Raw genomic sequence first — 56,526 nt, forward strand, 5'->3', positions numbered from 1 at the left:
ACCACCCCCCCCCACCCGCCCCCCGCCCCCCCCCCCCCCCGCCGGGGGGGGGGGGGGGGGGGGGGGGGGGCCGGGGGGGGGGGGGGGGGGGGGGGGGGGCCGGCCCCCCCCCCCGGCCCCCACGCCCCCCTGTCATCGTCCATTTTCGGCCGTCGGCGGGCGCGCCATACATTGACTCGGCTCCCGGGTGCCGAGCGCTTCTCCGCCGAGGCGTCGGGCCACCGCCGGACGTCAGCGGCTTTACCCCTTCTGCTCCACTCGCACCCAGTCCACCTCCGCCTGCACTCCCCCGGCCGCGATCCTGTCGACGCTCGACTGCGGCAGGCCCCAGTAGGGGCTGGTGACCTTGTTCCAGCCGGCCGGGTAGGCGCCGCCGAGGGCGAGGTTGAGGATGACGTAGTTGTTGTGGTCGTAGACCCATTGGCCGCGGGTCGATTCCAGCTTGTTGCGGGTCGTCTCCTGGACCGGGCGGTCGTCCACGGAGAAGCGCAGCGCGGTGGGGGTCCACTCGACCGCGTAGGTGTGCCACTGGTCGGCGGTGCCGCCGTTCGGGTACGTCTGGCGGGCGCCGATGTTGCCGTCGGCGGAGTAGCCGGGGCCGTGCAGGGCGGTGCTGGTCCAGTCGGGGTGGCCGATGTTCTCCATGATGTCGGTCTCGCCGGAGGCCGGCCAGGACACCGAGGGGTCGTCCACGTTGCTGCCGAGCAGCCAGAAGGCGGGCCAGAAGCCGTCGCCGACGGGGAGTTTCATCCGGGCACTGACCCTGCCGTAGGTGAAGTCGGCGTGGGTGTGGGTGTCGATGCGGCCCGACGTGAAGTCGTAGGTGCCGCCGTCGGCCCGCGTGCAGCCCTTGCAGTACGTCGCCTTGAGGATCAGGCTGCCGTTCTGGGTGCGGATGTTGTCGGTGGAGTCGGCGTACGCCTGTGACTCGCCGTTGACCGGGCCCATCTCCGTCCCGGTGCGGACGACCCGCCATTTGGAGCGGTCGAGTGCGGCGGCGGTGAAGTCGTCGAAGAACGTGGTCCGGTAGGTGCCGGTCGGGTCGGCGGGGAGCGCGGGATAGGCGGCGGAGGCGCTGCCGCCCGTGCCCCAGACCTGGAACTCGTAGAGGGAGTAGCCGAACTGGGCGGTGGCGGGGGCCGGGTTGTAGAAGGAGCGGCGTTCCTTGCCGAGCATGCGGACGTAGCGGCCGGTGACCGGGGAGGGCAGTCTGACCGTGTCGTGCAGGCCTGTCGCGTCGCCGGGGGCCTTGACGTCGGCGCGGCGGGCGGTGATGCCGGCCTGGGTCGGTTCGTACACCGTGCGCCAGGTGCGGTTGTCGTCGGACACCTGCACGAGGTAGTCGACGGCGTAGGCCGACTCCCAGTACAGGTCCACCGTGTCGATCGTGGACTGTGCGCCGAGGTCCACCGAGACCCATCGGTCCTGGTTCCAGTCGCTCGACCAGCGGCTCGCGTCCCCCTTGAGGTCGGCGGGCCATCCGCCGTCGGTGAGGAACGCCGGTGAGTGACCCGCGTCCTGGTAGTAGTTCGCGTATGCCGGGTGGTTCAGCGCCAGGTTCGTCCGGGTGGCCGACGCCGGTGCCGGTTCGCCGCCGTAGACCTTGAGGTTCCACAGCGAGTAGCCGTACGGCGTGGCGCGTTCGAGGCCGCGCAGGCGGACGTAGCGGCCGGTGACCTCCTGCGGGTGGGTGTACGCGGTGACGGAGCCGCCGGTGCCGGCGGTCTCGGTGTAGAAGGGGGTCCAGTCGGTGCCGTTCCCGGACACCTCCAGGACGTAGCGCTTGCCGTAGGCGGCCTCCCAGTCCAGGGTGACGCGGTCGATGCGGAGGGTGGAGCCGAGGTCGAGGCGGATCCAGGCGTCGTCGGCGAAGTTGCTGGACCAGCGGGTGGCACTGTTGCCGTCGAAGGCGAGGCCGGCCGCGGTGCCGGCGTTCTCGCTGCCGGAGGCGGTGACGGCGGCCGGGTTCACGGCGTAGGCGGTGGCCGCGCGGTCGGTGTCCCAGGCGACGGCGGCGGCGTGGGCGGGGGTGGCCAGCAGCGGGCCGGTGGCCAGCAGGGCCGCGGTGGTCAGCGTGGCGAGCAGGGTGCGCGGGATACGGGATGGCATGCGGCTCTCCTCGGGGGGTGAGTAGTTTGTGGCGCGTGCATGACAATAGGAGTCCTGCGGGGTGCGGACCGGTGGGCGCGGCCCCCGTACCCGCGCCCACCGGCCGTCCGGGCCGGGCTCAGGCCGCCCGGCGTGTCCGGCCGCGGTGGACGCGGACGATGTCCGCGTACCGGTGTCCGCTGCCCTTGATGGTGCGCACCTGGGTGCGGTAGTCGACGTGGACCAGGCCGAACCGCTTCGCGTAGCCGTACGCCCACTCGAAGTTGTCCAGCAGCGACCAGGCGAAGTAGCCGGCCAGCGGGGCACCCTTGCGGGCCGCCGAGGCGCAGGCGGCGAGGTGCCGCTCCAGGTACTCCTGACGCTCGGGGTCGTCCACGGTGCCGTCGGGACGGACCACGTCCGGGTAGGCCGAGCCGTTCTCGGTGACGTAGATCTTCCGGGCACCGTACTCCTCGGTGAGGCGCAGCAGCAGCGTCTCGATGCCGCTCGCGTCGATCTCCCAGTCCATGCCGGTGCGCGGTACGTCCGGGCGGCGCACGGAGCGGGCGTGGGGGGCGGGGCCGTCGGGGTCGTCGGCGACGTAGGCGGGGAAGTAGTAGTTCAGGCCGAGCCAGTCCAGCGGAGCCGCGATGGTCTCCAGGTCCCCTTCTCGCAGCGGGAGTTCGACGCCGTAGGTCTCGACCATGTCGGCCGGGAAGCCGCGGCCGTGCACCGGGTCCAGCCACCACCGGTTGACGTGGCCGTCGTGGCGGCGCGCCGCCTCCCGGTCCTCGGGGCGGTCGGTGGCCGCGTGCACGGTGGAGAGGTTGTTGACGATGCCGATCCGGGCGCCGGGGGCGGCGGCACGGATCGCCTGGGTGGCGAGGCCGTGGCCGAGGAGCAGGTGGCAGGAGGCCCGCACGGCGGCCGTGAGATCGGTCCAGCCGGGGGCCATCGTGCCCTCCAGATGGCCGATCCAGGCGGAGCAGGACGGCTCGTTGAGGGTCGCCCAGAGCGTGACACGGTCGCCGAGGCGGGCGGCGACGGCGGAGGCGTAGTCGGCGAACGCGAGGGCGGTGTCGCGCTGCGGCCAGCCGCCGCGGTCCTGGAGCGCCTGCGGCAGGTCCCAGTGGTAGAGGGTGACCGACGGGGTGATGCCCGCCTCCAGCAGGGCGTCCACCAGCCGGTCGTAGAAGGCGAGTCCCTTGGGGTTCACCTCGCCGGTGCCGCCGGGGATCACCCGGGGCCAGGCGACGGACATCCGGTAGGCGTTGACGCCGAGCCGGCTCATCAGCCCGATGTCCTCACGCCAGCGGTGGTAGTGGTCGCAGGCGACGTCACCGGTGTCGCCGCCCGCGGTCTTCCCCGGGGTGTGCGAGAAGGTGTCCCAGATCGACGGGGATCTGCCGTCCTCGGCGACGGCCCCCTCGATCTGGTACGCCGCTGTGGCGGTACCCCACAGGAAGTCGTGCGGGAGGGCCGCGAGGTCGATACGTTCGGACACGGAAGTCCCTTCGGGATGCGGGGTGTGGGTCACTTGACGGCGCCCGCCGTCAGCCCGGCGACGAGGTAGCGCTGCAACAGCAGGAATCCGGCGACCACGGGCACGCTGACGACCAGCGAGGCCGCCATGATCTGGTTCCAGTAGACGTCGTTGAGGGTGGAGTAGCCCTGGAGGCCGACGGCGAGGGTGCGGGTGGTGTCGTTGGTCATGACGGACGCGAAGAGGACCTCTCCCCACGCGGTCATGAAGGCGTAGACGGCGACCGCGACGATGCCGGGGACCGCGGCCGGTACGACGATCCTGAGCAGGGCGCCGAGCGGGCCGCAGCCGTCCACGAGTGCCGCCTCGTCCAAGTCGCGCGGCACCGAGTCCAGGTAGCCGATCAGCATCCAGATGGAGAACGGCAGGGAGAAGGTGAGGTACGTCAGGATCAGCCCGCCGCGGGAGCCGAACAGGGCGATGCCGGTGGCGTTGCCGATGTTGACGTAGAGCAGGAACAGCGGCAGGAGGAAGAGGATGCCCGGGAACATCTGCGTCGACAGCACGGTGACCGTGAAGACCCGCTTGCCGCGGAAGTCGTAGCGGCTGACGGCGTAGGCCGCGAACACCGCGATGACGACCGAGCACAGGGTCGCGGCGCCCGCCACGATCAGCGAGTTCACGAAGTACCGGGCGAGCGGGACCGTCGACCAGATGTCGATGTACGGGCGGACGGTCAGCCCGCTGGGCAGCCAGCGGAACTTGCCGGTGACGTCCGCTAGGGGCTTCAGCGAGCTGGAGACCATCACGTACACCGGGACCAGCACGAAACCGGCGAGCAGGGTGAGGAAGATCCGCCGGGACCAGACGAACGAACGAGGTGCCGCCATCGGTGAGTTGGGGCTAGACATCGGCGGCCCTCCGTCCGCGCGAGGTGAGCAGCAGGTATCCGCCCGTCACGACGAGCAGGAACAGCAGCAGCAGGACGGACATGGCCGAGCCGGTGCCGAAGTTCCAGGTGACGAAGGAGGCCTGGTAGATGTGGACCGAGATCAGGTCGGCGGACTCCGGGGCGGACCTGCCGAACAGCACGTACGGCGTGTTGAAGTCGTTGAACGTCCACAGGAACAGCACCAGGACCAGCACCTGGTTGACCGGGCGCAGCGACGGCAGGGTGATGCGGCGGATCTGCTGCCAGACGCCCGCGCCGTCGAGGGCGGCGGCCTCGTACAGCTCGCCGGGGATGTTCTGCAGGCCGGCCGTCACGATGAGGAAGGCGAACGGCCAGCCCTTCCACACGGACACGGTCAGCAGGGCGTAGAAGCTGTTGTCGCCGATGAGCCAGAAGGACGGCTTGCCGGTGAGGTGCAGCTGGTCGTGCAGGACGTGGTTCACCAGGCCGTTGTCGTGCTGGAACATGAACACCCAGGTGATGACGGCCGCGTAGACGGGCAGCGCGTACGGCACCAGGAACAGGGCGCGCAGCAGGCCGCGGCCCCGGAAGGTGTCCTGCATGAACACCGCGGCGGCGGTGCCGGTCAGCCAGCACAGACCGACCGACAGCAGGGTGAAGCCGACGGTGACGAGGAACGAGTGCAGCAGGGCCTCACCGACGGGGGCGTCGAAGTCCACCGACAGGCGGTAGTTGCCGAGGCCGGACCAGGGGGCGCTGCCCCAGTCACGGATGTAGAACTGGGTGAGTTCCTTGAAGCTCATCACCATGCCGATGACCATCGGCACCAGGTGGACGAGGAGTTCCAGGACCAGGGCGGGCAGGAGGAGCAGGTACGGCAGTGAGACGCGGCGGATCCGCCCGGTGCGGCGCGGGACGCGCGCCGCACCGGGGGAGATCGGCCGCACCGGTTCCTTGCGGGCGGTGGTGGTCGTGGTCATCGCGCTCAGGCCGCCGGCATCTGCTGCTGGGCCTTCTCCAGCTTGGCCCGGACCGAGTCGGTGGTGACCGCGCGTCCGGCGGCGGCGTCGGCGAACAGGTCCTTCACGGCCGTACCGACCGCCGTCTCGAACTGCGACTCGGACGCCACCTGCGGCAGCGGGGCGGCACTGGTGGCGAGGGTCTGCTTGAGCACGGCGGTGGCCGGGGCGTTGAACGCCGGGTCGCCCTGGGCACCCTTGACCGGCGGGATGGTGGTGTAGGCCTTGTTGAGGATCTTCTGCTCGGCGTCGCCGGTCATGAACTTCACGAATTTCGTGGCGCCGTCGAGGTTGTGGCTGTTCCGGAAGACGGCGATGTTGATGCCGGCGACCATCGAGTTGGTCTGGGCTCCGGTGCCGGGGGCGCCGGACCGTACGGGCACGGGGGCGACACCGTAGGCGTCCTCGCTCATGCCCTGGCTCTTGAGGTTGGCGGCGGCGGTCTGCCACAGCAGCATGGCCTGCTTGCCCTTGGCGAAGTCGCTGACGGACTGGTTCTGCGCGTACTCCGCGTCACCGGTCGGGATGACCTTGTCCTTGGCCATCAGGTCGACGTACTGCTTGACCGCGTCGACCACCTTGGCGTCGGTGAAGTCGGGCTTGCCCTCGGGGGTGAAGAAGTCGGCGCCGTGCTGCTTGGCGAAGACGAAGACGTGGTGGATGTTCTCCGAGACGTTGGCGCCCTCGGCGCCGAGCGCGGATCTGCCCTCGGCCTTGATCTTCTTGCCGTCGGCGATCAGTTCGTCCCAGGTGGCCGGGGGCTTGGTGATGCCGGCGTCGGCGAAGATGTGCTTGTTGTAGTAGAGCGCGTACGCCATCGAGTAGAGCGGTACGGCGGCCGGTGCCTTGCCCTGGACGCCCGTGGAGCCGAGCGCGGAGTCCACGAACCGGTCCCTGCCGCCGATCTTCGCGAAGTTCCCGTCGTCCCACGGCAGCAGCGCGCCCGTGGCCTGGAGGGAGGCGCTCCAGGTGTTGCCGATGTTCAGCACGTCCGGACCCTGGCCCGAGGTGGTCGCGGTCAGGATCCGGTTGAGCAGGTCGGACCAGGGCACGACCTCCAGCTTCACCTTGATGCCGGTCTGCTTCTGGAACTTGTCGAGTTCGGGCTGGAGGACCTTCTTGTCCACGGCGATGCTGGCGCCCTGGTTGCTGGCCCAGTAGGTGAGCGTCTTCGGCGAGTCGCCGGAGCCCCCCTGGTCGGACGAACCGCCTCCGCAGGCCGTGGCCGCGAGGGCGAGAGACATGGTGACGGCGCCTACGGCCGCGGCTCGGATGCTGCGCATGGCTCCTGGTGTCCCTTTCCGGGAGTCGAACCCAGAGGCTGCTCGCGGTGGCCGGCACCCCGTCCGGCGCCCCGAGATCCTCATGGCTTAATTTAGGACGTGAGTTAAACCTCAAGAGAAACGCTCGTCAAGGGATGCGGCAGCGAAGGCCCCTCCCACGGGCCCGAAAAACACGCGAAACAGGGAGGCCAGGTGGGTGGACGGGGTGGCCGTACGGTGCGTGACCTGCGGCGGGAGAGCCGCAGCACCGTTCTGCAACGGTTGTATTTCGACGGGCCCATGAGCCGGTACGCGCTGGGGCCGGCCACCGGGCTCAGTTCGGGCTCCGTCAGCAACGTCGTGGCCGAGCTGCTGGCGGACGGCCTGCTGGAAGAGGCGGGAGTGGTCGGCGCCGAGGCGGGCCGGCCGCGCCGGCTGGTGCGCGTACGGCCGGACAGCGGACGGCTGATCGGGGTGGACATCGGCGAAACCCGGGTCCGCATCGCGCTGTTCGACCTCGGCCTCACCGAACTGGCTGGCGCGGAGCGCCCCTTGGGTTCGCACGGTTACGACGTCGACACCGTCGTCGACCACGTCCGTCAGGGGATCACCGAGGTGCTGCGAGCGGCCGAGGGCGCCCCCGGTGAGCTGCTCGGCGTCGGCATCGGCGTCCCCGGCATCATCGAGGACACCGGGGAGGACGGCGCCGTCGTCCACGGACAGACCATCGGCTGGGACGCGGTCCCCCTGGAGCGGCTGCTCCGGCTGACCGGTCAACTCCCCGCGCACGTGCCCTACTTCATCGACAACGGCGCCAAGACGCTGGGGCAGGCCGAGATGTGGTTCGGCGCGGGGCGCGGCGCCCGCAACGCCGTGGTGGTGCTCTTCGGTTCCGGGGTCGGCGCCTGTGTGGTCACCGAGGACGCGGACCAGGGCAGGGCGGTGGAGTGGGGGCACCTGACGCTGCGGGTCGGCGGGCGCCGGTGCCGGTGCGGGGCGCGGGGCTGCCTGGAGGCGTACGCGGGTGCGGAGGCGCTGGTGGCACGGTGGCGGGAGGCGGGCGGGAGGCCGTCGGCCGGGGCCGGCGAGGAGCGGGCGCTGACCGAACTGCTGGCCGCGGCCCGCCCGGACGGCGGGGCGGAGCCCGACCCGGTCGCGGCGGCGGTGCTCGCCGAGACCGCCCGGTACCTCGGTGCGGGCCTGTCCGACCTCATCAACCTCTTCCAGCCCGAACGGGTCCTCGTCGGCGGCTGGGCGGGACTCCAGCTCGGCACCGCCTTCCTGGACCAGGTCCGCGCCCACGCCCTCGCACAGGCCCTGCGCTTTCCCGCGGGCCGCAGCCGTATCGAACTGGGCCACCTCGGCCCGGACGCGGTCACCGTGGGCGCGGCGGTCCTCCCCCTGGCCGCGTTCCTCACCCGTGGCGGCCACCGCCCGCATTCCGTCCCGCGCCGCGCGACCTCCCCGACATGGCGGGCCGGCCTGGAGAGCCGGCTGGTGTAGAACGCGGCGGCTGGGCGGGGCCGGGGCGAGGGTCTGCCGCCCGCTCCCGACCCGGCCGGCCGTGCACCCACCCCCCGGCCGTCCCCGGCTGCCGGCCCCGCGGTGTCCGGGACCACGTGCTGCGCACCGGCCTGTCCGTGGCGCACGACGACCCCTCCGCCGTGCCGGCCACCCCTGATCCGCCCCTGCGCGGTCCGTGCCCGGCACACCGTGAGCGGGTGCCGGGCACGGACCGGCGACGGGGACGACGGCCGCCCCACGCGTGGGACGGTCACGCCACGTGTGGTGGTCACCGTGCGGACGGCCGCCCCACGGGTGGGGCGGCCGCCCCACGGGTGGGGCGGTCACCCCGCCGACGTGGTGGTCACCGTGCGGGCGTCGTCACCGGTGCCGGCGCGTAGCCGGCGGGCCGGGTGGTGAACGTGCCCCGGCCCTGGGTACGGCTGCGCAACCGGGTGGCGTAGCCGAACAGTTCGGCCAGTGGCACGGTCGCGGTCAGGACGGCCGCGCCGCCGCGGGCCTGCGAGCCGCCGACCCGGCCGCGCCGTGCGGCCAGGTCCCCGAGGACCCCGCCGACCGCGTCGTCCGGAACGGTCACCGCGACCTCGGCGACCGGCTCCAGCAGGACCGCCGTACAGGCCCGCAGGGCCGCGCGCAGACCGAGCCGGCCGGCGGTGCGGAAGGCCGTGTCGGACGAGTCCTTCACATGCGTGGAGCCGTCGGTGAGCGTGACGCGCAGCCCGGTCACCGGGTGCCCGCCGAGCGGTCCCTCGGCGAGGGCGTCCCGGCAGCCGGCCTCGACCGCGCGCACGTACTCCTGCGGCACCCGGCCGCCGGTCACGGCCGACCGGAACACGAAGCCGGTGGCGCCCACGTCGGGACCGAGCGGCTCCACGTCCAGGACGACGTGCGCGAACTGCCCCGCCCCACCGTCCTGTTTGACGTGCCGGTACACGAACCCGCGTACTCCACCGGCCACCGTCTCCCGGTACGAGACCCGCGGCCGGCCCACGGTGACCTCCGGCCCGCCGTCACGGCGGATCCTCTCCACCGCGACCTCCAGATGGAGTTCGCCCCTTCCCGAGAGCACGGTCTGCCCGGTCTCGGCGTCGGTGCGCACCACCAGCGAGGGGTCCTCCTCCGCGAGCCGGGCCAGTGCGGTGGCGAGCCGCCCGGTGTCCGTGCTCCGCCGTGCCTCGACCGCCACGGACACCACGGGATCGGCGGCCACGGGCGGTTCCAGCAGCAACGGCGCCGCGGGGTCGCACAGCGTGGCGCCGGGACGGGCCGACCTCATGCCCGCGACCGCGACGATGTCACCGGCGACCGCCCGGTCCAGCTGGACGTGCCGGTCCGCCATGACCCGCAGAATGCGCGCCACCCGCTCGGTGCCTCCGGCGCCCGTGTCCCGCACGGTGTCCCCCTTCTCCAGCGTGCCCGAGTAGACCCGCACGTAGGCCAGGCGCCCGTTGGCGCCCGCGTTCACCTTGAACACCAGCCCGGCGAAAGGCAGTCGGGGATCGGCGGCCCGGTGCTGCCCGGCGCCGTCGTGGACGCCCCGTACGGCGGGTACGTCCAGCGGCGAGGGCAGGTAGGCGACCACCGCGTCCAGCAGCGGTTCGATGCCGCGGTTGCGGTAGGCGGAGCCGCACAGCACGACCACGCCGTCCCCGCTGCGGGTCAGGTCGCGCAGGGCGGCGGTGAGGGTCGCGGCGGAGAGGGTCTCGCGGTCGCAGAACTCCTCCAGTGCGGCCGGGTGCCGTTCCGCGACCGCCTCCTCCAGCGCGCGTCGCCGCCGTACCGCCTCCTCCCGCAACTCCTCCGGCACCGCCCCTTCCACGGCCGCGCCCTCGCCCTCGCCCTCGCCCCAGACCAGGGACCGCATCCGGACCAGGTCCACCACACCGGTGAAGCCGCCCTCGGCGCCGACCGGCAGCTGCACCACCAGCGGGGTGGGGTGCAGCCGTTCCCGGATGGAGCCGACGGCCCGGTCGAGGTCGGCGCCCGCGCGGTCCAGTTTGTTGACGAACGCGATCCTCGGCACGCCGTGCCGGTCGGCCTGCCGCCACACCGACTCGCTCTGGGGCTCGACCCCGGCGACGGCGTCGAACACGGCGACGGCGCCGTCCAGGACGCGCAGCGACCGCTCGACCTCGTCGGCGAAGTCGACGTGTCCGGGGGTGTCGATCAGGTTGAGGCGGTGACCGTCCCAGGCACAGCTGACCGCGGCGGCGAAGATGGTGATGCCGCGGTCGCGTTCCTGCGGATCGAAGTCCGTGACGGTGGTGCCGTCGTGCACCTCGCCCCGCTTGTGGGTGGTGCCCGTCGCATACAGGATGCGCTCGGTGACGGTGGTCTTGCCCGCGTCGACGTGGGCGAGGATGCCGATGTTGCGGACAGCGGCGAGAGGGTTGGTGGTCGTACGCACGGCCCGGTGCCTTTCGGAGGGTGAAGTGGGGCAGCGCGATCACCCGTGCGCCCGGAGAGCGCCGGCCCGCGGGCCGCGTCCGGCATGCGGCCGGACGGGCGGGGAAGGTCAGCGGGGCGTCACGGGATCCGGTGCCGGCCGCGCAGCGGGCACCGGCCGGACGAGGACACGAGGATCACCGTGTACCGGGAACGGGAAGCGACGACAGCGGTGCGCTCACACACGGCCCGGCTCCCCTCAGTCCACACGGCGGTCACCCGGGCGGCCCACTGCGGGGGCGGCGCCGGTTCGGTGCGAGTCTAGGCAGGACGGTCCGGCCGGGGCACGGGGTTTTCCGGGCCCGCGAGCGGCGTGGCGCTCCGGGCGACGAGAGGGCCGCGCAGGTCTGCCGTGGTGGCGCCCACCGCGGCCACGGCGCCGAGACAGAGCAGGCCACCGCTGACGAGTGCCGCTGCTCCCGAGGTGGCATCGGCGACGAGGCCGCCGCGCATGTTGCCGAGGTCGGGTCCGGCCTGCCCGACGATCTGCTCGGCCGCGCTGACGCGGCCGAGCAGTGCGTGGGGAGTGTGCGTCTGGACGACGGTGCTGCGGGAGACGACGGAGACGGTGTCGGCGGCACCGGCCAGGACGAGGAAGGCCAGAGCGACCCATGGGTCGGGTGACAGGCCGAACAGCGTCAACGCCGCGCCCCAGGTGGCGGATCCGGCGAGCATGACGACGCCCGGGCGGGCGCACCTGGTGAAAGTCCCGGAGAAGAGGGACGCCGCAACCCCGCCGACGGCGACGGCCGTGAGGAACAGCCCGAGAGTGCGCGGGTCACCGCCGAATCGCTCGGCGTTGACCAGGGGGAACAGGCTGATGGGCATCGACAGTACGGTGGTGGCCAGGTCGGTGAGCAGGGCGCCGCGGATGACGGGAGTGCGGGCCAGGAAGGCCAGACCGTCCAGCACCCCGCGCAGGCCCGGCCGTGCGGGCTCGTCCCCCGGCTTCATCCGCGGCAGGCCGAAGGCACCGTAGAAGGCGGCGACGAAGGTCAGGGCGTCGATCAGGTAGCAGACGCCGGCTCCCAGCCCGCCCACGATCAGTCCGGCCGACGCGGGACCGAACAGCATGGCGCCCTGGAAGGCGATGCGTCGCAGCGCCAGACCCGCAGCCAGCTGGTGCTCGGGCAGGAGGTGGGGAATGAAGGTGCGTGAGGCCGGGCCGCCGCCCGCGACGAAGCAGGACTGGAGGGCGACCAGCCCGAGTACACCGGCGGCAGGCAGGTGCCCGAGGAATCCCTGAAGCGCCAGGAGTAACGAACACACGGCTTGCCCGCTGGTGGTGAGCAGGTAGAACCTACGGCGGTCCACTCGGTCGACGAGTGACCCGGCGAACAGTCCGAGCGCTGTGAGGGGAATCGCCTGTGCCAGCCCGACGGCGCCCGTCCAGGTGGTGCTCTTCGTCATCTGCCAGACCTGGAGCAGCACGGCGACGAGCGTCATCTGACTGCCGAGAACCGACAGAGCCTGCCCGGCCCACAACCGCCGGAACGGCGGTGAGGACCGAAGCGGGGTCACGTCGATCAGGGTGTGTCTGAATTGCACGCGGGTTCCTCGGCCTCCTCGGCGAGGCGGTCACGGCGGGACAGCGTACGCCGGTTCAGGTTCCGGGCCGAGATACCGCCTCCTGACCGGTCGGCATCCTGTCCGAACCGTCATGGGGAACACCGGACCGCTGGTCACAGGGTCCGCCACAGCACAGCCGGGGAAACAGAAAGACCCCAGGAGCACTGGGGTCTTCGCTGGTTCGCTGGTGTCCGAGGGGGGACTTGAACCCCCACGCCCGATAAAGGGCACTAGCACCTCAAGCTAGCGCGTCTGCCATTCCGCCACCCGGACCAGGTGTCTGCCGCCACGTGGGTGTGTTCCCCGCGGCGACATGGACAACAATACCAAGGTTTCGGAGCGCGTTTCACCTGCGTATCCGCACGCCGGACGGTGTCCCGGGCGGTTCGGGCGGCGGTGGATCGGCGGCGCCGCACCGTGTGCGAGGCCTTGTGTACGGCACGTGAGGGTGAGGGCGGGAGTCAGGACTCCGGAGGCCTTACGGGCAGCGTACGACCTGCCCGGCGTACGACAGGTTGCCGCCGAAGCCGAACAGCAGTACCGGGTCGCCGGTGCTGAGCGCTCCCTGCTCGACCAGCTTGGAGAAGGCGAGCGGGATACTGGCGGCCGACGTGTTCCCGGACTCGGTGACATCGCGGGCGACCACCGCGTTGACGGCGCCGATCTTCTCGGCCAGCGGCTCGATGATCCGCAGGTTGGCCTGGTGCAGGACGACGCCCGCGAGGTCCCCGGGCACCATCCCGGCCTTCTCGCAGGCCTGGCGGGCGATGGCCGGCAGGCGGGTGGTGGCCCACCGGTAGACGCTCTGCCCCTCCTGGGCGAACCGCGGCGGCGTGCCCTCGATCCGTACGGCGTGCCCCATCTCCGGCACCGAACCCCACAGCACCGGCCCGATCCCGGGCTCCTCCCCCGGCCGGCAGGCCTCGACCACGGCGGCCCCGGCGCCGTCGCCGACGAGGACGCAGGTGCTGCGGTCGGTCCAGTCGGTGACGTCGGACATCTTGTCGGCGCCGACGACGAGGGCGCGGGTGGCCGCGCCGGCCCGGACGGTGTGGTCGGCGGTGGCCAGCGCGTGGGTGAACCCGGCGCACACCACGTTCACGTCCATCGCGGCGGGCCTCGGGATGCCGAGCCGGGCCGCGACGCGGGCGGCGGTGTTCGGGGAGCGGTCGATGGCGGTGGAGGTGGCGACGAGGACCAGGTCGATGTCGTGTGGCGCCAGGCCGGCCGCGGCGAGCGCCTTGGCGGCGGCGTGCGCGGCGAGTTCGTCGACGGGTTCGTCGGGGCCGGCGATGTGCCGGGTGCGGATGCCCACCCGGCTGCGGATCCACTCGTCACCGGTGTCGACCATGCCTGCCAGATCGTCGTTGGTGAGCACCTTGGCGGGCTGGTAGTGACCGATGGCGGCGATGCGCGAGCCGTTCATGCAGAGGATCCCCTCGTTGCCGGGTAGCGGGATCCTTCAGTCTGAGCAGTGACTCACGGGTACGACGGCAGGTGAAGCCACAGGAATCGGGTGTCGGGATTGTCGGCTCCGGTCAGACAGCCGGGCACGCGCTGTGGTCAGAGGGCCGGGCACGCGCTCCGGTCGGACCGCCGACGTGCGCCACGGTCGGACCGCCGGCGTACGCTCCGGTCGGACCGCCGGACGTGCGCGCGAGCGCCGCCTCACCATCCGGTCCGCGTCTCGCCGAGCACCGTGCCGTCGATGTGCGCGGCGAGCACGCGGGCGCGGGCCGGGTGGCCCCGCTTCGTCACGTGGACGAGGACGGTGTGCCGGGCGGACCACCGTTCGCCGTCCGTGTCGTCGCCGTGGCACAGGATGCGGACCCCTTCGTATCCGGCGTGGCCGGACCGGTCCGCGTCCGGGTCGTCCGGCCAGATGCCGTGCCGGCCGGTCCTCGCGTCGCTCCAGCAGGAGGTCCGCGAGACGCCCGGCCTGCTGGGACGCAGCCGTCTTGGCAGTGGAACGGAAGGTGGAACGGAAGGTGGGGTACGCCCGTGAGTCGCCCATGGTCCGCACCGTCACTCACCGGGGCGCCCGGGCGGATGCATTCCCGCCGGCCCGCCCGCGGGGTACCGGGGCTGCGGAAGCGGGCCGCACGCTCGCCCTCCGTGTGCAGGACAATGAGACGGTGAAGGTCGCCTCGCCGTACGACGGCCCGGTGACCCACGGCTGCATCAAGGGCCGTTCCGGCCACCACGTACCGAACCCGGGGCTGATCAGAACATGGGACGAGTCACGGAACGACGCAGGGTCCTCCGCATCCGGGACGGCGCGGTGTCCGCCCGGCCGGACACGCTGGTCGCCGAGGAACCCCTGGAGATCCGGCTGAACGGCAAGCCGCTCGCCATCACCATGCGCACCCCGGGCGACGACTTCGCGCTGGCGGCGGGGTTCCTGGTGAGCGAGGGCGTCCTGGCCACGGCAGCCGACCTCCAGAACATCGTCTACTGCGCGGGGGCCACCGGGGACGGCGGTGCGAACACCTACAACGTGGTCGACGTGCGGACCACGCCGGGCGTCACGCTCCCGGACTTCAGTCTCGAGCGGAACGTCTACACCTCGTCCTCCTGCGGGCTGTGCGGCAAGGCCAGTTTGGACGCGGTCCGTACGACCGCGCGCTGGCCGATCGCCGACACTCCCCCGCTGCGCGTCACTCCCGAGCTGCTGGCGGACCTTCCCGGCCGGCTGCGCACGGCCCAGCACGTGTTCGACCGGACCGGCGGCCTGCACGCGGCGGCCCTGTTCGACGAGGACGGGGAGCTGCTGGACACCCGGGAGGACGTGGGCCGGCACAACGCGGTCGACAAGTTGGTCGGCCGGGCGCTCCAGCACGGTGGTCTGCCGCTGTCCCGGACGATTCTCATGGTGTCGGGTCGGGCTTCGTTCGAGTTGGCGCAGAAGGCGGTGATGGCGGGCATTCCGCTGCTGGCGGCGGTGTCGGCGCCGTCCTCGCTGGCGGTGGACCTGGCGGCGGAGACCGGTCTGACGCTGGTCGGCTTCCTGCGCGGTAGTTCGATGAACGTGTACGCGGGTGAGGACCGCATCGTCCTGCGGGAGACCGAGGCCGCCACCCAGGGCTGACCACACTCCCGGTGGGCGGACCGGCCGGTCGGCGCTCGCCGGCGCCTGCTTTCGCAGGCGCCCCGGCGCCGTCGCGCCGCCGTGCCCTCTTGCCGTCGTGCCCTCGCGCCGTCCTCAGCCGTCCGTGCCGGAGATCCGGACCAGCAGGCTCGTGAACTGCTCGCGTTCGGCGGGCGTCAGCGGGGCGAGCAGGGCGTCGTTGGCCTCGCGGGCGGCCCTCTCGCAGCGTACGAGGAGCCGGGCGCCGTCCTCGGTGAGGGTGACGGCGTTCTTGCGCCGGTCGCGGGGGTCGGGGGCGCGGTCGACCAGGCCGGTGGACTGGAGGTCGTTCAGGATGCCGACGACGTCCTTGGGGTCGAGGCTCACGGCGCGCCCGAGGTCGGCCTGGGCGACGGGGGCGAGGTCGCGGACGGCGGAGAGGACGACGTGGTGCCACATCCGCATGCCCTCGGCCGCGAGGGCTTCGGCGACCAGGGCGCGGCCCCGCGCGGCGGCCCGGCCGAGCAGCCAGCTGGGGAGGGAGCGGATCGCGGGCAGGGATGCTTCGGCCATGCCGGAAGCCTAGCCGAAGAATCATTGGACTTCCCAACGAACACCTCCTATCGTTGGGATCCCCCACGAATTCGTGGGGGATCCCAACGACTGTCCGGGCCTGCCCGGCTGTGGAGGTGCGATGCGCCGCGTCCGGTACGAGTCCACCGGTGGCCCCCTGCTCCTGGAGGATGTCCCCGTCCCCGAGCCGGGCCCCGGGGAGCTGCTGGTGCGCTGCGCGGCCGTCGGTGTCACCCTGCCGGTGGTCCGCAAGGTCACCGAGGCCGCGGAGCCGGTCCCGCTGGGCGGTGAGATCGCCGGCGAGGTGGTCACGGCCGGCCGGGGGGTGACCCGGTTCCGGCCCGGCGACCGGGTGACCGGTCTGTGCTTCGGGCACGGGTACGCCGATTTCGCCGTCCTGCGCGAGGACATGGCCTCACCGGTACCGGACGGCGCGGACGCGGTGACGGCGGTCGCGCTGGTGCGCAGCGGGCTGGTGGCGCTCGGGGCCCTGGATGCGGCGCGGCTCGCGCCCGGGGAGTCGGTCCTCGTGACGGCGGCGGCCGGCGGGGTCGGGCACCTCGCGGTGCAGCTGGCGCGGGCGCGGGGCGCGGGCCGGGTGGTGGGGGCGGTGTCCGGGCCGGAGAAGGCGGAGTTCGTCCGGTCGCTGGGTGCGGACGACTGCGTCCGGTACGGCGACGACGGGTGGGGAGACCCCGTCGACTGTGTGCTGGACGCCGTGGGCGGTGACCTGCTCACCCCCGCCCTCGCCGCGCTCGCCCCGCTCGGCCGCCTGGTCGCCTACAGCTCGGGCGGCGGCACCGTCCGGGCGTACGACCTGCTGGTGGGGGCCAAGTCGGTGATCGGCTTCCAGATGGCGCTGATCGCGCGCGACCGGCCGGACCTGTACGAACGTTGGCGTCGGGAGCTGTGGCGGCTGTACAGGGAGGGTGCCGTGCGGCCCGTCGTGCACGGGGAGTTCGCCCTGGAGGACGCGGCGAAGGCCCACGAGGTGATCACCAGCCGGGCCAACCTCGGCAAGGTCCTCCTGCGCCCGTAAGTGCCCGCACGCTCCTTGTGAGCCGCCGCACCCCCAACTACCGTCGAAGAGACGCACGTTGGACGTGGGATGTCCGGACGTCCAGTTGTCCGGCCGACGAAGGGCAGGTCGCTCCGTGCCGTCAGGTCTTCACGCCCGTCTCGGATCCGCACTGGCCACCGCCGTTCTCACCGTGGGCGCACTGCTGACCCCGCTCCTCCCGGCCCATCCGGCGCAGGCCCGACCGGCCGACGGGTCACCGGAGTTCGAGCAGCAGGTGCTGTTCAGGGCCTCCCAGGACCCCGGGTACGCGTGCTTCCGCATCCCGGCGGTCGTGCGGGCGGCCGACGGCACCCTGCTGGCGTTCGCCGAGGGCCGGGTCCTCAACTGCGGGGACGCGGCCGACATCGACATCGTGCTCAAGCGGTCCACCGACGGCGGGCGCACGTGGGGCCCGTTGCAGGTGGTCGACGAGGGCGCCGGCGACACCCACGGCAACCCCGCACCGGTCGTGGACCGCTCGACCGGGCGTATCTGGCTGGCGGAGACGTACAACACGGGCCGTACGGACAGCGCCAGTTGTTCGGTGCCGTGCGATCGCACCCCCCATCTGCGGTACAGCGACGACACCGGCCGGACGTGGTCGCCGCCGCGCGACCTGAGCCCGGAGATCCTGCCCGCCGACTGGAACTCCTGGTACGCCACCGGGCCCGTGCACGGCATCCAGCTCACCCGCGGCCGGTACGCGGGGCGCCTGGTGTTCGGGGTCAACACCGAGACCTGGGACGGCGGCAGGGTGAGCGCCAACCACGCGGCGCTGATCGTCAGCGACGACCACGGGGACCACTGGCGGATCGGTGCCACCGACACCTGGCCCGTCGCCGCCGACGGCACCTTCCGGCAGAAGCCCTCCGAACTGACCCTGGCCGAGCGCGGGGACGGTTCGGTGCTGGTCAGCGGCCGGGAGCAGGACGGCACCGACCTCGGCCACCGCACGCAGGCCGTCAGCCGCGACGGCGGCGGCAGCTTCACCGCGCCCTTCCGTGCCCTGCCCGGCCTGTACACCCCGCAGGTGCAGGGTTCGCTGCTGCGCCTGGGCGACCGCCTGCTGCTCGCCTGCCCCGCCGACCCCGACCGGCGCCGCACGATGATGATCCGCTCCTCCTACGACGGCGGCCGGACCTGGGACACGGTGGACCGCGGCACGGTGGTCACCACGGACTGGTCCGGCTACTCCGACCTGGTGCGCGTCGACCACGGCACGGTCGGCCTGCTGTACGAGGGCGGCGCGGTGGACGCGCGGGACGAGATCCGTTTCGCCCGCTTCACCGAGGACCGGCTCGCGCCGCGCCGCGGTCCCGACCCGGTCACCGCCGATCGCGCCCGGCACGCCCGCCCGGCCGCGGTGCTCGGCGACGCCCAGGAGACGGACGGGGTGTCCGGGGGCGCGCTGGAGTTCGACGGCACCGACGACGCCGTACGCCTGCCGTACCGCCCGGGGCTGCCCCTGGGCGAGAAGGACTTCACGGCGTCGCTGTGGTTCCGGTACACGGCGACGGCCGGGGAGCAGCCGATGCTGTGGATGGGCGGCATCGGCACCAGCCAGCCGCAGGTGTGGCTGCGCGGCGAGCCGGCGAACCACCGCCTCCAGGGGCTGGTCACCGTGCGGTACGGATCCGGTGCGCCGCAGACCGCGTACGTGCGCACGGACACCGCCTACAACGACGGCCAGTGGCACCACGCCGTGCTCCGCCGGGGCGCCGGCCGGCTGTCGCTGTCGGTGGACGGCGCCCGGTCGGACGTCGCCGGCCCACCGGGTTCCGTCAGCCGCAACTCCCCCTTCGGCGTCCACCTCGGCCGGCGCATGGACGGCCGCGCCGCCCTCACCGGCGCACTCGACGAGGTGCGTGTCTGGGACCGGGCGCTGACCGACGCGGAGCTGGCGGACCCGCGGGTGCTGCGGTCAGCGCGGGACACGGTCCTGTGGCTGCCCCTGGACGCCGTGCGCGGCTGACTCCCCGGCGGGGTCCGCGCTCGCCAGCGGGTCGCGGGCCCGGCGCTTGGCGATGACGGCGCACACCATCAGCTGCATCTGGTGGAACAGCATCAGCGGCAGGACGGCCAGGGAGGCGTGGGCACCGAACAGGACGCTCGCCATGGGCAGTCCGGAGGCGAGGGACTTCTTCGACCCGGCGAACTGGAGGGCGATCCGGTCCTCGCGGCCGAAACCGAGCGCCCGGCCGCCGTACCAGGTCAGCGCGAGCATCACGGCCAGCAGCACGGCCTCGACGGCGAGCAGACCGGCCAGCCGTACGGCGCTGACCTGGTGCCAGACGCCCTGGTTCACGCCCTCGCTGAACGCGGTGTAGACGACCAGCAGGATGGAACCTCGGTCGACGAGTCCGAGGACCCTCTTGTGCCGGGCGATGAAATCCCCGATCCAGCGCCTCAGCAGCTGCCCGGCGAGGAACGGAACCAGCAGCTGGCCCACGATCTTCACCAGCGAGTCGGCGGAGAAACCGGCTCCGCCGCCGAGCAGTCCCGCCACGAGCAGCGGGGTGAGCACGATGCCGGCGAGGGAGGAGAAGGAACCGGCGCAGATCGCCGCGGGCACGTTGCCGCGGGCCATGGAGGTGAACGCGATCGACGACTGGATCGTGGACGGCACCAGCGTCAGGAACAGCAGGCCCTGGTAGAGCGGCTGGGTCAGCACGGCCGGCACGAGCCCGCGCGCGGCGAGCCCGAACACCGGGAAGAGGATGAAGGTGCAGGCCAGGACGGTGAGGTGGAACCGCCAGTGGGTGAGTCCGGCCAGCGCCTCCCGGGTGGACAGCCGGGCACCGTAGAGGAAGAACAGGAAGGCGATCGCGGCCGTGGACGCGCCCGAGGCGACGTCCGCGCCGGTGCCGCGGGCCGGGAGCAGCGCGGCGAGACCCACCGTCCCGAGCAGGAGCACGATGTACGGGTCGATCGGCAGCCAAGCCGGCCAGCGCAGGCGTTTCACGGTGCTCCGATTGTGCTGTGCGTGTGTCGTCCGGTCCCGGGCCCGCGGGCCCCCTCGTCCATCGGCCCGCCCCCTCGTCCATCGTGCCCTTCCGTCGGCCGATCGGGAAACCCGTACACCGCTCTGACAGTCATCACGATCCACGATGACGGCACTAGGCCCTCTCGTTCGGATCATGCCGGGCTCGCGGGTCCGGCCTGATCCGAACGAAAGACCCTAGGCTCGGGGTGTGTACGAACCCACTCACCTGCGCACCTTCCTGGCGGTCGCCCAGACGCTGAGTTTCACCCAGGCGGCCCGGCGGCTGGGGCTGCGCCAGTCCACGGTCAGCCAGCATGTGCGCCGGCTGGAGGACGCGGCCGGCCGGCAGCTGTTCTCGCGGGACACGCATACGGTCGAGCTGACGGAGGACGGCGAGGCGATGCTGGGGTTCGCCCGCCGGATCCTGGCCGTGCACGAGCAGGCGACGGCGTTCTTCACCGGTACGCGCGTGCGTGGCCGGCTGCGATTCGGCGCCTCGGAGGACTTCGTCCTGACCCGGCTGCCGGAGATCCTGGAGGCCTTCCGCTACGACCATCCGGAGGTCGACCTGGAGCTGACGGTGGAGCTGTCCGGCACCCTGCACGAGCGGCTGGCCGCCGGGAAGCTGGACCTGGTGCTGGCCAAGCGGCGGCCGGAGGATCCGCGCGGCACGCTGGTCTGGCGCGACGACCTGGTGTGGATCGGCGCGGAACGGCTGCGCCTGGACCCCGACCGGCCGGTCCCGCTGATCGTGTATCCGCCGCCCGGACTCACCCGGGCCCGTGCCCTGGAGGTGCTGGAGCGGCAGGGCCGGCAGTGGCGGATCGTGTGCACCAGCGGCAGCCTCAACGGGCTCATCGCCGCGGCCCGGGCCGGCCTCGGTGTGATGGCCCACTCCCGCCGGCTGATCCCGCCCGGCCTGTTCCGGCTGCCCGAGCGCTCCGGCCTGCCCGAGCTGGGAAAGGTGGACTTCGTCCTCGTCCACGGCAGCCGCCGCGGCGCGACCGAGGGCGCCGCGGACGCGCTGGCCGCGGCGGTCCTGGCGGGCGGGGAGCGACTCCGGCGGCGGGGCGGGTGACGGGGAGGGTGACGGGCGGGAGCAGGGGTCAGCGGGGCAGGGGGTACGTGAGCTGCTTGACGCGGCGCAGGAACGGGGTCGTCTGCCGATGACGGTGGTCGCCATGCTGGTCGCGGTGCTGGTCGGACGGCTGCTGCACGGGGCGCCCGGGTGGCTGACGGTGGGCGGGGGGCTCCTGCTGATCGCGCCGGGCACGCTGTGCCAGGCGGTGCTGGACGCCGGTTCGGACTGGACGGCGCCGGCGCCCGGCTTCGTGCTGGTCGGGGTGGGCACCGGGTGTGTCGCGCCGACGGTGGCCGGGGCGGCCCTGACGGCCGTTCCCCCGGAGCGGTCCGGGATGGCGGGTGGCGCGGTGAACACGGTCCGGCAGCTCGGGTACGCGCTCGGGGTGGCCGTCTTCGGCACCGTCCTCACCTCACGGATGTCCGGCACGCTTCCCGCCGGCGCGGCCCACACGCTGGCCGGCGGTGGTGCCGGGGCGCTGCGCGGCCCGTTCTCCGAGCACACCCTGCGCTCCGCTTTCGCCTCGGGCCTGGACGGGGCGCTGGTGGTGGCGGGCCTGGCCGGGACGGCCGCGGCTGTCCTGGTGCTGGTGCTCGTACGGACGGGCCGGCCGACGCCCCGCGAGGCGCCTGGTGCGGCGCCGGAGGAGGTTGTGGCGGCCCGGAGGTGAACGAGGGGCCGGCCCCGCCCGGTGTGCGGGACGGCCACGGGGCGCGGCGCGGCCACCGGGCGTGGGGCGATCACCGGGCGCGGGAGGGCCGCCGGGCGCGACGTGGTGGTCCGCCGGCCGCCGGGGCGCGCGGGAGGCCGTAATCGGCCGGTACAGATTCGGTGGAGATTACGGTACCGAAACTTACTGACCCGTCAGTATTGTGTCCGGCCCTTACCCATGTGCGGGCATTTCGCGGACCCCGGCCGGGAAGAACGTGAGGTTTGCTACGTTTCCGTACCCCTCCCGTATACCGACCGGGTGGGGTAGCTTTCACGGCCTGACGGCGGTGTGCCGGCCAACGTCACTGAGGCGCGAGACACGGGGAGCGAGGTTGCGCGAGTTCACCAACCCGCCGCTGGAGTCGCCGGTGCCGGCCGGCGGTCTGGCGGACGTCGTCTTCGAGCAGGCGGTGACCGACCCGCTGCGCATCGCCCTCGGCCGCAAGGACCCCTCCGGGCAGTGGCGGGACGTGACCGCCGCCGGGTTCCGCGACGAGGTCATGGCGCTCGCCAAGGGCCTCCTCGCCCGTGGCGTCCGCTTCGGCGACCGCGTCGCGATCATGTCCCGCACCCGCTACGAGTGGACCCTGTTCGACTTCGCCCTGTGGACGATCGGCGCCCAGGTGGTGCCCGTCTATCCGACGTCCTCGGCCGAGCAGTGCTTCTGGATGCTGCACGACGCCGAGGTCTCCGCGGCGGTCGTCGAGCACGAGGACCACGCCATGACCATCGCCACGGTCATCGGCCGGCTGCCCCGTCTGCGCGAGCTGTGGCAGCTGGACGCCGGCTGCGTGCAGGAGCTGTACGACGCCGGGGCCCACGTGGAGGACGAGGTCGTGCACCGGCACCGGCAGGCGGTCACCCCGGACTCGGTCGCCACGGTCATCTACACCTCGGGCACCACCGGCCGGCCCAAGGGCTGTGTCCTCTCGCACGGCAACTTCATGTTCGAGGCGGACACCGTCATCCGGCGGTGGGAGCCGGTGTTCCACTCGAAGAAGGGCGACGAGGCGTCCACCCTGCTGTTCCTGCCGCTGGCGCACGTCTTCGGGCGGATGGTGGAGGTCGCCGCGATCCGCGGCCGGGTCCGCTTCGGGCACCAGCCGCAGCTGAACGCCGCCGCCCTGCTGCCCGACCTGGCCGCGTTCCGCCCGACGTTCATCCTCGCGGTCCCCTACATCTTCGAGAAGGTCTTCGACGCGGCTCGCCGCAAGGCCGAGAGGGACGGCCGGGCCGGGGCGTTCGAGAAGGCCGTCGACATCGCCGTGCACTACGCGGAGGCCGTCGAGGCCAAGGCCTGGGGCACCGGGCCCGGCCCGTCGGCGGGGCTGCGGATGCAGCACCAGCTGTACGACAAGCTGGTGTACGCGAAGGTCCGCGCCGCGATGGGCGGCCGGCTGCGCAACGCGATGTCCGGCGGGTCGGCGATGGACCGCCGGCTCGGACTGTTCTTCGCGGGCGCGGGCGTGCAGATCTACGAGGGCTACGGCCTGACCGAGTCCACGGCCGCGGCGACCGCCAACCCGCCCGAGCGCACCCGCTACGGCACCGTCGGGCAGGCCGTCCCGGGCGTCACCGTGCACATCGCCGACGACGGGGAGATCTGGCTGCGCGGCGGCAACGTCTTCCAGGGCTACCTCAACAACCCGAAGGCGACCGACGAGACCCTGCACGACGGCTGGCTGGCCACCGGGGACCTCGGCGCCCTGGACGCGGACGGCTATCTGACCATCACCGGCCGCAAGAAGGAGATCCTGGTGACCTCCGGCGGCAAGAGCGTCTCCCCGGGCGCGCTGGAGGAACGGGTCCGCGACCACCCGCTGATCAGCCAGTGCATAGTCGTCGGCAACGACCGCCCGTACATCGCCGCCCTGGTCACCCTCGACCAGGAAGCGGTCGCCCACTGGCTCCAGATGCGCAACAAGCCGAGACCGGCCCCGGCCGAGCTGGTGCGCGACCCGGACCTGGAGACCGAGGTGCGGCGGGCGGTGGTCGCCGCGAACACCCTCGTCTCCCAGGCCGAGTCGATCCGCACCTTCCGCATCCTGGCCCAGCCGTTCACCGAGGAGCACGGCCTGCTGACGCCGTCGCTGAAACTGAAGCGCAAGGCCATCGAGAAGGCGTACGAACGCGAGGTCGAGGCGCTGTACCAGGCGTGAGGGGCCTCTCACGGGTGTGACGCGTGACATGGATGGGATCGGATCGCGTGGTCAGGAATGCATGACGGCCCGTGATCGTTGAGCATGGCAGTACCACCTGTCGACAAACGAAGGATCAAGAGGCTCGTGAGCAGCAAGGTCCCCCCGATCATCCTCAACAACGGCGTCGAGATGCCCCAGCTGGGCTTCGGCGTCTGGCAGGTGCCGGACGACGAGGCCGAGCGGGCCGTCGCCACGGCGCTCGAGGCCGGGTACCGCAGTATCGACACCGCGGCGATCTACGGCAACGAAGAGGGCACCGGCAAGGCCATCGCCGCGTCCGGCCTGCCCCGTGAGGACGTCTTCGTCACCACCAAGCTCTGGAACAGCGACCAGGGGTACGACTCCACGCTGCGCGCCTTCGACGCGTCGCTGGAGAAGCTGGGTCTCGACTACGTCGACCTGTACCTGATCCACTGGCCGCTGCCCTCCCGGGACAAGTACATCGACACGTACAAGGCGTTCGAGAAGCTGCACGCCGACGGCCGGGTCCGCGCCATCGGCGTCTCCAACTTCCTGCCCGAGCACCTGCGCCGGCTGACCTCCGAGACCTCGGTCGTCCCGGCGGTCAACCAGATCGAGCTGCACCCGCATCTCCAGCAGCAGGCCGCCCGCGAGTTCCACGCGGAGCGGGGCATCGCCACCGAGGCCTGGTCGCCGCTCGGCCAGGGCAAGGGCCTGCTGGAGGTGCCCGCGGTGGTGGCGATCGCGCGGAAGCACGACCGCACCCCCGCCCAGGTCGTGCTGCGCTGGCACGTCCAGCTCGGCAACATCGTCATCCCGAAGTCGGTGACGCCGTCCCGGATCAAGGAGAACATCGCGGTGTTCGACTTCGACCTGGACGACGAGGACCTCGCGGCGATCAGCGCCCTCGACGAGGACCGGCGCCTGGGTCCCGACCCGGCCGCCTTCGACATGGCCTGATCCCCCGGATCCGACCAGACCGGCCCGGACCCGGGCCGGCACCGCGGCAGCACACGGCGGCCGTGCGCCCGCGCAGCAGCGGGGCGCACGGCCGTATGCGCATCACCGCTCCGCACTGCGGGCGGCTCGGGCGCTCAGTCGAGGCGCGCGTCCGCGTACACCACCTCGAACTCCTCCAGGCCGACCACGTCCGCGTGCGCCTTCGCGGTCGCCGCGTGGCGCGCGCTCGCCATGGCCGCGCGCGACGCGGCCATGCAGGCGCGGTCGTTGAACAGGGCGCCGGCGACGCCCCGGCCCCCCACGCGGTCGATCAGCAGGGACATCCTGGCCAGCCCCGGGAGGGATTCGGCCCGCGGCACCACCGTCGCCCGGAAGGTGTCGATGACCAGGTCTCCGTCCTGCGGGTCGAACTCCAGCCGGGTGACCCGCAGTCCGCCGCCCTGGAGGGGGTGTGCGAGGTGGTGGACCACCACCGCCTCGTAGGTGGAGACCGCCACCGTCCCCGCGAACGGCTCCAGAAGTCCCGCGCGCCGCTCGCGCATCACCTCGTCGCTGTTCCGGCGCGCCTCCTCGGTCTCCCACCAGCTCGCCGTGAGGATCTTGCCGAGGTCCCGGTCCGCGAACACGCTCGCCCCGCGGTATCCGGGGCGTTCCTCCAGCAGGACCCGCCCCTCGCTGTTCAGGGACCGCAGGGCCGTGTCGAGCAGTGCCGGATCGCCGGTCGCGTACACCGTGCGCACGAACATGAGCCTCGCCTCCCGGGGACTGCGGCCGCCCGGCACCGCCGGACCAGGTACGGCACATCCGACTCCTCCAGTCTCACGGGTGCGGCGAAGGCCCGCAACGCTCGGGATTAAGCCGTTCGCACTCCAGCGCTTGACGCGGGCATGGCGGCCGGGCACGGTGGAGGGAATCTGGTAAGGAAACTTTCCTAACAGAAAGGTCCTCCCATGCGTCTACGCACTCTGACCCTCGCCGCGTCCTCCGGCGCCGCCCTGCTCGCCGCCGGGCTCCTGCCCGCGCACGCCTCAGCCACCCCCGCGCCCAGGTCGGCGCAGGAGGGCACGGTCAGCGCCGCCGACCTGCTCTCGAAGGTGACGTCCTGTTCGCAGGTCTCCAACGGCAAGTACCAGACAGACGAGGAGACGTCGGCCACGGTCCCCGTGTGCGGCAAGAACGGGGCGGTGTTCTGGAAGGCGGACCTGGACATCGACTGCGACGGCCAGCGCACCACCAACTGCAACGAGGACCGCGACCCCTGGTACCAGGACGACACCGCCTTCCACCAGTCCGACGGCAAGCCACTGAAGGCGGAGACGCTGCCGTACGTCGTCGTGCCCAGCAGCAGCGGCATCTGGAACTACTCCAACGCCGGCATCAAGGGCGGCGGCGTGGTCGCGGTCATCCACAACAACAAGGTCGAGTACGCCGTCGTCGGCGACACCGGACCTTCGAAGATCATCGGCGAGGCGTCGTACGCCACCGCCAAGGCCCTCGGCATCGACCCCGACCCGGCGACCGGCGGCACCGACTCGGGCGTGACCTACATCCTGTTCAAGAACTCCAAGGTCTCCCCCATCGAGAGCCACAGCGCCGCGGTCACCCTCGGCAACCAGCTGGCCCAGCAGTTCATCGCGAACAACTGACCCTGCGCCCGCTGACGATCCGTCAGGCCGGCCGTACCGCGGCGTGCACCGTGTAGGCGCCCAGGACGAACAGATCCGGCCGCAGGTGCACGCTCGCCGGGTCGGACGGGTCGAGCAGCCGGTCGAGGGCGGCCCGGTCCCCGGCGTCGAGGGCGTCGCCGAAGCCGTCGCGCAGCCGGGACAGGTGCGCGGCGACGTAGCCGCGGGTCCTGCCGTCGGCCGGGGCGGGCAGGTCGAGCAGGAAGGTGCGGGTGCGGGTGCGGCCGAGGCCGGCGGCGGTCAGCAGGGCGGGCCAGTCCTCGGTCTCGGCGGCCGAACCGGGCAGGTCGGCACGCATCCGCGCGAACCACTCCTCCTCCAGTGCGTCCAGCCGCGCCTGCAGTCCGGGACGGCCGATGCCGATGTCCCTGGGCAGGAAACGGGAGGGCAGACCGCCCTCGAGCAGGGCCAGTGTGCCGCCGGGGGCGAGCCGCCCGGCGAACGCCGTGAGCCCGGCGCGCTGGTCGCCGAGGTGGTGCAGGCTGCGGCTGGCCCACAGCAGGCCGGCCGGCCGGTCCAGCGCATCCAGTACGCCGGGCAGTTCACCGGCGAGTGTGTCGAAGCGGTCGGCGACGCCCTGACGGGCGGCCCGGGCCCGGGCGCGCTCCAGCAGCGGCGCGGTGCCGTCGACGGCGACGACCCGGGCGCCGGGGAACGTCTCGGCGAACAGACAGGAGACGACTCCCGGGCCGCTGCCCGCGTCCACGATCAGGCCCGGCTCGGTCACCTCTTCCGCGAGCCACGCCATGGCCTGCTCGTAGACGGGGGTGAACAGCTCCGCCTGCGTCTCCAACAGGGGGCCCAGCTCGTTCCAGTCGATGTCCGTGCCGTGCCCGTGCCCGTGGCCGTGCTGGTGTGCGGTGCCGTGGTGGTCGTGGTGGTCGTGGTGGTCGTGGTGGTCGTGCGCCATGGCGGTCAGCCTCTCTTCCGGATGGAATCAGCGTGCGACGGCACACCGGACGAGAGCCACTGTCGTTGCCGGTACGGCAAAAACCGGGTGCGTCCCGGCAGGGCCGCCACCGGCGACGGCCTCCGGGACGGCACACGGAGCGGAGGGCGCGGTCCGCCGGGGCCCGGCCGATGGGGTCGGGCCCCGGCGGATCCTCACCCGGCTAAGGAAGCGCCGGGTACGCGTTCTGCATCAGCTGCTGGAACTGGGCGGAGAACCAGTGCCCGGCCAGCGGTGCGTTGGGCAGTGCGCCCGAGGGGTTGTTGCCGTTGCGGCCGTTGCCGCCGTAGGTGGGGTCGCACATCCGGTCGAAGCCCTTGCCCTCGTCGTTGTTGATGGCCGAGCTGGCTCCGTCCGACTCCCCCGGGGGCTTCACCCACACGTAGGCGTCGATCCCGGCCGCGGGGGCCGCGGTCGGCCGTTCGCCGAGTCCGGCACCGCTCTGGTTGCACCAGTTGCCGACGTGGATGCGCCGGTCGGTGCGGCTGCCGTTGACGTAGTCGTCGACGGAGGTCAGCGGGCCGGACTTGGTGGGCCGGGCGGCGCCGCCCCAGCCGTTGCGGGAGGTGTCGATCAGCATGCCGAGGTTGGAGTTGAAGCCGACCGAGACCAGCTTGTCCCGCAACGCCTGGGCGAAGGACTGCTCGTCCACGTACTGGTTCCAGTCCACCCACTTCGACTGGCGCACGGTCTGCCCGTTCACGCTGTCGGTGACCTTGAAGTACGGCTCCTTGGTGGGGCTGTAATTGGCGGTGTTGACGATGAAGCCGGTCACGTCGTTCACGCTGGCGCCGTTGGTCGTGGCGACCTTGTAGAACTCCTGGGCGGCGGGGCCGAGGTTGGTGTCCCAGCCGAGCCAGCCGTGGTGGCCGGCGTCGATGTAGTTGTAGACGTTCGGGATGGCGCCCAGCTTGTCCAGGGCGTAGCTGACGCCCTTCTCGTAGTTGCCGTTGGACTTCATGGTGGCGCAGGCCTCGGTGCTGCCTGCGGTGCCGCCGGCGTTGGTGGTGAGGTTGGGCAGCGAGTCGGGTTCGATGACGGTGGCGATGCGCAGGCCCGCGTACTTGGCGTCGGCCAGGATGGACGCGATCGGGTCGATGTACTGCGACTTGTACTTGTCGATGTCGTTCGGGCCGAGTTCGCCGTTGGAGGCGAGGGCGGCACAGTCGCGGCCGGGGAGGTCGTAGATGACCAGCTGGACGACGAGGTTGCCGGAGCCCTTCTGCTTCAGGGCCTCGTCCAGGTGGGCGCGCAGGCCCATGCTGCCGCTGACCCCGTTGATGGTGGCGATCCGGTCGAGCCAGACCGCGGTGGGCTGGTTGGAGATGCGGCTGCCGCCCGGTTCCGCGGCGGCCTTGGCGGACCACTCCGGGTTCACGTAGACCTTGGCGCCGGTGTAGGGGTTGTCGGCGCGGCTGCCGGTGTCCCCGCCGCCGCCTCCGCCGCCCGTGCCGCCACCGGTGTCCCCGCCGGTACCGCCACCGGTACCGCCGCCCGTGTCCCCGCCGGTGCCGCCGCCCGTGCCGCCACCACCGTCGACGTTGCAGGTGACGCCGTCGAGCGTGAACGTGGCGGGGACCGAGTTGGTGCCGCTGTAGGTGCCGTTGAAGCCGAAGCTGACCGAACCGCCGCTCGCGAGGCCACCGTTGTAGCTCTCGTTCGCGGCGGTGACCGCGGATCCGCTCTGGGTGAGCTTGGCGTTCCAGCCGCTGGTGACCTTCTGGGTGCCGCCGTACGACCACTTCACCGCCCAGCTGGACTTGGCCGCGGCGTTGTTGGTGACGGTCACGGCGGCGGTGAAGCCGGTGTCCCACTGGCTCTGGATCTTGTAGTCGACCGTGCAGGGCACGGCGGCGGCGACGGCGTCGGCGGAACCGGCCGGCAGGGCCGCGAACGCCGTCCCGGAGGCTCCGGCGAGCAGGCCGAGGGCCACCAGCAGTGTTGTTCGGGTACGACTCATGGGTGCGGGTTTCCTTAGTCCGTGGGTGCGGGTGCTTACGGGTTGAGGGCGCGCAGGTGGTCACGCAGCCCGGCGCCGTACGCGGTGGGTGTGCCGTCGTAGGCGGAGATGAGGGACGGCCCGGAGGAGCAGTCCCAGGTGTTCCAGGTCCAGCCCAGGTAGGACAGGTCGTGGGCGTCGAACCACTTCATGACCTGGTCGACGAACCCGTGCGAGCAGGTGTTCTCACCGATCTCCCCGGCGACCAGCGGCACTCGGGCCGCCACCGGGGCGAGCGTGGAGTTCCAGCAGCTCTCGGTCGAGCAGGTGTTGAAGTTGTAGCCGTGGTAGGCGGCGGCGAGATTGCCGGCCGGGTCGCTGGGCTGGTAGGCCGTCCACTGGCTGAGGTCGTTCGAGTACGCCAGACCGCCGGCCATGATGACGTTCCTGGCGCCGGTAGCGCGGATGCTGTCGACCAGGTCCTGCATGCCGGCGACCTCGTAGGAGATGCCGGGGCAGGTGCCCCCGTCCCGCCAGCACTTCCAGGCGTCCGTGGCACTGCCGGCCGCCCGGTCCGGGTACGGCTCGTTGAACAGGTCGAACACGGCGGCCCGGTCGTCCTTGAAGGTGTTCGCGACCGACGCCCAGAACGACGGGCTGTACTGCATGTCGGGCATCGGCTTCTGGCAGGTGGCGTGCACGTCGGAGCAGCCGGCCGAGTTGCCGGTGTACTGGCCGTGGGTCCAGTGCAGTTCGAGGATCGGCGTCATGCCGTGCGCCTCGACGCGGGCCGCCAGCTCCTTCACGGCGGTGATGTAGTTGGCGCCGGCGTACTCGGGTTTGACATTGGCGAGGCCCAGCCAGCACTCCTCGTTGAGCGGGATGCGGACCGCGTCGGCCTTCCAGTCGGCGATGGCCTTGACGGCGGCGTCGTCCACGGGGCCGTCCCAGATGCCGTAGCCCTGCACGCACATGAACTCGCCGCCGGAGCGGTTGACGCCGAGCAGGCGGCGGGCCCGGCCGCCGGCGTCCACGAGTGCGTTGCCAAAGACGTGCAGTGCGGGCGCGGTGCCGCCGGACGGGGGTGGTGTCGTGGGTGGTGGGGTCGTGGGTGGTGGGGTCGGGTCGGTGTCCACGTCGCAGGTCGTGCCGTTGAGCTTGAACACGGTGGGCGTGGCGTTGCTCCCCGACCAGGAGGCGAGGAACCCGGCGCTGACGCTCGCGCCGGTGCCGAGCCCGCCGTTCCAGCTCTCGTTGGCCGCGGTCACGGTGGTGCCGGACTGGGACCATGAGGCGTTCCAGCCCTGGGTGACCTTCTGCCCGCCGGTGAGGTCGAAGGTGAGCTTCCAGCCGCTCAGCGCGGCCCGGTTGTTGGTGATCTTCACCGATCCCTGGAAGCCGTTGTCCCACTGGCTGGTGACGGAGTACTCCACCGAGCACGCGGGCGTGGCTCCCTGGGCAGACACCACGGGGACGACCGCGCTCGTGACGAGCCCGATCGCACCCGCGGCGGCTAAAAGTACTGAACGCGGGGGGTGTCGCATGAGCGACTCCTTGCAGTTTGGCGCGCCGTGACGGACGCGTCGACTGAACGGAATCGCTCCCACTGGTGCGATGGAAGGTAGCGCCAAGTCGCCGCCGTGCCCAGGGGAGTTGCTCGACTTTTCTACGACCGGATCCGTCGAATCTTTTCGACTCTTCAAGCATCTTGACCGCCTCCGCCCTCGTCCCCACTATGGGAGCGCTCCCACTGGTTCAAGCCTTGACTTCTCCCCCAGCCGCACGCCGCAAGGAGGAACCAGCACCATGGATCCCGGACGCAAGAGCAGAGCCTGGCGGCGGTTGTGGACCGCGGTCGCCGCCGCCCTCGCCCTGCCGCTGTCGATGCTCGCCACCGGCACGGAGACCGCGCACGCGGCCACCGTGCAGTGCAGCGTCGACTACAAGACCAACGACTGGGGCTCCGGCTTCACCGCCGAGCTCACCCTCACCAACCGTGGCACCGCCGCCCTCGACGGCTGGACGCTGACCTACGGCTACACGGGCAACCAGAAGCTGTCCAACGGCTGGAACGGCACCTGGTCCCAGTCCGGCCAGACGGTCACCGTGAAGAACGCCTCGTACAACGGCACCGTCGCCGCGGGCGCCGCCGTCTCCACCGGCGCCCAGTTCACCTACAGCGGCACCAACACCGCCCCCACGTCCTTCGCGGTCAACGGCACCGCCTGCACCGGCGCCCACCAGCCGCCGGTGACCGTACTGACCAGCCCGAGCGCGGGCGCGGTCTACACCCAGGGCGAGGCGGTGCCGCTCGCGGCGACCGCGGCGGCGGCCGACAACGCGGCGATCGCCAAGGTGGAGTTCTACGACGACACCACACTGCTGGGCACCGACACGAGCGCGCCCTACTCGCTCGCGGTCTCCAGCCTGGCCGCGGGCAGCCATTCACTCGTGGCGAAGGCGTACGACAGCCTGGGCGCGTCCGCCGCGTCCACCCCCGTCGGCATCACGGTCGCCTCCGGACCCGCCGTGGTCGCCTCGCCCGCCCAACTGGGCGTCCAGCAGGGCAAGTCGGGCACGTTCTCGGTGAAGCTGTCGACGCAGCCGAGCGCCGACGTGACGGTGAGCACGGCCCGTACCGACGGCAACACGGGCCTGTCCGTGACGGGCGGTTCCTCGCTGACCTTCACCCGGTCGAACTGGAACACCGCACAGCCGGTGACCATCACGGCGGACTCCTCCGGCACCGGCGCCGCGACCTTCACCGCGTCGGCCACCGGTCACACCAAGGCGACGGTCACGGTCACGGAGCTGCCCGCGTCCAAGGCGTACGACGCCCGCTTCCTGGACCTGTACGGGAAGATCACCAACCCGGCCAACGGCTACTTCTCCCCCGAGGGCATCCCGTACCACTCGGTGGAGACGCTGATCGTGGAGGCCCCGGACCAGGGCCACGAGAGCACGTCGGAGGCGTACAGCTACCTGCTGTGGCTCCAGGCGATGTACGGCAAGGTCACCGGCGACTGGTCGAAGTTCAACGGCGCGTGGGACGTCATGGAGAAGTACATGATCCCCACCCACGCCGACCAGCCCACGAACTCCTTCTACAACGCCTCCAAGCCGGCGACGTACGCACCCGAGCAGGACACGCCGAACGAGTACCCGGCGAAGCTCGACACGTCCGTGTCGGTGGGCCCGGACCCGATAGCGGGCGAGCTGAAGAGCGCGTACGGCACCGACGACGTCTACGGCATGCACTGGATCCAGGACGTGGACAACGTCTACGGCTACGGCGACGAGCCCGGCAGGTGCGAGGCCGGACCGACGGCCACCGGACCGTCGTACATCAACACCTTCCAGCGCGGGCCGCAGGAGTCCGTCTGGGAGACGGTGCCGCAGCCCACCTGCGACGCCTTCAAGTACGGCGGGAAGAACGGCTACCTCGACCTGTTCACCGGCGACTCCTCCTACGCCAGGCAGTGGAAGTACACCGACGCCCCGGACGCGGACGCGCGCGCCGTGCAGGCCGCGTACTGGGCCGACGTGTGGGCGAAGGCGCAGGGCAAGGGCGGTGACGTCTCCGCGACGGTCTCCAAGGCCGCGAAGATGGGCGACTACCTGCGGTACGCGATGTACGACAAGTACTTCAAGAAGATCGGCAACTGCGTCGGACCCTCGTCCTGCGCCGCCGGCACCGGCAAGGACGCCTCGCACTACCTGCTGTCCTGGTACTACGCCTGGGGCGGCGCCAACGACACCAGCGCCGGCTGGGCCTGGCGCATCGGCTCCAGCCACGTCCACGGCGGCTACCAGAACCCCCTCGCGGCGTACGCGCTCAGCTCCTACGCCGACCTGAAGCCCAAGTCGGCGACCGGCGCGACCGACTGGAGCAAGTCGCTCCAGCGGCAGCTGGAGTTCTACCAGTGGCTGCAGTCGTCCGAGGGCGCGATCGCGGGCGGCGCGACCAACAGCTGGCAGGGCCGGTACGCCACCCCGCCGGCCGGCACGTCCACCTTCTACGGCATGTACTACGACGAAGCGCCCGTCTACCACGACCCGCCCTCCAACCAGTGGTTCGGGTTCCAGGCGTGGTCGATGGAACGGGTCGCCGAGTACTACCAGCAGACCGGGAACGCCCAGGCGAAGGCGGTCCTCGACAAGTGGGTGAAGTGGGCGCTGTCCAAGACCACGGTCAACCCGGACGGCACCTTCAAGATCCCCTCCACCCTCCAGTGGTCGGGCCGGCCCGACACCTGGAACGCGTCGAACCCCGGCTCCAACAGCGGGCTGCACGTGACGGTCGCCGACTACACCGAGGACGTCGGCGTGGCCGCCGCGTACGCCAAGACCCTGACGTACTACGCCGCCAGGTCCGGTGACGCGACCGCCAGGTCCACGGCGAAGGCGCTGCTGGACGGCATGTGGAACAACCACCAGGACAGCCTGGGCATCGCCGTCCCCGAGACCCGCAGCGACTACAGCCGGTTCGACGACAGCGTGTACGTGCCGAGCGGCTGGACCGGCACCATGCCGAACGGCGACGCGATCAACTCCTCGTCCACGTTCGCCTCACTGCGGTCCTTCTACAAGAGCGACCCGAACTGGTCGAAGGTCGAGGCCTACCTCAAGGGCGGCGCCGCGCCCGTGTTCACGTACCACCGGTTCTGGGCCGAGGCGGACATCGCCCTGGCCATGGGCTCGTACGCGGAGCTGCTCGAATAGTCCCCGCTGACGCTCCGCGTGCACGGCCCCGTCACCGGACGACGGGGCCACCCGGCCGGGCGGCCACCACCCGCACAGGTGGCCGCCCGGTCCGCGCGTCCGCCCGCCCGGGACGCGACCCGATCCCCCCGTGACGCCCACGACCCCGTAGTCGTTCGGACTCGGCGACCGGACCTGGGCGCTCACCCGCCCGGCCGCATCCCCGCCCGGCGTGTCACCCGACGGTCCCGGTGAAGATGGCCGCGTCCGACTCGAAGTCGGGGGTGACCTCGATCTGGACGAGCTTCTGGTTCTTCGGGAGTGCGCAGCCCCAAGGCACGTTGAGGGACCGGCCGGCGAGGAGCTTGGTCTCCGGGCCCCCCTCCAGACCCGCGTCCGAGTCGAAGACCGACTCGCTGCTCCTGCCGTCCTGCCCGTAGGAGCAGTTGACGGTGAGCTGGGTCGAATCGAATGTCGTGCTGCCCCCGTTGTGGAGCTTCACGGTGAACCGGAGATAGGACGTGTTCCCGGGTTCGCCGTACTCACCGGTGACGGACCGCTCGAACCCCGACAGACTGACCTCGGCGTCCGTCTCGTAGACGACGGTGTCGTCCAGGGCGTACACCCCGTCGTCGCTGTCCTCGGGCGCCGGCGGGGACTCGTCGTCGGCCGGGGTGGCGCCGTCGTCGACCGCGGCGGCGGTCTTCGTGACGGTCACGGTGGGCGCCGGCTCGGCTTCGGTGCCCGTGGCGACGCCCGCCGTCACCACCGCCGATACCACGGCCGCCACGGCGGCTGCCGCCACGGCGACCACGGCGGTGCGCGGTTTCCCCGGTGGCACGGGTGGAGGGACCGCCGGTCCGTAACCCGGCATGGGCGGTGGTGTGAGATCTGCGCTCATGGTCCCCCCAAGGACGTGTTGTTGATTCTTGAATGATCCCTCCAGGAAGCGGAATGTGAACACCCCGTGACGGAATCGTGTCCCGACCGGCCGGCCGCGACAGCTGGTCGGGACACGCCCGGGCCGTGGCGTCTCCCGTGGGCATGGGGGCGTGTGCGCGTGCGGGGGTCCCGTCCGACGTACGTCGTGAAGAGGCCGAGCAGGCCGTTCGTCAGTCCCCGTCGCTCGTGGGCGGGTTGTCGGGGTGTTCGCGGTCCTTCGGTCTCCGGAAGGCCAGTACGCCGAAACGCGGGTCGGGGCGCGGGCGGTCCTGGTCCGGGAGTCCGGCCAGGCGTGCGGCGAACTCCTCGGTGCGCGGCTCCCCCGGCGGCAGCAGGGTGAACCAGCCGCGGCGCAGGTCGGCGATGGTGCTACGGGGGCTGCGGCCCTGTCCGGCGCCGTGGAACGCGGTGCGGCCCGCCGGCCGGAACCCGTGCCGGAGGGCGTGGGCCGTCACGGCGCCGGCGGCGTCCGCGGCGGGGCGGCGCGGACGGGCGGCGAGGACGGCGTCGATGTCGCTGCCGACGTCGTGCGCGGCGGCCTTGTCGACGGTGGTGACGTACACCCCGCCGAGCCGCAGCACGCGCGCGCACTCGGCGACCACCGCCCGCACGTCCTGCGGGTCGTGCAGCAGGTGCAGCAGCCATACGGTGGTGACCGCGTCGAAGGTGCCGTCGCGGAAGGGCAGCCGGCGGCCGTCGGCCCGGACGATCGCGCCGGGCAGCCGGGCCGCGGCAGTGCGGACCATGGCCGGGGTGAGGTCCGCGCCGGTCACCCGCAGTTCCGGGCGGGCGGCGGCGAACCGCCGGGTCACGATCCCGGTGCCGCAGGCGACGTCGAGGAGGCGGCCCGGGCCGCCCGGTATCAGACCGAGGACGGCCCCCGCGGCAGCCGCGGCGCGGGCCTCGCCGCCGCGCAGGGCGTCGTAGCGGCCGGCTTCCTTCTCGTAGTCCAGCACATCGCTCAGTGTGCTCCGTGGCCCGGCGCGATGTCCTCCACCCTGCGGGCGAGAGCGAAGTCCTTCGCGGTCACGGCGCCGCCCGCGCTGTGGGTGTGCACGGCGAGGGACACGGTGTGGTAGCCGAGGGTGAGGTCGGAGTGGTGGTCCAGCTCGTCCTGGACACCGGCGATGTGCACGACCAGCGCCGCCGCCGCGAAATGCGAGGGGAGCCGGTAGGAGCGGGTCAGCCGGTCACCGTCGACCGACCAGCCGGGCAGTTCGGCGAGCCGGTCCTCGATCTCCTTCTGCGACAGCGGTTCCACGGCCATGGCCGGGCTCCCTTCGTGAGGTGCGGTGCGGGCGTCCTGAGGGGCTGTGCCGGAAACGGCCCGGCGGTCCAGCCTGCCACGGGAGGCGGCGGGCGCGGTACGGCGACGCGTCGGGGCGGGTCCGCCGCTCGATGACCTCGGCCGCCTCCACTAGGGTCGGCGGTATGACGATCGCCGCGTCGACCCCGGCCGCCTCCGCCGCCCTCCCCGGCAAGGGGGTCGGGCCGTTGCTGCGTGCCTGGCGGGAGCGGCGGCGGATCTCCCAGCTGGAGCTGGCGCTGCGCGCCGACTCCTCCGCGCGGCACATCAGCTTCATCGAGACCGGCCGGTCCCGGCCGAGCGACGAGATGGTGCTGCGGCTCGCCGAGCAGCTGGACGTGCCGGTACGTGAGCGCAACTCCCTGCTGTTGGCGGCCGGTTACGCCCCGCGCTATCCGGAGACCCCGCTGGACGACCCGGCGCTGGACGCGCTGCGCGACGGCATGGAACGCCTCATCCGGGGCTACGAGCCCTACCCCGCGCTGGTGGTCGACGCCGGGTACACGGTCGTCGCCGCGAACCGGGGCATCGCGATGCTGCTGGAGGGCGTACCGCAGGAGCTGATGACGCCGGCGCCGAACGCGATGCGCCTGACCCTGCATCCCGAGGGACTGGCGCCGCGCATCCGCAACCTGCGCGAGTGGCGCGGGCACCTGCTGGCGCAGATGGAACGGGAGATCGCCCTGCACCGCTCGGACCGGCTGCGCGCCCTGTACGAGGAGGTGGCGGCCTACCCGGTGCCCGAGGAGCCGCCCGGCGCTGAACCGGTGGAGCCGGTACCGTACTTCGCGTTGCCCCTGCGCATCGAGCACGACGGCCGGATCCTGTCGTTCGTGTCCTCGATCTCCACGTTCAACACGCCGATGGACGTCACGGTCGCCGAACTCGCCATCGAGACGTTCCTGCCGGCGGACCCCGCCACCGCCAAGTACCTGCACACGCTCGTCGGTTGAGGCGTCCGCCCGGCAGCCGGCCTCCCCGGGCACGGATACGGGACGGCGGCACATGACAGACTGCTGCCCGCGTACGTCGGTTGTGCAGGGGAGGGGCGTGGCGTGAGTGAACGGCGGGCTGCGCCCACGGTCGGTCAGGTGGTGCTCGGCAGACGGCTGCGGGAACTGCGCGAGGCGGCGGGGCTCAGCCGTGAGGAGGCCGCCCGCGTCCTGAGAGTGGCGTCGGCGACCGTGCGGCGGATGGAGACGGCCGAGGTCGCGCTGAAGATCCCCTACGTGCAGGTGCTGCTGTCCACCTACGGGGTGGCCGGGGAGGAGACCGACGCGTTCGTGCGGCTGGCCGAGGAGGCGAACCGGCCGGGCTGGTGGCAGCGCTTCCACGACGTGCTGCCCGACTGGTTCAGCCTGTACGTCAGCCTGGAGGGCGCCGCCCGGATCATCCGCTCCTACGAGCCGCACTTCGTGCCCGGTCTGCTCCAGACCGAGGAGTACGCGCGCGCCGTCATGGAGGCCGGGACGATCGGGCAGACCTCGCCGGAGACGATCGACCGGCATGTGTCACTGCGCATGGAACGGCAGCGGCTGCTGGAGCGGGACGACCCGCCCCACCTGTGGGTGATCATGGACGAGACGGTGCTCAGACGCCCGGTGAGTTCGCGGCCCCAGGTGATGCGGGACCAGCTGGACCGGCTGCTGGAGTACGGCGAACGCGACCGGGTCACGCTCCAGATCGCCGAGTTCGCGGCGGGCCCGCACCCGGGGACGTACGCGCCGTTCACGCTGTTCCGGTTCGCCGAGCCGGAACTGCCGGACATGGTGTTCACCGAGTACCTGACCGGCGCGCTCTACCTGGACTCGCGCCGCGAGGTCGCCACGCACCTGGAGGTGTTGGATCACATGACGGCCCGGGCCGGGTCCGGCCGGCGCACGCGGGAACTGCTGCGGGAGTACCGCGAGCGCCTGTGAGCCCGCGCCCCTTCCGGTATGACCCGTACGGGTCCGGGAACGGGTGCGTTCCGGGACGCGGCCCTAGGTTCCGAGTACGGGGGCGGACCGAGGGAGCGCACGTGACGGACTCGCAGACACCGCCCGGGGACCCCGGTGCGGTCCCGCTCACCGCCGGCCGCCTCCTCCGGCCCGGCCCGGCCCGGCCGCGCCCGGCACGGGCGGCCCGGTGCGGGAGAACTGATGCCCTCGGACGCGGTGCTCCACCAGGCGGCGGCCCTCTGTCCGACCTACCCGGACGACGACCTCATCGCCCGCCTGCCGCCGCTGCGCGAGGCCGCCCCGCAGCTGCGCGGGTTCACCGACCAGCGGCCGTCACCCCGGCCCGGGAGCCGGCCGCCCACTACGAGCGGCTCTTCGACGCCGGGCACCGGCACGGCCTGTACCTGAGCCGGTGGCGCGACGGCCCCACCCCGCGGCTCACGTCCCTGGACCGCTTCGAGAGCCTCTACCGCCGGCAGGGCCTGGTGTGCGACGGCGGACGGCCGCCCGACTTCCTGCCCGCGGTGCTGGAGTTCACCGCGCGGACCGGCGACACCGGCGTGCTGACCGAGTACCGCGACGGCCTGGAGCGGCTGCGCGCACGGCTGGCCGAGGACGGCACACCGTACGCCGGCGCACTGGACGCGGTGTGCGCCGCCCTGCCGACCGTGTACGGCTGAACGGGAACGGCAGGGCAGCCCGCCCGGAAGCCGCGATGCCGCGCCCCCGCCGGGGCGCGGCATCCGGGGACGGACGAGCGTCAGGCCAGCTCGGCCGTCAGGGTGATGGTCGTGCCGGTCAGGGCCTGGCTGACCGGGCAGTTCTTCTTGGCGTCCTCGGCGGCGGAGGCGAAGCTCTCCGCGTCCAGGCCGGGCACCTCGCCGCGCACGGTGAGGTGGATGCCGGTGATGCCCTCGCCCGGCTGGAAGGTGACGTCGGCCTTGGTCTCCAGCCGGGTGGGCGGGGTGCCGGCGCCGGCCAGGCCGTGCGAGAGGGCCATGGAGAAGCAGCTGGAGTGGGCGGCGGCGATCAGCTCCTCGGGGCTGGTCCTGCCGTTCGCCTGCTCGGCGCGCGAGGGCCACGACACCGGCTGCTGGCCGATGCCGGAGGAGTCGAAGGTGACGACGCCGTTGCCCTCGAGCAGGTTGCCTTCCCAGACGGTGTGCGCGGTGCGCGTGGTTGCCACGATGGTTCCTTTCGCGAGAGTCGCGTACGGGGTTCCCCGTGGTCCTATCCGATCACATCCGGGCTCGTCGCACGCTGCGGACGGCCCACGCGGCCCGAACGGGAGGCACGTCGTGCGGCGGACGCGGCCGGCTCAGGCGGCCTGTTCCTCCTCGGCGGCGGCGGTGAGCGGCACCTGCGGGCCGTCCGGTTCGCGCAGCCAGCGGCGCAGTACGCGGTGCACGTGCTCGGCGCCGGCCGGTTCCCCGCCGTCCTCGACCGGTGCGGACAGCTCCCTCGGGAAGAGCAGGAACGGGCGGGACTGGGCGCCGCCGAGGCCGCCGTGGGAGCCGATCTGTTCCTCGAAGGCGAGGACCTCGCCGTCGGCGGGGTCGTAGGCGGAGTTCACCATGATGTCCGCGGTGTGCGGGAAGGAGTGGGTGCGGCGGACGGCGTCGGCGGCACCGGGTCCGAAGGGGGCCAGCGGGCCGGGCTCGTCGTCGAGCCGGGCCAGCGGAATCTCGGCGCCGTCGGCGCCGAGCACCACGCCGTCGTGCTCGGCGCTGCGCACCAGGAGGAAGCCGATGCCGGGGTGGTTGGCGAGGGTGGTGAGCAGCGCGGGGTGGCGGGCGTCGATCTCCTCCCTGGTCATGCGGTGCGGGACGTCCGGGAAGGAGACCAGGCCGAGGTTTCCGGAGGCGAGCACGATCGGTTCGGACTCGCGGGCCGGGCGGACGTGCTCGCCCTTGTCCCGCTCGGGCCGGCGCAGTGCGGCGCGGACGGTGGCGCGGGCCTCGGCGCCGCTGCGGGTGCGTTCGGCCCGGCGGGGCACGGGCAGTCCGCAGCCGGCCCGTACAAGGTCGCCGAGGCTGAGGCCGTAGCGTGCGCGGAAGGTCTCGCCGGGGCTCTGTCCGTGGTCGGACAGGACGACGATCCGGTAGGGGCGCGGGGCGTGTTCGGCGACGCGTTCGATGAGTGCGAGGGACCGGTCGAGGCGCTGGAGGACCTTCTCGGCGTCGCGGCTGCGCGGTCCGGAGTGGTGGGCGACCTCGTCGTAGGCGACGAGGTCGGCGTAGACGGCGGTGCGGCCGGCGAGCATGTCACCCATGACCGCCGCGACCACGACGTCCCGCTCGATGACGGTGGCGAACGCGCGGATGAACGGGTACAGGCCGCCTCGGCCGACCCGCGGGCGCTGCCGGCGGACACGGGCCCGGGTCGACTCGCCGATCTCGCGAGCCACCTCGGCGACGAAACCGAGGGCGGTGCGGACGGCGTTGGCGGGGTCGCCGAAGTAGGCGAAGTACCCGGCGCGGGAACGGTTCGCCCGGCCGCGGCGGCGGATCGCGATCGACAGCACGAGAGCCTGTTCACCGGCGCCGCCGCTGAAGAGGTTGCCGCGGCTGGCGCCGTCGACGGCGAGCAGCCCCTCGTCACCGGTGCGCAGGACGGCCCGGCGTTGCAGCTCGGCGGCGCTCGTCGGGCGGTTGCACACCATCACCTCGCCCCGGTCCTTCTCGTACCAGCGGAAGGCCGGCACGTCGAAGGTACTGCCGTGCAGTATGCCGAGCTGGCTGGCGCCGGTCTGGCTGGACCAGTCGGTGCGCCAGGGCGTGAGGAGGTGGGTGGACCGTGCGCCGCCCGCCGGCTGTCCCCCGACGGCGCCCGGGGGTATGCCGTCCCCCGGGGACAGCCAGCGGGCGACCGTCGGCATCAGACCCTTGCGGACCGCGTCCACGAGGACGTCGTGCCCGACGCCGTCGAGCTGCACACAGACCAGCCCGGGGGCGCTCGGGCACGGCGGCAGGACCCGGCGGTCGCGGGTGGCGAGGCGGTGCAGGCGGCGCCGGTAGGGCTCGTCGTCGCGGACGGTGAGGGCCGCGCCGGTGGCGGAGGCGACGGCGGACATCACGGCGGCCACGATGACAGCGGTCTCGGGCGCGGCCTCGGCCCGGCCGGAGGGGCTGACGTACAGGGCGAGCAGCAGCAGGGAGCCGTTGAGGAAGAAGACCAGCAGGCCGAGGACGAGGGCGGGGACGAGCAGCAGGAGCCGGACGAGGAGCGGCCAGACCACGGCGGAGAGCACACCGAAGGCCCCGGCACCGCACGCGGCGGTCACGGCGATGCGGGTGGCGCTGTCGCCGTCGGGGGACTGGAGCCGGAAGTCGGGCAGGATTCCGGCGAGGGCCAGCATGGTGGCCGTGGAGACCGCCCACACGGCGATGCTCCGCCCGATCTGACCGGCGGTCCGCTGCCACCGCACGTCTCGTAGGCCCCGCACGCCCCGTACCCCTCACGTCCCGGCCCGCTCGACCTGTCGGGCCGGGACCACCTTGTCACATGGTCCGACCGGGCCCGGGACGGGCCTCCGGGCGCTACCGTCCGTCGTAGCCGGCCGTGGGCATCGACAGCCGCCGGTGCACCCGTGCCTTCATCTGGGCGTCGTACGACGGCTCGGCCCGCCCGACCGTCTCCACGCGCACCCCCCGGCGGGCGCACTCGGCGGTGAACTCGTCCACCGACGACAGGGCCCGCCGGAGCACCCGGAGGCTGGGGGCCACGAACAGGTCCACGCCGGGCCGTACCCCGTCCCAGAGCGCGCTGTGGTCGAACCGCAGCCCGCCGACAAGGAGTTCGCGGGCGATGACGTAGCCGTGCTCGGCGGCCCAGTGGGCGCACATCGCGTGCTGACTGCGCGAGTCCACCAGGAAGGGGTCGGCCTCCAGCTCCTCAAGAGGTGTCAGGCTGGCGATGGCGGTCACCCGCACCGGCGTGAACGCGCCGAAGACGCCCCGCAGCTGCCCCATCCTCTACCCCCCGCCTCCGGGTTCCGCCGCCGACCCTACTCCTGCCCGTAGGCTTCGGGGAGTCGCGTGAAGGACGTGAAGGAGGCGAAGAAGGTGCCGGTGGAGATCACCTGGTGGGGTCACGCCACCTGCACGGTGGAGGACGCGAACACACGGGTGCTCACCGACCCCCTGTTCGCCCGCCGGCTGGCGCATCTGCGTCGCCGCCGGGGTGCCGTGCCGCCCGCCGGGGCCCGCCGCGCGGACGTGGTGCTCGTCTCCCACCTGCACGCCGACCATCTCCATGTGCCGTCGCTGGCCTGCCTGGAACCGGGCACGCGCCTGCTCGTACCCCGAGGCGCACCACGGGCGGTACCGGGTCTGCGCCAGCTGCGGCAGCTGCGCATCACGGAAGTGGCGCCCGGAGACGAGGTGCGCGCCGGCGGGCTGCTGATACGGGTGGTGCCGGCGCTGCACGACGGACGGCGGCTGCCGGTGGGACCGCACCGCTCCCCCGCGCTGGGCTACGTCGTCGAGGGCGAGGCGCGGACCTACTTCGCCGGGGACACCGGGCTGTTCGACGCGATGGCCGATCAGGTGGGGCCGGTGGATGTGGCACTGCTGCCGGTGGGCGGCTGGGGGCCCTACCTCGGGGAGGGACATCTCGACGCGGGACGGGCGGCGCGGGCGCTGGCCCGGCTGGCACCGCGGGCCGCGGTCCCGGTGCACTACGGCACGTACTGGCCGATCGGCATGGACGCGGTGCGCCCGCACGAGTTCCACGCGCCGGGTGACGAGTTCGTACGGCTGGCGGCGGAGGCCGCGCCCCGGGTGGCGGTGCACCGGCTCGGGCACGGGGAGAGTGTGCGGCTGGAGGTCGCCCGGTGACGTGGCCGGCCGCCGCGGTGCTCGCCACCGCCATGACGTCGACCGTGACGGACCCGACGCGGCAGGCGCTCGGCTGTCCGTCGCTGTTCCTGCTCGTGCTGATCGGGGCGCTGGTCCCGGTGGTGCCGACCGGGGCGCTGGTGAGCGCGGCGGCGGTGGTGGCGTTCCACCGGACGGCGCCCTTCTCGCTGCTGCTGGTGTTCCTGACGGCGTCACTGGCCGCGTTCCTGGGGGACGCTGCACTGTACTGGCTGGGCCGGCGCGGGCTGCGGTCGAAGAACGGGTCGCGGTGGCTGAAGGCGATCCGGTCGCGGGCACCGGAGGAACGGCTCGCGCAGGCCCAGGAGAAGCTGGCCGGGCACGGGGTGGCGGTGCTGGTGCTGTCGCGGCTCGTCCCGGCCGGGCGAATACCGGTGATGCTGGCCTGTCTGCTGGCCGAGTGGCCGCTGCGCAGGTTCAGCCGGGGCAATCTGCCCGCGTGCCTGGCCTGGGCGGTGACCTACCAGGTGATCGGTATTCTGGGCGGCTCGCTGTTCAGCGAGCCCTGGGAGGGCGTCGTCGCGGCGGTCGCACTGACCGTCCTGGTCAGCGCGGTGCCGGGGGTGGTGCGGCGGGTGCGGTAGGCCGGTGCCGGACCGTGACACCACGTCAGTCCAGCACTCCGGAGGCCCCCACCGGCAGGTCCCACAGGTTCTCCCGGTCCAGGCCGGCCTGCTGCCAGGCGGCGCGCGTGCGGGTGAGGGGTTCGAGGACCGGTTCGGCCGAGAGGACGAACGTGCCCCAGTGCATGGGAGCCATGCGGCGGGCGCCCAGGTCCTGGGTGGCCTGCACCGCCTCTTCGGGGTCGCAGTGGACGTCGCCTAGCCACCAGCGGGGGTCGTAGGCGCCGACGGGCATCAGGGCGAGGTCGATACCGGGGTAGCGGCGGCCGATGCGGGAGAACCAGTGGCCGTAGCCGGTGTCGCCGGCGAAGTACAGGCGCTGTCCTTCGGCGGCGGTGAGGACCCAGCCGCCCCAGAGACTGTGGCAGGTGTCGGTCAGGGAGCGCTTGGACCAGTGGTGGGCCGGCACGAAGTCGAAGCGGACGCCGGACAGTTCGGCCCCCTCCCACCAGTCCAGCTCGGTGACGCAGGTGAACCGGCGCCGGCGGAACCAGCGGCCGAGCCCGGCGGGCACGAACACCGGGGTGTGGCGCGGGAGTCGGCGCAGGGTCGGGGCGTCCAGGTGGTCGTAGTGGTTGTGACTGATGACGACCGCGTCGACGCGGGGCAGGGAGTCCCAGGGCACGCCGACCGGGGTGATGCGGGCCGGGGTGCCGAGGATGCGGCGGGACCAGACGGGATCCGTGAGGACGGTGAGCCCGCCGATGCGGACGACCCAGCTGGCGTGCCCCGCCCAGGTGACGGCGAGGGTACGGGTGTCGACACGGGGCAGCGGCGCCGGCTCGTACGGCAGCCGGGGAAGGTCGGCGAGGCCGTCGGGGCCGGGGCGTACGGCGCCTTCGCGGGCGAAGCGGGCCATGGCCCTCAGGCCGGGCAGCGGGGCGGTCAACCGGTCGTGGAAGGTGCGGGGCCACACCCGGTGCTCGCCCAGCGGGCGGGGCTCGGCCGGCGGGCGGGGCTCGGCCGGCGGGCGGGGCTCGGCCGGCGGGCGGGGCTCGGCCGGCGGCGGGGAGGGGGGCGCGAGCGGGGCCGGCGTGCCGGGTGCGCCGGCCGCCGTGGTCGTCGGGGCCGGACCGGACTCGTGCGTCTGCGTCATCGAGGAGACTCCCGTCGCTGAGCGTCGTCGCGGAGATCGCCGAAGGCCGACCTCAGGGAGGTCAACGCGTCGTGGAGGTGGGGCAGTTCCAGCGGTGCGGGGGACGTGAGGCATGCCAGGCGCTCCTCCGCCGTGCCGCCCAGCAGGGCTCCGGTGGAGAGCCGTACCCGCAGCGCTCCCAGATCGTCACCGAAGCGGTGACCGCCGGGCGCGGGCATACCGAGCCGGGCGGTGAGGACGTCCTCCAGTTCCTGCGCGTCACCGACGTCCCGGGCGGCGAGCGGCTCGCGCAGCGGCCCGAGGTCGGCGTACAGGTGGCGGCCGGCCTGCGGCGGCCGGGCGAGCGCGCCCGCGGCGACCACCGCTGTGTGCGCGGCGGCGGCCACGCGCGCGTGCAGCCGTACGGTGGCCTCCCGCCGCTCGGTGACGGGCGGGGGCTCGTCGAGGGCGTAGCCGGCGGCGGCGGCGACCGGCGCGGCGATGCGGGCGCCGAGTGCGGTGAGGATGTCGAGCACGCGCGCGTGCAGGTGCCGTCCGGTGCCGGTGGCCGGGAAGCGGGCGACGGCGGCGGGCCAGCCGGTGGGCAGCAGGGCGCCGGCCAGGTCGGTGACGACGGTGACCCGGTCGGGCCGCATCTCGGCGGGGCTGAGCAGGACCGTCTCGTGCGGGGCGTGCAGGGTGTCGCGCCACGTCTCGTCGCTGACCAGGTGCAGGCCCTCGGCGGTGGCGGCCTCCAGGGTTTCGAGCAGCAGTTCGGGCGGGGCGACGGTGGCGGTGGGGTCGTCTGCGACGGACAGCACCAGCAGCCGTGGGTCACCGCCCTCGGCGCGGATCCGGCGGACGGTCTCCAGCAAGGCGTACGGGTCCGGGACACCGCCGCTCTCGGCGGTCGTCGGCACGTGGTAGACGGGCCGGCCGAGGATCCGGGCGTACGGCGCCCACCAGGCGGCACACGGGCGGGGCGCGAGGACGTCGGCGCCGTCACCGGCGAGGGCGGCGGTCAGGGCGAGCAGCAGGGCGGGGGCACCGGGGCCGGCGGCCACCTGGTCGGGGACGGTGGACAGTCCGCGCCGGGTCCAGTAGCCGCACGCCGCCTCCAGCAGGGCGGGGGCGCCGCCGACGGGCTGGGCGTCGGCGCGGCTCGCGGCGGCGGCGAGGACGGCGGACAGTTCGGGGAGGACGGGCAGGCCGTCGGCGGGGAGGGGCGGGCCGTAGCGGACGGGGCCGTGGTTCTCGCCGGGATCCGTCCGCCGCATGTCCGCCTCCGCGCAGTCCGTCGTGCCGTCGCGCCGCCCGGTCCGGGCCGCGCTGTCCGTCCGGGTCCCGCTGCTCCCGTCCGTGTCCGCCGTTGTGTCCCGTGCGGGCCGCGTGGTGGGCCCGGGCCCCTGGGGCGCCCCGCCGGGGATGCTCTCCTCGCCGTGCGCCGCCGGTGGTTCCGTCGCCGTGCTCCCGCACAGGTGGGTACCCGCCCGGCGGCTCTCCATGGGCGGCAGCGGGGCCGCCCGGTCACCTCTCCGTGGACCGGTCCCCCGCGGAGCGCCTGCGGCCGTACAGCCGGTACCCGGCTCCCGCGCAGGCCGCCGCGATGAACACGCCGCCGGTCACGAGCGCGGGCACCGAGTCGTCGAAGGCGCCGCCCTCGCCCGCCTCCACCCCGCGCTGGACGGTGGCGGGGGCGCATCCGGCGCTGTCGCGGGACTCGCGGCAGACCGGACGGCCGTCCGGGCAGGACCCGCCGGGGGTCTCCGCGCAGTGGTGACCGCCGTCGATACAGGGAGCCGCGCCGGCGCACCCCTTACCACCGCTCTCCTTGCCCCCGTCCTGCTTGCCCCCGTCCTGCTTGCCCCCGTCCTGCTTCCCGCCGTCCTGCTTCCCGCCGTCCTGCTTCCCGCCGTCCTGCTTCCCGCCGTCCTGCTTGCCCCCGTCTTCCCTTCCGGCGCTCTCCTGGCCGCCGTCCTGCTTGCCCCCGTCTTCCCTTCCGGCGCTCTCCTGGCCGCCGTCCTGCTTGGCGCCGCCGTCCCTACCGGCGCTCTCCCTGCCCCCGTCCTCCCAGCCACCTCCGTCCTGCTCGCCGGCGACCTCCCCGCCGTCGTCGTCCCTGCCGGTGTCGTCCCTGCCGGTGTCGTCCCTGCCGGTGTCGTCCCTGCCGGCGTCGTCCCTGCCGGGATCCTGGCACTGCTCCTCGCACAGCGTGTCCTCCTCGCCTGCGCAGGGTGCGCCCTCCTCGCACGCGTCGTCGGTGCCTCCGGGGGCGGACGGGCAGGCGCCGTCCGGCGAAGCGGCGCGGAGGGGGTCCGGCGCCGCTCCGGGCAGGGCGCCGCAGGGGGCGGAGGGGGCGGACGGGGTGACGGCGGCGGGGCCGGCGACGGCGGTGGGCCCGGTCAGGGCGAGCGCGGCACCGACGGCGAAGGCGACGGACAGGGCGCGGACGGTGCGGCGCATGGGAGGGGCTCCTCGACGGGCGGCGGGGCGGTCGGACGGTGCTACGCCGGCGCACCGGTACGACGGCATCGCCGTGCGGCGCCCGGGTACGGGGCACGGGTCGCGCCCTCGCTGCCATCACAGCCCGCCCGGCGCGGTACCGCGCGCGGCCGGACCCCATTCGCGGGACACACGGGGCCAGGCGGGTGACAAGGCCCGCCGCAGCGGCCGGCCCGGGGTTCTCCGACCCCCGGGCAGGTGACTCGGACCGCGCCGGCCGGATCGTCGGCTTCGCACCGCACCGGGGAGGTCTCTCCATGAGCACCAAGGTCTCCGACCACATTCTCGAGCGTCTGCGTGCCTGGGGTGTGGGGCAGGTCTTCGGTTATCCCGGCGACGGCATCAACGGGCTGCTGGCCGCCTGGGGCCGGGCCGAGGACCAGCCGCGTTTCATCCAGTCGCGGCACGAGGAGATGTCCGCCTTCGAGGCGGTGGGGTACGCCAAGTTCAGCGGCCGTGTCGGCGTGTGTGCGGCGACGTCGGGGCCCGGCGCCATCCACCTGCTCAACGGCCTGTACGACGCCAAGCTGGACCACGTGCCGGTGCTGGCCGTCGTCGGCCAGACCGACCGCACCGCGATGGGCGGCTCCTACCAGCAGGAAGTCGACCTGCACACCCTGTACAAGGACGTCGCCTCGGAGTTCGTGGAGACGGTGACGGTGCCGGAGCAGCTGCCGAACGTGCTCGACCGGGCGATCCGCACCGCGTACGCCCGGCGCTGCCCGACGGCGCTGATCATTCACGGTGACGTGCAGGAGCTGGACTACTCGCCGCCCACGCACGAGTTCAAGATGGTGCCCTCCAGCCTGGGCATGAGCGAGTGCACGGCGACCCCGACGGACGAGGCGCTGCGCCGGGCCGCGGACGTGCTGAACGAGGGCGTCAAGGTCGCCGTCCTGATCGGCCAGGGTGCCGCGGGCGCGGTCGCGGAGGTGCAGGAGATCGCCGAGCTGCTCGGCGCCGGGGTGGCGAAGGCACTGCTCGGCAAGGACGTGCTGAGTGACGGACTGCCGTACGTCACCGGGCCGATCGGTCTGCTGGGCAGCCGGCCGTCGTACGAGATGATGCGGGACTGCGACACGCTGCTGACGATCGGTTCGTCGTTCCCGTACTCGCAGTTCATGCCGGACTTCGGCACGGCACGCGGGGTGCAGATCGACATCGACCCGCACATGATCGGCATGCGCTACCCGTACGAGGTGAACCTCGTCGGCGACGCGCGGGCGACGCTGCGGCGGCTGATCCCGATGCTGGAAGGGAACCGGGGCGGGCGCGAGTGGCGCGACACGGTGTGCGCGAACGTGCGGCGCTGGCACGAGACGATGGACCGGCGGGCCGGGCAGTCGGCCGACCCGATCAACCCCGAGTACGTGGCCCGGGCGCTGGATCCGCTGCTGCCCGACAACGCGATCGTGACCTCCGACTCCGGCTCGGTCGCGAACTGGTACGCACGGCACATCACCATGCGGCCGGGCATGCGGGGCTCGCTGTCGGGGACGCTGGCGACGATGGGCCCGGCGGTGCCGTACGCGATCGGGGCGAAGTTCGCCCACCCGGACCGGCCGGTGTTCGCCCTCGTCGGGGACGGGGCGATGCAGATGAACGGCCTGGCCGAGATGATCACGGCGGCGAAGTACCGGGACCGCTGGTCCGATCCGCGGCTCGTGGTGGCCGTCTGGAACAACCAGGACCTGAACCAGGTGACCTGGGAGATGCGCGCGATGGAGGGCGCCCCGTCGTTCCTGCCGTCGCAGTCCCTCCCGGACGTGCAGTACGCGGCGTTCGCCCGCTCTCTCGGCCTGGCCGGCATCCGGTGGAGAAGGCCGAGGACGTGGAAGCGGGCTGGCGGGCGGCCCTGGAGGCGGACGGGCCGGCGGTGATCGAGTTCCTCACCGACCCGGCCGTACCGCCGATCCCGCCGCACGCCACCTGGGAGCAGATGGAAGCGACGGCCAAGTCGGTCCTGAAGGGCGACGCCGACCGGGGTTCGATGATCAGACAGGGGCTGAAGGCGAAGGTCCAGGAGTTCCTGCCGGGCAGGGAGAAGAAGTAGCCGTGCGGTTTGTCGGACGGCACCGCCGGACGCGTGGCGAACACCGTTGAGGAGTCCGCGTGAGCGGGACGGCCCGGCCGTCGATGCCGCCGGCCGGGCCCTCCTCGCACGTGGACCACGGAACCGGCCTACCTGTAGAAGACCGCTACTCCCCCGTGGTGCGAGCACGCGCCCTGGTGATGGGCGGCGTACGAGTAGGTGCCGTCGTTGCAGCGAGCGGTAGCGCCGGTTCCGGCATCGCCGGAACCACCCGAGGAGCTCGAGCTCCCGCTTCCGGACGACCCGCCGGATACGGCACCGCCGCCTCCCGAGCCCGCGGCGGCCGCGTGCGCGGTGACGGTCACCCGCACCTTCACCTTGACCGTCTTCGTCGCCGTCGCCGTCGCCGTCACCGTCGGCCCGGGCGCGGGCGTCGCGGTCTCCGTGGCCGTGGCCGTCGCGGTGACAGTCGCGGTGGGCCGCACCTTCGCGGCCGCCGCCTTCACATCGTGCTCGTTTTCCTGGCCGCCGGCGCCGGCGCCCACGCCGAGGAAGAAGGCGAGTCCGATCGCGGGCAGTACGTATCGCTTGCGCCCCCACCTCGGCCTCGTCGTGACAGGCGGCCGTGGCGGCGTGTTGTACGGGTTGTCCATGTGTCCCCCCAGGGCGCGTCGGAGCGTTGACCGTAGCGCCCCTGTGAAGACCGTGTGTTGTTCTCGGTGTAGTAGTCATCTATTCGTGACCACGCCCGGTGCCGCATCCGAGGCCGCCCGCCGGGTACGCGGCTGAGATCCGTTGTCCGACAGCGGGGCGGAACCCGTGTCGGATGTGTGCGCCGGGGTACGCGGTGCGGACCGTCGACCCTCTGGAGGGAGACATGCAGCGAGGCAGTGACCGGCTGAGCGTCCACCGTGACGACGAGATGAAGCACGAACTGAGGGGGTTGCTGAGGTCCGGGCATCCCACGCGCGTCGAGGAGTGGAACGACCCGGAACCGGCCGCGGACGACGATCCGGAGGTCTGGAGCGGCCCGGTGGGCGGTCTGGGCTCCGCGGCGTCGCTGGAGCGGACGAGGCTGGAGCTGGCCCGGCACCTGAACCGGCACGCGTTCCCGGCGAAGCCGGGTGAGGTGGCCCGGGCACTGCGGCGGAACAACGCGCCCGGCGGGCTGATCGACGCCGTGGCCGCCCTGCCGCACGGGAGCCGCTACGAGAACGCGCAGCAGCTGGCGGAGGCGCTGGCGGGCGGGACGTGAGCGGGGAGAGCTGGAGTTGCGCAAAGTGAAAGGAAACTGAGGATCATGCGTATCGCGTTTCTGGTGGCACCCGAGGGCGTCGAGCAGGTGGAGCTGACCGAGCCATGGGAGGCGGCCACCGGCGCGGGGCACGAGCCGGTGCTGGTGTCGACGGAGTCCGGGAAGATCCAGGCGTTCAACCATCTGGACAAGGCGGACACGTTCCCCGTGGACGAGGTGGTGGGTGAGGCGTCGGCCGGGTCGTTCGGTGGTCTGGTACTGCCGGGCGGGGTCGCGAACCCGGACTTCCTGCGGATGGACGAGAAGGCCGTCGCGTTCGTGAAGGACTTCTTCGAGCAGGGCCGTCCGGTGGCCGCGATCTGCCACGCGCCGTGGACGCTGGTGGAGGCGGACGTCGTCCGTGGCCGCGTGCTGACCTCCTGGCCGAGTCTGCGCACGGACATCGAGAACGCCGGCGGGACCTGGGTGGACGAGCAGGTGAAGATCTGCGACCACGGCTCCAACAAGCTGGTGACCAGCCGCAAGCCGGACGACCTGAAGGCGTTCTGCGACGCGTTCCTGCACGTGTTCGCCGGCGAGGCCGGCTGACCGTACGCGGCTGACCGTACCCGGATGCGTCGGGGCCGGCCCGTGGGGGCCGGCCCTGTCGCTGCCGGGGTGCCGGTTGCGGCGGGTGCCGGCACCGGTTGCGGCGACTGTGCCGGTTCAGGTGCCGGACGTGCCCGGGGCCGCCGTCTCGCCGCTGCCGCGTTCCCGGGCGCCCTCGCGGGTCCGGGCCGCGCTGACCAGGCGGCGCGGGTTGCGGCGCAGGTACTCGCCCTCCAGCTGCGCCATACGCTCGTTGTGGGCCCGCAGCGCGTCGTTCGAGCCGTACAGCAGGGTGTCGTGGCGCGTGCGGTGGATCGTCTCCAGCTCCTTCATGAGCTGCTGGTCGTCCAGCCGGCTGGGATCGACTCCGGTCGTGGTGGTGCCCCGCTCATCGTGTTCGTTCATGCGGTCCGGGTACCCGCCCGGCAGCCACTGCCCCCGGACGATTTCCCCGAGGAGTCACCGGGCGCGCTCGACCCGGCGTTCGTCCCACACCGGTTCGGAGGTCTCACGGACCCGGCCGTCGCTGCCGAAGACCAGGAAGCGGTCGAAGGAGCGGGCGAACCAGCGGTCGTGGGTGACCGCGAGGACCGTCCCCTCGAACGCCTCCAGGCCCTCCTGGAGGGCCTCGGCGGACTCCAGGTCGAGGTTGTCGGTCGGCTCGTCCAGCAGGAGCGCGGTGGCGCCCGCGAGCTCCAGCAGCAGGATCTGGAACCGGGCCTGCTGGCCGCCGGAGAGGCGGTCGAAGCTCTGTTCGGCCTGCTGGGTCAGTTCGTAACGGCGCAGCCGCGACATGGCGGCCCCACGGTCCTGGGCGTGCTCCTTCCACAGGATGTCGAGGAGGGCGCGGCCCCGGAGTTCGGGGTGGGCGTGGGTCTGGGCGAAGTGGCCGGGCACGACGCGCGCGCCGAGCTTCCACTGCCCCGTGTGGGTCACGTCCTCACCGGCGAGCAGGCGCAGGAAGTGCGACTTGCCGGAGCCGTTGGAGCCGAGGACGGCGACCCGTTCGCCGTAGAAGACCTCCAGGTCGAACGGCCGCATCAGACCGGTCAGCTCCAGGGCCTCGCAGGTGACGGCCCTGATGCCGGTCCGGCCGCCCTTCAGACGCATGGTGATGTCCTGCTCGCGGGGCGGCTCCGGCGGCGGGCCTGCCTCCTCGAACTTGCGCAGGCGGGTCTGCGCGGCCTGGTAGCGGGAGGCCATCTCATGGCTGACGGCGGCGGCCTGCCGGAGACTGAGGACCAGTTTCTTCAGCTGGGCGTGTTTCTCGTCCCAGCGGCGGCGCAGCTCCTCGAAGCGGGCGAAGCGTTCCCGGCGGGCCTCGTGGTAGGTGGCGAAACCGCCGCCGTGCACCCAGGCGTCGGCGCCCGCCGGACCCGGCTCCACGGAGACGATCTTCTCCGCGGCGCGGGCGAGGAGTTCGCGGTCGTGGGAGACGAACAGGACCGTCTTGCGGGTCTCCCGGAGCTGTTCCTCCAGCCAGCGCTTGCCGGGCACGTCCAGGTAGTTGTCCGGCTCGTCCAGCAGCAGGACCTCGTCGGTGCCGCGCAGCAGCGCCTCCAGCACGAGCCGCTTCTGCTCACCGCCGGAGAGGGTGCGCACCTGCCGCCACTGGGCGCGTTCGTACGGCATGCCGAGCGCGGCGGTGGTGCACATGTCCCACAGGGTCTCGGCCTCGTAGCCGCGGGCCTCGGCCCAGTCGGACAGGGCCTGCGCGTACCCCATCTGGGCGGCTTCGTCGTCGACGGTCATGAGGGCGTGCTCGGCCTCGTCGACGGCTTTCGCGGCCTGGCGGACACGGGGCGGGGCGACGGAGACGAGCAGGTCCCGGACGGTCGTCTCGTCGCGTACGGAGCCCACGAACTGGCGCATCACGCCGAGGCCGCCGCCGACGGTGACCGTGCCGCCGTGCGGCTTCAGCTCGCCGGAGATCAGCCGCAGCAGGGTGGTCTTGCCGGCGCCGTTCGGGCCGACCAGGGCCACGACGGCGCCTTCGCCGACCCGGAAGGACACGTCACCGAGCAGAGTCCTGCCGTCGGGGAGGTGGTACTCGAGGTGCGCGGCTTCCAGATGTCCCATGGGCAGGCATTCTCCGGGTCGGCCAGGACCCGGGGCAAACCGTTATCACCGGCCCCGTCGCCGCCCGCGGCGGCCGGGCGGCGACGGGGCCGCACTCCGCGAGGGCCCGGGCGCGGCTCTCCCCGCCCGGCCCGCCCGAGGCGGTGACGCCCGGCGGGGCGGCACAAGAAACGTGAGCTTGCGGGTAAGCGCACCCCATGAGCCCAGACCTGGACCTGACTGTCCCCGCCTCCGCAGCCCGGACCCCGCTGCGCACGGCCCTCACGCTCGACGGCCGGCTCTTCCAGGCCGCCGCCGCCTGGAACTGGCCGGGGGCCGAGGGGGTGCTGCCCCGGCTGAGCCGCGGCGCGAACCACGGAGTGCTGTGGTTCGGGGTGGCCGCCGCGATGGCCGCCAGCCGCACGCCACGGGCCCGCCGGGCGGCCGTCCGGGGGCTGGCCTCGCTCAGCCTGGCCTCACTGTCGATCAACACCATCGGCAAGCGGTCGGTGCGCCGGGCCCGGCCGGTGCTGGATCCGGTGCCGCTCGTGCGGCGGCTGAAGCAGCAGCCGATCACCACCTCCTTCCCGTCCGGGCACGCCGCCTCCGCCGCGGCCTTCGCGACCGGGGTCGCCCTGGAGTCGCCGGCGTGGGGTGCCGCGGTGGCGCCGGTGGCGCTCTCGGTGGCGGCGTCCCGCGTGTACACCGGGGTGCACTTCCCGAGCGACGTGCTGGCCGGGGCCGCGCTCGGCGCCGGCGCCGCCTTCCTGGTACGGCGCCTGGTCCCGACCCGGGCCCAGGTCCGGGACTCCGCTCGCCCGCGGGCCGCGGCCCCGGCCCTGCCCGAGGGCGACGGCCTGGTGGTGGTCGCCAACCAGGCGTCGGGCACGGCGGACCGGGTGCGCGCGCTGCAGGACGCGCTGCCGGAGGCGGAGATCGTCGAGTGCGCGCCCGAGGACGTCGCCGAAGAGCTGGACAAGGCGGCGGCCCGGGCGCGGGTGCTCGGGGTGTGCGGCGGCGACGGCACGGTGAACGCGGCGGCCGCAACCGCTCTGCGGCACGGTCTGCCCCTCGCGGTACTGCCCGGCGGCACCCTGAACCACTTCGCCTACGACCTGGGCGTGGAGGACGAACGGCAGCTGGCCCGGGCGGTCCGGCACGGCGAGGCGGTCCGGGTGGACGTGGGCCGGTTCGTCACCGAGGACACGGAGGGCGTGTTCCTGAACACGCTCAGCCTCGGCGTGTACCCGGAGCTGGTGCGGGCGCGGGACCGCTGGTCGCACCGGATCGGCGGCTGGTCCGCCGGGGTTCTCGGGGCACTGCGGGTGCTACGTGCCGGCCGGCACCCGCTGGAGGTGGTGGCGGGCGGTGAACGGCGGCCGCTGTGGCTGCTGTTCGTCGGCAACGGGGTCTACCACCGGATGGGGCTCGCCCCGGGCCGCCGTACCGATCTCGCGGACGGTCTGCTGGACGTGCGGGCGGTGCACGGCAGCCGCAGGCCCGCGCTGCGGCTGCTCGCGGCGGCGGCCGCGGGCCCGCTGACCCGGTCGCCCGCGCACGCGGCGGTACAGGTGAAGCGGCTGCGGCTGACCGGCATCGCCCCCGGCACCCCGCTGGCCTACGACGGCGAGGTGACGACGGTGTCGGACGAGGTGCGGCTGGAGAAGCTGCCCGAGGCCCTGACGGTGTACCGCCCGCTGGACGCCTCTGCCTGACGAGACGTCAGTCCGTATGGCGAAACGCGCATCTCATCATTCGGGTGGCGGGCGTACCGTGAGGCGGACCGGTGGACGGGCCGGCCGGTCCGCCGACGAGGGGTTGAGGGGTACAGCCATGCCGAAGGCGCAGGAGACCGCCGTCTACACGCACGGGCACCACGAGTCGGTGCTGCGTTCGCACACCTGGCGGACCGCCGCCAACTCCGCGGCCTATCTGCTCGGCGCGCTCAAGCCCCACATGCGCGTGCTGGACATCGGCTGCGGCCCCGGCACCATCACCGCCGACCTGGCGGAGCTGGTCCCGGACGGCCATGTCACCGGCGTCGACCACGCCCCCGGCGTCCTGGAGCAGGCCCGGGCCACCGCCGCCGCCCGCGGCCTGACGAACGTCGACTTCGCGGTGGCCGACGTCCACGCCCTGGACCACCCGGACGACACGTTCTGCGTGGTACACGCCCACCAGGTGCTCCAGCACGTGGGCGACCCGGTGCAGGCGCTGCGCGAGATGCACCGGGTGACGAGGCCGGGCGGGTTCATCGCCGTACGCGACGCGGACTACGCGGCGATGACCTGGTATCCGGCGCTGCCCGGCCTGGACGACTGGCTGGACCTGTACGAGCGGGTGGCCCGCGCCAACGGCGGTGAACCGGACGCGGGGCGCCGGCTGACGGCGTGGGCGCGAGCCGCCGGGCTCCGGGACGTCACGGCCACCTCCAGTACCTGGACGTTCGCCACGCCCGAGGAGCGGGCCTGGTGGAGCGGCCTGTGGGCGGACCGCACCCGCGCCTCCGCCTACGCCGACCGGGTGACGGAGGGCGGTCACGCGACGGCGGAGCAGCTGCGGGCGGTGTCGGAGGCCTGGCGGGAGTGGGGCCGGCGGGAGGACGGCTGGTTCGCGGTCCTGCACGGGGAGATCCTGTGCCGGAAGGAAGCCTGATCCGCGGACTTCGGGAAACCCGGCGCGCAGGAGGTGCGCACCATGGTTCCCATCCTGCTGGTACTGCTTCTGGTACTGATTCTCTTCGGTGCCGGATTCGCGCTGAAGATCCTGTGGTGGGTCGCCCTGGCCGTCCTGGTCATATGGCTGCTGGGATTCCTGTTCCGCGGCACGGGCGCGGGCGGCGGGCGGGGCCGCTGGTACCGGTGGTGAGACCGGCCGGCGGCCGGTGGGTCAGTCCCGGGGAAGCAGCGGTCCGAGCGGCCCGAGGTCGAGGTTGAGGTCCTCGGGCCGCAGTCCGTACCGGTCCCGCAGCTCGGCCATCCGGTCTTCCAGCAGCATCAGGGTGAGCCCGATCCGCTCCTCCTGCTCCTCGGTCAGGTCCCCGGTGTCGAAGCGCCGCACGGCCTGCCGCTCCATGAGCTGGCGCAGCAGCTCGACCACGGTGAGCACGAGTTTCACCAGGTCGCGCTCGACGGTGTCGGGCTCCAGGTCGAGC

At 72.9% G+C, this 56,526-nt stretch carries 45 protein-coding genes, 1 tRNA gene and 4 pseudogenes (1 of these 50 running past the window's edge); 22 read left to right on the top strand and 28 right to left on the bottom strand.

Annotated features, from left to right (window positions below):
* Positions 1-240: 240 nt before the first annotated feature.
* The 5 genes from ACF1BE_RS21960 to ACF1BE_RS21980 all read right to left on the bottom strand — a co-directional run bounded on the left by ACF1BE_RS21960 (position 241) and on the right by ACF1BE_RS21980 (position 6,786).
* On the bottom strand, positions 241-2,109 hold the full coding sequence (locus ACF1BE_RS21960) for a discoidin domain-containing protein (protein ID WP_392200696.1): 1,869 nt from the start codon (positions 2,107-2,109) through the stop codon (positions 241-243).
* 118 nt (positions 2,110-2,227) lie between these two features.
* Positions 2,228-3,592 carry a GH1 family beta-glucosidase gene (locus ACF1BE_RS21965; protein ID WP_392200697.1) on the bottom strand — a complete coding sequence of 455 codons (1,365 nt, stop codon included), beginning with the start codon at positions 3,590-3,592 and terminating at the stop codon, positions 2,228-2,230.
* Positions 3,593-3,621: 29 nt separating this feature from the next.
* Positions 3,622-4,461, bottom strand: coding sequence for a carbohydrate ABC transporter permease (locus tag ACF1BE_RS21970; RefSeq protein WP_392200840.1), 840 nt, complete (start codon positions 4,459-4,461; stop codon positions 3,622-3,624).
* A 13-nt stretch (positions 4,462-4,474) separates the two neighbouring features.
* Complete coding sequence (locus ACF1BE_RS21975) at positions 4,475-5,464, bottom strand: carbohydrate ABC transporter permease (protein WP_392200698.1); 990 nt, start codon at positions 5,462-5,464, stop codon at positions 4,475-4,477.
* Positions 5,465-5,469: 5 nt separating this feature from the next.
* Positions 5,470-6,786: an ABC transporter substrate-binding protein gene (locus ACF1BE_RS21980; RefSeq protein ID WP_392200699.1), complete on the bottom strand. Its 1,317-nt coding sequence runs from the start codon at positions 6,784-6,786 to the stop codon at positions 5,470-5,472.
* Positions 6,787-6,978: 192 nt separating this feature from the next.
* Here ACF1BE_RS21980 and ACF1BE_RS21985 point away from each other — a divergent pair, with 192 nt between their 5' ends.
* Complete coding sequence (locus ACF1BE_RS21985; protein WP_392200700.1) at positions 6,979-8,268, top strand: ROK family protein; 1,290 nt, start codon at positions 6,979-6,981, stop codon at positions 8,266-8,268.
* Positions 8,269-8,632: 364 nt separating this feature from the next.
* Here the strand turns inward: ACF1BE_RS21985 and fusA are convergent, their stop codons facing one another.
* From fusA to ACF1BE_RS22005, 4 genes are all read right to left on the bottom strand, one after another.
* Positions 8,633-10,696 (bottom strand): elongation factor G, encoded by a 2,064-nt coding sequence (gene fusA / locus ACF1BE_RS21990; RefSeq protein ID WP_392200701.1) that lies wholly within the window; start codon positions 10,694-10,696, stop codon positions 8,633-8,635.
* 299 nt (positions 10,697-10,995) lie between these two features.
* A complete protein-coding gene (locus ACF1BE_RS21995; RefSeq protein ID WP_392200702.1) occupies positions 10,996-12,282 on the bottom strand; it encodes an MFS transporter in 1,287 nt (428 codons plus the stop codon).
* 206 nt (positions 12,283-12,488) lie between these two features.
* Positions 12,489-12,576 (bottom strand) — tRNA-Leu (locus ACF1BE_RS22000).
* A 205-nt stretch (positions 12,577-12,781) separates the two neighbouring features.
* Positions 12,782-13,729, bottom strand: a complete 948-nt coding sequence (locus tag ACF1BE_RS22005) for a beta-ketoacyl-ACP synthase III (protein WP_392200703.1) — start codon at positions 13,727-13,729, stop codon at positions 12,782-12,784.
* A gap of 670 nt (positions 13,730-14,399) precedes the next feature.
* Between ACF1BE_RS22005 and ACF1BE_RS22010 the strand changes: the two are divergent.
* Positions 14,400-14,516, top strand: a pseudogene (locus ACF1BE_RS22010) (Fe-S-binding domain-containing protein); the annotation flags it as partial.
* 17 nt (positions 14,517-14,533) lie between these two features.
* Positions 14,534-15,391, top strand: coding sequence for a formate dehydrogenase accessory sulfurtransferase FdhD (gene fdhD / locus ACF1BE_RS22015; protein WP_392200704.1), 858 nt, complete (start codon positions 14,534-14,536; stop codon positions 15,389-15,391).
* Positions 15,392-15,505: 114 nt separating this feature from the next.
* Here the strand turns inward: fdhD and ACF1BE_RS22020 are convergent, their stop codons facing one another.
* Complete coding sequence (locus ACF1BE_RS22020; RefSeq protein WP_392200705.1) at positions 15,506-15,943, bottom strand: MarR family winged helix-turn-helix transcriptional regulator; 438 nt, start codon at positions 15,941-15,943, stop codon at positions 15,506-15,508.
* Positions 15,944-16,064: 121 nt separating this feature from the next.
* Here ACF1BE_RS22020 and ACF1BE_RS22025 point away from each other — a divergent pair, with 121 nt between their 5' ends.
* Entirely contained in the window at positions 16,065-16,982 is a 918-nt protein-coding gene (locus ACF1BE_RS22025; RefSeq protein ID WP_392200706.1) for a zinc-binding alcohol dehydrogenase family protein, read from the top strand.
* Positions 16,983-17,097: 115 nt separating this feature from the next.
* Positions 17,098-18,975, top strand: coding sequence for an exo-alpha-sialidase (locus tag ACF1BE_RS22030; RefSeq protein ID WP_392200707.1), 1,878 nt, complete (start codon positions 17,098-17,100; stop codon positions 18,973-18,975).
* Here ACF1BE_RS22030 and ACF1BE_RS22035 read toward each other — a convergent pair.
* Positions 18,925-19,965: a bile acid:sodium symporter family protein gene (locus tag ACF1BE_RS22035; protein ID WP_392200708.1), complete on the bottom strand. Its 1,041-nt coding sequence runs from the start codon at positions 19,963-19,965 to the stop codon at positions 18,925-18,927. The genes ACF1BE_RS22030 and ACF1BE_RS22035 overlap by 51 nt on opposite strands.
* 229 nt (positions 19,966-20,194) lie before the next feature.
* Here ACF1BE_RS22035 and ACF1BE_RS22040 point away from each other — a divergent pair, with 229 nt between their 5' ends.
* The 4 genes and pseudogenes from ACF1BE_RS22040 to ACF1BE_RS22055 all read left to right on the top strand — a co-directional run bounded on the left by ACF1BE_RS22040 (position 20,195) and on the right by ACF1BE_RS22055 (position 24,900).
* Positions 20,195-21,064: a LysR substrate-binding domain-containing protein gene (locus ACF1BE_RS22040; RefSeq protein WP_392200709.1), complete on the top strand. Its 870-nt coding sequence runs from the start codon at positions 20,195-20,197 to the stop codon at positions 21,062-21,064.
* Positions 21,065-21,146: 82 nt separating this feature from the next.
* Positions 21,147-21,737: pseudogene (locus tag ACF1BE_RS22045) on the top strand (MFS transporter); the annotation flags it as partial.
* A 373-nt stretch (positions 21,738-22,110) separates the two neighbouring features.
* Positions 22,111-23,937: an AMP-dependent synthetase/ligase gene (locus ACF1BE_RS22050; RefSeq protein ID WP_392200710.1), complete on the top strand. Its 1,827-nt coding sequence runs from the start codon at positions 22,111-22,113 to the stop codon at positions 23,935-23,937.
* 126 nt (positions 23,938-24,063) lie between these two features.
* A complete protein-coding gene (locus ACF1BE_RS22055; RefSeq protein ID WP_392200711.1) occupies positions 24,064-24,900 on the top strand; it encodes an aldo/keto reductase in 837 nt (278 codons plus the stop codon).
* Positions 24,901-25,034: 134 nt separating this feature from the next.
* Here ACF1BE_RS22055 and ACF1BE_RS22060 read toward each other — a convergent pair whose 3' ends face one another.
* Positions 25,035-25,646 carry an antibiotic biosynthesis monooxygenase family protein gene (locus ACF1BE_RS22060; protein WP_392200712.1) on the bottom strand — a complete coding sequence of 204 codons (612 nt, stop codon included), beginning with the start codon at positions 25,644-25,646 and terminating at the stop codon, positions 25,035-25,037.
* A 204-nt stretch (positions 25,647-25,850) separates the two neighbouring features.
* Between ACF1BE_RS22060 and ACF1BE_RS22065 the strand changes: the two genes are divergently transcribed.
* On the top strand, positions 25,851-26,546 hold the full coding sequence (locus ACF1BE_RS22065; RefSeq protein WP_392200713.1) for a glycoside hydrolase family 75 protein: 696 nt from the start codon (positions 25,851-25,853) through the stop codon (positions 26,544-26,546).
* 22 nt (positions 26,547-26,568) lie between these two features.
* Here the strand turns inward: ACF1BE_RS22065 and ACF1BE_RS22070 are convergent, their stop codons facing one another.
* The 3 genes from ACF1BE_RS22070 to ACF1BE_RS22080 all read right to left on the bottom strand — a co-directional run bounded on the left by ACF1BE_RS22070 (position 26,569) and on the right by ACF1BE_RS22080 (position 31,017).
* Positions 26,569-27,495 (bottom strand): class I SAM-dependent methyltransferase, encoded by a 927-nt coding sequence (locus ACF1BE_RS22070; protein WP_392200714.1) that lies wholly within the window; start codon positions 27,493-27,495, stop codon positions 26,569-26,571.
* Between the two features lie 202 nt (positions 27,496-27,697).
* Positions 27,698-29,494 (bottom strand): glycoside hydrolase family 6 protein, encoded by a 1,797-nt coding sequence (locus ACF1BE_RS22075; protein WP_392200715.1) that lies wholly within the window; start codon positions 29,492-29,494, stop codon positions 27,698-27,700.
* 35 nt (positions 29,495-29,529) lie between these two features.
* On the bottom strand, positions 29,530-31,017 hold the full coding sequence (locus ACF1BE_RS22080; RefSeq protein ID WP_392200716.1) for a cellulose binding domain-containing protein: 1,488 nt from the start codon (positions 31,015-31,017) through the stop codon (positions 29,530-29,532).
* Positions 31,018-31,279: 262 nt separating this feature from the next.
* Between ACF1BE_RS22080 and ACF1BE_RS22085 the strand changes: the two genes are divergently transcribed.
* A complete protein-coding gene (locus ACF1BE_RS22085; protein WP_392200717.1) occupies positions 31,280-34,195 on the top strand; it encodes a glycoside hydrolase family 48 protein in 2,916 nt (971 codons plus the stop codon).
* A gap of 214 nt (positions 34,196-34,409) precedes the next feature.
* On the opposite strand, the gene ACF1BE_RS22090 is transcribed toward ACF1BE_RS22085, so the two are convergent.
* The 3 genes from ACF1BE_RS22090 to ACF1BE_RS22100 all read right to left on the bottom strand — a co-directional run bounded on the left by ACF1BE_RS22090 (position 34,410) and on the right by ACF1BE_RS22100 (position 36,383).
* On the bottom strand, positions 34,410-35,015 hold the full coding sequence (locus tag ACF1BE_RS22090) for a hypothetical protein (protein WP_392200718.1): 606 nt from the start codon (positions 35,013-35,015) through the stop codon (positions 34,410-34,412).
* 271 nt (positions 35,016-35,286) lie between these two features.
* A complete protein-coding gene (locus ACF1BE_RS22095) occupies positions 35,287-36,072 on the bottom strand; it encodes a class I SAM-dependent methyltransferase (protein WP_392200719.1) in 786 nt (261 codons plus the stop codon).
* Between the two features lie 5 nt (positions 36,073-36,077).
* Entirely contained in the window at positions 36,078-36,383 is a 306-nt protein-coding gene (locus ACF1BE_RS22100; RefSeq protein ID WP_392200720.1) for a 4a-hydroxytetrahydrobiopterin dehydratase, read from the bottom strand.
* Positions 36,384-36,547: 164 nt separating this feature from the next.
* On the opposite strand from ACF1BE_RS22100, the gene ACF1BE_RS22105 reads away from it, so the two are divergent.
* From ACF1BE_RS22105 to ACF1BE_RS22115, 3 genes and pseudogenes are all read left to right on the top strand, one after another.
* Entirely contained in the window at positions 36,548-37,375 is an 828-nt protein-coding gene (locus tag ACF1BE_RS22105) for a helix-turn-helix domain-containing protein (RefSeq protein ID WP_392200721.1), read from the top strand.
* A gap of 102 nt (positions 37,376-37,477) precedes the next feature.
* Positions 37,478-38,341 (top strand): helix-turn-helix domain-containing protein, encoded by an 864-nt coding sequence (locus ACF1BE_RS22110; protein ID WP_392200722.1) that lies wholly within the window; start codon positions 37,478-37,480, stop codon positions 38,339-38,341.
* Between the two features lie 222 nt (positions 38,342-38,563).
* Positions 38,564-39,042 (top strand): annotated as a pseudogene (locus ACF1BE_RS22115) (nitrate reductase molybdenum cofactor assembly chaperone).
* 80 nt (positions 39,043-39,122) lie between these two features.
* Here ACF1BE_RS22115 and ACF1BE_RS22120 read toward each other — a convergent pair.
* The 3 genes from ACF1BE_RS22120 to ACF1BE_RS22130 all read right to left on the bottom strand — a co-directional run bounded on the left by ACF1BE_RS22120 (position 39,123) and on the right by ACF1BE_RS22130 (position 42,333).
* Positions 39,123-39,548 (bottom strand): OsmC family protein, encoded by a 426-nt coding sequence (locus tag ACF1BE_RS22120; RefSeq protein ID WP_392200723.1) that lies wholly within the window; start codon positions 39,546-39,548, stop codon positions 39,123-39,125.
* A 132-nt stretch (positions 39,549-39,680) separates the two neighbouring features.
* The gene (locus ACF1BE_RS22125) at positions 39,681-41,807 is read right to left on the bottom strand and encodes a phage holin family protein (protein ID WP_392200724.1); all 2,127 of its coding nucleotides are present in this window, start codon (positions 41,805-41,807) and stop codon (positions 39,681-39,683) included.
* A gap of 94 nt (positions 41,808-41,901) precedes the next feature.
* Positions 41,902-42,333 carry a hypothetical protein gene (locus tag ACF1BE_RS22130; RefSeq protein ID WP_392200725.1) on the bottom strand — a complete coding sequence of 144 codons (432 nt, stop codon included), beginning with the start codon at positions 42,331-42,333 and terminating at the stop codon, positions 41,902-41,904.
* A gap of 93 nt (positions 42,334-42,426) precedes the next feature.
* Here ACF1BE_RS22130 and ACF1BE_RS22135 point away from each other — a divergent pair, with 93 nt between their 5' ends.
* Both ACF1BE_RS22135 and ACF1BE_RS22140 read left to right on the top strand, forming a co-directional pair.
* A complete protein-coding gene (locus ACF1BE_RS22135) occupies positions 42,427-43,200 on the top strand; it encodes an MBL fold metallo-hydrolase (protein WP_392200841.1) in 774 nt (257 codons plus the stop codon).
* Between the two features lie 32 nt (positions 43,201-43,232).
* Positions 43,233-43,823: a DedA family protein gene (locus ACF1BE_RS22140; protein WP_392200842.1), complete on the top strand. Its 591-nt coding sequence runs from the start codon at positions 43,233-43,235 to the stop codon at positions 43,821-43,823.
* A gap of 25 nt (positions 43,824-43,848) precedes the next feature.
* Here the strand turns inward: ACF1BE_RS22140 and ACF1BE_RS22145 are convergent, their stop codons facing one another.
* The 3 genes from ACF1BE_RS22145 to ACF1BE_RS22155 all read right to left on the bottom strand — a co-directional run bounded on the left by ACF1BE_RS22145 (position 43,849) and on the right by ACF1BE_RS22155 (position 47,400).
* Complete coding sequence (locus ACF1BE_RS22145; RefSeq protein WP_392200726.1) at positions 43,849-44,958, bottom strand: MBL fold metallo-hydrolase; 1,110 nt, start codon at positions 44,956-44,958, stop codon at positions 43,849-43,851.
* Complete coding sequence (locus tag ACF1BE_RS22150; RefSeq protein WP_392200727.1) at positions 44,955-46,214, bottom strand: aminotransferase class I/II-fold pyridoxal phosphate-dependent enzyme; 1,260 nt, start codon at positions 46,212-46,214, stop codon at positions 44,955-44,957. Before ACF1BE_RS22150 ends, ACF1BE_RS22145 begins: the two co-directional genes overlap by 4 nt.
* 250 nt (positions 46,215-46,464) lie before the next feature.
* The gene (locus tag ACF1BE_RS22155; protein ID WP_392200728.1) at positions 46,465-47,400 is read right to left on the bottom strand and encodes a hypothetical protein; all 936 of its coding nucleotides are present in this window, start codon (positions 47,398-47,400) and stop codon (positions 46,465-46,467) included.
* A gap of 296 nt (positions 47,401-47,696) precedes the next feature.
* Here ACF1BE_RS22155 and ACF1BE_RS22160 point away from each other — a divergent pair.
* Positions 47,697-49,492: pseudogene (locus ACF1BE_RS22160) on the top strand (thiamine pyrophosphate-requiring protein).
* Between the two features lie 128 nt (positions 49,493-49,620).
* Here ACF1BE_RS22160 and ACF1BE_RS22165 read toward each other — a convergent pair.
* Entirely contained in the window at positions 49,621-50,124 is a 504-nt protein-coding gene (locus ACF1BE_RS22165) for a DUF3761 domain-containing protein (RefSeq protein ID WP_392200729.1), read from the bottom strand.
* Between the two features lie 224 nt (positions 50,125-50,348).
* Between ACF1BE_RS22165 and ACF1BE_RS22170 the strand changes: the two genes are divergently transcribed.
* Positions 50,349-50,726: a DUF2795 domain-containing protein gene (locus tag ACF1BE_RS22170; RefSeq protein ID WP_392200730.1), complete on the top strand. Its 378-nt coding sequence runs from the start codon at positions 50,349-50,351 to the stop codon at positions 50,724-50,726.
* A 45-nt stretch (positions 50,727-50,771) separates the two neighbouring features.
* Positions 50,772-51,314 carry a type 1 glutamine amidotransferase domain-containing protein gene (locus ACF1BE_RS22175; protein ID WP_392200731.1) on the top strand — a complete coding sequence of 181 codons (543 nt, stop codon included), beginning with the start codon at positions 50,772-50,774 and terminating at the stop codon, positions 51,312-51,314.
* A 117-nt stretch (positions 51,315-51,431) separates the two neighbouring features.
* Here ACF1BE_RS22175 and ACF1BE_RS22180 read toward each other — a convergent pair whose 3' ends face one another.
* On the bottom strand, positions 51,432-51,719 hold the full coding sequence (locus tag ACF1BE_RS22180; protein WP_392200732.1) for a DUF6158 family protein: 288 nt from the start codon (positions 51,717-51,719) through the stop codon (positions 51,432-51,434).
* 54 nt (positions 51,720-51,773) lie between these two features.
* Positions 51,774-53,393 carry an ATP-binding cassette domain-containing protein gene (locus tag ACF1BE_RS22185; RefSeq protein WP_392200733.1) on the bottom strand — a complete coding sequence of 540 codons (1,620 nt, stop codon included), beginning with the start codon at positions 53,391-53,393 and terminating at the stop codon, positions 51,774-51,776.
* A 197-nt stretch (positions 53,394-53,590) separates the two neighbouring features.
* Here ACF1BE_RS22185 and ACF1BE_RS22190 point away from each other — a divergent pair, with 197 nt between their 5' ends.
* The 3 genes from ACF1BE_RS22190 (at position 53,591) to ACF1BE_RS22200 (ending at position 56,240) form a co-directional block, all read left to right on the top strand.
* Complete coding sequence (locus tag ACF1BE_RS22190) at positions 53,591-55,087, top strand: bifunctional phosphatase PAP2/diacylglycerol kinase family protein (RefSeq protein ID WP_392200734.1); 1,497 nt, start codon at positions 53,591-53,593, stop codon at positions 55,085-55,087.
* 118 nt (positions 55,088-55,205) lie between these two features.
* On the top strand, positions 55,206-56,027 hold the full coding sequence (locus ACF1BE_RS22195; RefSeq protein WP_392200735.1) for a class I SAM-dependent methyltransferase: 822 nt from the start codon (positions 55,206-55,208) through the stop codon (positions 56,025-56,027).
* Between the two features lie 42 nt (positions 56,028-56,069).
* The gene (locus ACF1BE_RS22200; RefSeq protein ID WP_392200736.1) at positions 56,070-56,240 is read left to right on the top strand and encodes a hydrophobic protein; all 171 of its coding nucleotides are present in this window, start codon (positions 56,070-56,072) and stop codon (positions 56,238-56,240) included.
* Positions 56,241-56,261: 21 nt separating this feature from the next.
* Here ACF1BE_RS22200 and ACF1BE_RS22205 read toward each other — a convergent pair whose 3' ends face one another.
* Positions 56,262-56,526, bottom strand: partial view of a gas vesicle protein K gene (locus tag ACF1BE_RS22205; protein WP_121786037.1) — the 3' portion only. Its footprint extends 38 nt past the window's final position; the window shows 265 of its 303 coding nt (coding positions 39-303); the start codon falls outside the window, past its right edge; the stop codon is at positions 56,262-56,264.

It is taken from the genome of Streptomyces sp. NPDC014991, assembly GCF_043080665.1.
In the GTDB taxonomy this organism is placed as follows: Bacteria; Actinomycetota; Actinomycetes; order Streptomycetales; family Streptomycetaceae; genus Streptomyces.

Bases quoted from the DNA above. Each gene is read 5' to 3' on its own strand.
- ACF1BE_RS21975 (WP_392200698.1), bottom strand. From the start codon at position 5,464: ATGACCACGACCACCACCGCCCGCAAGGAACCGGTGCGGCCGATCTCC.
- ACF1BE_RS22200 (WP_392200736.1), top strand. From the start codon at position 56,070: ATGGTTCCCATCCTGCTGGTACTGCTTCTGGTACTGATTCTCTTCGGT.
- ACF1BE_RS22185 (WP_392200733.1), bottom strand. From the start codon at position 53,393: ATGGGACATCTGGAAGCCGCGCACCTCGAGTACCACCTCCCCGACGGC.
- ACF1BE_RS22165 (WP_392200729.1), bottom strand. From the start codon at position 50,124: ATGGACAACCCGTACAACACGCCGCCACGGCCGCCTGTCACGACGAGG.
- ACF1BE_RS22195 (WP_392200735.1), top strand. From the start codon at position 55,206: ATGCCGAAGGCGCAGGAGACCGCCGTCTACACGCACGGGCACCACGAG.
- fdhD (WP_392200704.1), top strand. From the start codon at position 14,534: ATGGGACGAGTCACGGAACGACGCAGGGTCCTCCGCATCCGGGACGGC.
- ACF1BE_RS22075 (WP_392200715.1), bottom strand. From the start codon at position 29,494: ATGAGTCGTACCCGAACAACACTGCTGGTGGCCCTCGGCCTGCTCGCC.
- ACF1BE_RS22180 (WP_392200732.1), bottom strand. From the start codon at position 51,719: ATGAACGAACACGATGAGCGGGGCACCACCACGACCGGAGTCGATCCC.
- ACF1BE_RS21970 (WP_392200840.1), bottom strand. From the start codon at position 4,461: ATGGCGGCACCTCGTTCGTTCGTCTGGTCCCGGCGGATCTTCCTCACC.
- ACF1BE_RS22145 (WP_392200726.1), bottom strand. From the start codon at position 44,958: ATGACGCAGACGCACGAGTCCGGTCCGGCCCCGACGACCACGGCGGCC.
- ACF1BE_RS22025 (WP_392200706.1), top strand. From the start codon at position 16,065: ATGCGCCGCGTCCGGTACGAGTCCACCGGTGGCCCCCTGCTCCTGGAG.
- ACF1BE_RS22080 (WP_392200716.1), bottom strand. From the start codon at position 31,017: ATGCGACACCCCCCGCGTTCAGTACTTTTAGCCGCCGCGGGTGCGATC.
- ACF1BE_RS22105 (WP_392200721.1), top strand. From the start codon at position 36,548: ATGACGATCGCCGCGTCGACCCCGGCCGCCTCCGCCGCCCTCCCCGGC.
- ACF1BE_RS22085 (WP_392200717.1), top strand. From the start codon at position 31,280: ATGGATCCCGGACGCAAGAGCAGAGCCTGGCGGCGGTTGTGGACCGCG.
- ACF1BE_RS22060 (WP_392200712.1), bottom strand. From the start codon at position 25,646: ATGTTCGTGCGCACGGTGTACGCGACCGGCGATCCGGCACTGCTCGAC.
- ACF1BE_RS22070 (WP_392200714.1), bottom strand. From the start codon at position 27,495: ATGGCGCACGACCACCACGACCACCACGACCACCACGACCACCACGGC.
- ACF1BE_RS22020 (WP_392200705.1), bottom strand. From the start codon at position 15,943: ATGGCCGAAGCATCCCTGCCCGCGATCCGCTCCCTCCCCAGCTGGCTG.
- ACF1BE_RS22170 (WP_392200730.1), top strand. From the start codon at position 50,349: ATGCAGCGAGGCAGTGACCGGCTGAGCGTCCACCGTGACGACGAGATG.
- ACF1BE_RS22005 (WP_392200703.1), bottom strand. From the start codon at position 13,729: ATGAACGGCTCGCGCATCGCCGCCATCGGTCACTACCAGCCCGCCAAG.
- ACF1BE_RS22065 (WP_392200713.1), top strand. From the start codon at position 25,851: ATGCGTCTACGCACTCTGACCCTCGCCGCGTCCTCCGGCGCCGCCCTG.
- ACF1BE_RS22100 (WP_392200720.1), bottom strand. From the start codon at position 36,383: ATGGCCGTGGAACCGCTGTCGCAGAAGGAGATCGAGGACCGGCTCGCC.
- ACF1BE_RS22130 (WP_392200725.1), bottom strand. From the start codon at position 42,333: ATGGGGCAGCTGCGGGGCGTCTTCGGCGCGTTCACGCCGGTGCGGGTG.
- ACF1BE_RS22155 (WP_392200728.1), bottom strand. From the start codon at position 47,400: ATGCGCCGCACCGTCCGCGCCCTGTCCGTCGCCTTCGCCGTCGGTGCC.
- ACF1BE_RS22140 (WP_392200842.1), top strand. From the start codon at position 43,233: ATGACGTCGACCGTGACGGACCCGACGCGGCAGGCGCTCGGCTGTCCG.
- ACF1BE_RS22150 (WP_392200727.1), bottom strand. From the start codon at position 46,214: ATGCGGCGGACGGATCCCGGCGAGAACCACGGCCCCGTCCGCTACGGC.
- ACF1BE_RS21960 (WP_392200696.1), bottom strand. From the start codon at position 2,109: ATGCCATCCCGTATCCCGCGCACCCTGCTCGCCACGCTGACCACCGCG.
- ACF1BE_RS21980 (WP_392200699.1), bottom strand. From the start codon at position 6,786: ATGCGCAGCATCCGAGCCGCGGCCGTAGGCGCCGTCACCATGTCTCTC.
- ACF1BE_RS22190 (WP_392200734.1), top strand. From the start codon at position 53,591: ATGAGCCCAGACCTGGACCTGACTGTCCCCGCCTCCGCAGCCCGGACC.
- ACF1BE_RS22175 (WP_392200731.1), top strand. From the start codon at position 50,772: ATGCGTATCGCGTTTCTGGTGGCACCCGAGGGCGTCGAGCAGGTGGAG.